We start from the raw sequence: 42,572 nt of genomic DNA, 5'->3' as shown, positions 1-42,572 counted from the left end.
AGGATTCGTCGGCCGCACATCCACGACCACATTCCGGTCCCGCGCCACATCACGGAACTTGTTGAAGTTCTTCTCCGGAATGCCGTACGTGTGCCGGGCCGTGTACGCGTTGACGACGAGGGAGTTCACCGGGGGCGGGACCGGAGGCGGCGTTCCCCCGGACACGGGCGCGTCCGGGTCGACGGCCGGGGTGGGCGGAGCCGCGGGCTCCGGGCGGTGCAGGCGGCGGGCCAGCTCGGCGGTGTCGTCGGGGCCGAGGCCCAGTTCGGAGAGCGGCAGCGGGGCGTCCGACAGCGACCAGGCGATCTGCGCGGACCGTGCGTAGGAGAGGCCCAGCACGTCGGCCCGTGAGACCAGGGTGTCCGGTGCCGGTGCGGGCGGCGGGGGCGGCAACAGCCGGTCGAGCGTCGTCGTGGGGGTCGCACCGGACCGCAGCCCGGCGGCCGCCTCCAGGAACGCGGTGTACTGCCGCTGGGTGGGACCGGTGGCCGGGTCGACGTTCCCGCCGTTGGTGGCGGTGTGCCAGTCGGTGACCATCCGGTCCAGCAGGTCCGGGGTCATCCGGCCGTCGCCGTACCGGGCCGCGGTGCCCGGATCGCGCCAGCGCAGCCCGTCCACGTAGGCGAGCGCAGCCAGCAACTCCCGGTTGCCCGGCTGCTGTTCGGCGTCCGGGCCGAGGACCGCGCGCAGGGTGCGGAGCTGCTGGAGGGTACGGGCACGGGCGAAGGCGTCGGCCGGGTCCGGGCCCGTGTGCAGTCCGGCGTCGCGGGCCAGGTCGTCCAGTTCGGTTCCGGCGGGCTCCGGGGTGAACAGCCGCCACCGGCCCGGCCCGTCCGGACCTTCGCCGAGAACCGCGGTGACGTTGCCGTCCCGGTCCTTGGCGGTGCCCGCCTCGGTGGTCGGCGCGTAGACCGGGCGTCCGGTCCGGTTCGCCACGTGCTGGGCGACCGGGAGTCCCGCGATCTTCGGCTGCTGCCCCGTCTCGCAGGAGAACAGCACCAGCGGCCGGTCCCGGTCCCCGTCCTGCACCCAGGACTTGAGGACCTCGCCGAGCTGGACACCGCTGACCTTGACCGTGGGGTACGCGGGGTTGTCCGTCCCGAGGGTGACGGTACGGGGCGTGCCGTGGCCCACGAAGTAGTCGGCGCCCCGCTCGCTGCCCGAGCCGGGCAGTGCGGTCGGCGGGCCGGTGAACACCGTGCGGGGAGCGGGCGGGGCCTCCTCGGAGGTTCCTGGAGGCGGAGGCTCGGCCGAGGTGGTGCGCACCCCGCGGAAGGTGTCCTGGCCGAGCAGCGCCTCACGGCCCGCGCTCTGCCCCGTACCGTCCTCGGCCGGGCCCTGCGAGATGGTCACCGTCTGCACGGCGACGCCGGGCTGCGGAGTGAACGCCGTCTGCGGCACGAGGCGCCGGAGCTCGCTGAAGGACACCTTCTTCCGGTCGAGCGTGGTGACGGACGGCCCGGCGGTGGGGGGCGGCGGCGTGCTGGTGTCGCCGTCGGAACTGCTGCTCGTGGCGATGGGAGCAACCGGGTTGTCGCCCGTGTCCATGGCGTTGTCCCGCCGTGACTCCAGGTTCACGTCGGTGGCGGTCTCCCCCTGCGGCGGGCGCGGCCTCCCGGTGTCCAGCGCGCCGTTGCGGATCAGGGAGTCGACCATCTGCGGTACGGAGTGGCCGCCCTGGAACAGGCTGTACATGTTGTCCGGCACGACCGGGCGCAGACCCTGCTCAAGGAGGAGTTTCGGGAGCAGGATCTGCACGTTGGACCGGAGGTTGCCGTCCTGGAACGGGTGGACGACGTGCAGCGCCCGGATGGTGCGGACGATGGAGGCGAGCTTGGCCGTGTCGTCGGCATCGGGGTCGGACACCCGGGCGTAGTGCTGCTGGAACAGCGTGTCGACGAGGCCGGGGGCCGCGTTCTTGCCGTAATTGGTCGCCAGGGAGGGGTTGCTGTGCAGGAACCGGGTCAGGATGGTGACCGGCCGGGGTTTGGGCAGGGGCGTGGACCAGTCGCGGCTGGTCGTGTCGTAAACCAGCAGGTGATCGCCGACGCGCTCGTCGAAGATGTCGTCGGCGAGCGTCTCACCGCGCAGCGGGAACTGCGTGGCACCGCCGCCGGACCAGCCGATCGTCCGGCCGAGGTGGCCGGTGGCCAGCCCGTGCATGGTCCGGTACGAGGTCGAGTCCATGGGCGTCCCGACGGTGCCGGGGTCGCCGAGGAACTGTGTGTACGCCGACACCATGCCCTGCTGGAACCCCGGTGAGCGATCGTGGTCGTAGTAGGAGCCGGGGTCGTCCGGGAAGGCTTCGAGCGCGGCCTGGTGGTTCTTGGGGTCGATGTAGAAGGTCCACCACTGGTCCTCCGGCAGGAAGTCCCGGAGCGACCGCGGGGGCTGGCCCTGTACGGGCTCCGCGGGCCGCACCGTGATCTGCCCGGGCGGGGGCGAGGCGGCCGAGGGTGCGGCGGCGGTGTTCCCGTCGCCTCGGCCCGACTCCAGGTGCAGGTCGGTGGCCGTCTCGGTCCAGGGCCGGGCGTCCGCGGCCAGCTTGGAGGCGGCGGACACGTCGGTGGGGGTGGCCGAGGATGTCGGGATGGCCGGCGGTTTGACGTCCGGGGCGGTCTCGGGGGCTGTGGAGGTGACCGGCGGTTTGACGTCCGGGGCGGTCTCGGAGTCGGTGGTGGTGAGCGGCGTCGGCTTGGACTCCGGGCCCGGCAGGTCGCCGGTGGCGGGGGCCGGTTCACCGGAGACCACCTTCACGGAGGACAGGTCGGTGTCGTACCGCTCGGACTCGGTGCGGCGGGCCGCGGACTCGAGGTCGGCCGGGCCGGACTCGGGGCCGGCGGACGCGGCCGGCGTCTCCTGCGCCTGCGGGACCTGCTCGCCCGGCGGAGGCTCGACCGCCCCCGCGTCGCCGGGCTGGCCGCCCTGCGCGACGGAACGCGGCGGCGAGGCCGCCGACGCGGGGACCGGGTTGGCCGACCCGGTGGTCGAGGCGGCGGGCGGTGGAGCGGCCGGCAGAACGGGCGGCACGCCCAGGGCGTCGGCGACCGGCAGCAGCACGTTCGCGCCCGGGAACGCCGTGTCCGCCCCACCGTCGGGCGTCGCGGCGGACCCGGGGCCGGTGAGCGGGCGGACCTCCACCGGCGCGCCGGGGCCTTCGCGGGTCAGCTCGACCGCCTCGCGCACCGGTTGCCCCGTCGCGTCGGAACCGGCCGGTGGACCGAGCACCACGGCCCGGTCGACCCCGGCCCCATCCAGCAGCTCCGCCGCCTCCGGTGATCCGGCGACCGGCGGCGGCCCTTCGGAGACGACGACGGTCAGCGGGGGCGCACCGGTGCCGGGACCTTCGGCGGTGGTCGAGGCGTCGCCCTCGCCGCCGCGCGTCTCGGGGCCGCCGCCGGACTCTCCGGGAGCGCGCTCATCGCCGTACGAACCGCTGGTGTCCACCTCGGGAGGGGCCGTGGTGCGGCCGTCCGGGCCGGACTGGTTCCGCTGGCCGGACTGGTCGGTGGGGCCGGAGGAGGTCTCCGTACCCGGTGATTTTCCGGTGTCCACGCCACCGGATATTCCGGTGCCGCCGCCGACCGATTCCCCTGCCCTCTCCCCCAGGATCGGCGCATCCACCGTCACCGGCGTGCCGAAGCCCTCCAGGGCCCGGCGCACCTCGTCGGTGTCCACCTGACCGGCCGGGCTGTTGCCGGAGGGCACCACCCGCACCTCGGGCAGCTGCGAGAGCCGGTCGTGCACCCCGTCGCGTACGCCGATCTCCACGCTGCCCGGCGGCTGGGAGCCCCGCAGAGCCGCCAGATCCCGCAGCGCCTGCTCCCGTACCTCGGCGGGGCCCTGGTGGACCTGCTGCCACAGCGCGTTCTCCGCCGCGGTGACGGGCAGCGGGCCCGGGGTGTACGGGGGCGGGTCGGCGGAGACGTAGGGGGGCGGGTCCTGCGACACATAGGGCGGCGGCGACTGGCTGCCGGTGAAGTCACCCTGGCTCGTGGTCTGTTGAACGACCGGCGGCGGCGAGGAGAGACCAGGGCCGGAGCCGGGGCCACCGGTGCTGTCCGTGCGCGAGGGGCCCTCGGTGCGGTCGGAACCGCCCGTCTCCGTGCCGTTGCCGTTTCCGTCGCCGTTTCCACCGGAAACGGTCGGCGGTGGCTGGTTGCGCAGCTTGTCGATCGCGTGGCGGAGTTCGGCGCCGCTGTTGAGTGCGGCACTCATGAGGGTGGATTCGACCCGGCTGCTGACACCCGCGCCGACGAACGTGGTCCAGCTGGAGGACCAGTCCCCCTCGAAAGCCCCCTTGATCAGGATCTCCGCGACCACCTCGCCGGCTCCGGCGGCGATGAAGTCCGCCGTGCCCTTGAGTGCGTAGTGCGCGGTGAGCGCGCCCGGCCGGTCGAGGTTGAGGCGCAGGATCTGGCTGTTGCGCCACAGTTCGGGGTTGTTGCGGAAGGAGAGCGGACCGTCCCGGAAGGTGACGGGCACCGGGCCGGGCGAGGGGGTGGGGCCGGGGGTGTTGCCGTACGGGTTCGGGTCGGGGCGGTCCTTCGGGGGGCCGGGCAGGTCGGGGTCCGGCTTGGGGTTGGGGGTGGGCCCGTTGGTCTTGATGTCGACGTTCGGCGTGTCCCGCAGGTTGGGAGGGTTCTTGAAGTTGAGATCCGGGCCCCCCTTGAGGAAGTTGCCGTCGAAGCTCCTGACGATGTCCTTGGCGAACTTCTCGAAGACGCTGGTGAAGAACCCCGCCGCCGCGCCGAACGCGGCGGCCTTGCCGATGTCACCCCAGTCGATGCCGTCGGGGCGCCGGCCGTCCGGGGCGAAGTTCATCATCGCGAGCCGCACGGCGAAGGTGGTGAACGCCTCGGCGAACGCCTCGGTCAGCGAGGGCGCCAGGTGCAGTCGCTGGAGCAGATGGCTCAGCGTGGTGAGGATGAAGAAGCGGCTGCGCAGCTTGGCCATCATGATCTGGCTGGCCGAGGCGCCCCCGGTGAAGAAGGACATCGCCAGGTAGATGGCGATCTCGATGAGCAGCCGGATGATCTCGGCGATGACCTGCCACTTGGACTCCATGATGTCCATGGAGGTCTTGCGGCGGCCCTCGGCGATCTTGTCGAGCTGGTCGGAGAAGTCGCGCAGGTAGTTCTTGCCGCCGTCGTCGATGAGCATGCCCATCGCCTTGGCGTACGACGAGGCGAGGTCGTCCGGCATGGACTCGCCGATGTCGTGGATCGACTTGTCGATCAGCGAGGAGAGCCGGTCCAGTTTGCGCCCGAGGCCGGAGTAGGGCCGGCGGCTCTCGAAGGCGAGGTCCTCGTCGGCGTCCATGAGCTTCTCCCCGGTGAGGATGAAGATCATGGCGTTGACCTCGGGCGATACCTGGATGCTCACCGACGGCCGTCCCGGGGGCCGTGCGGGCAGGACGGAGCGGCCGCTCCCGGTCGCGTGCGGGAGCGGCCTGCGGTGCGGAGGTCAGCGCCGGCCATGCCCGCCCGGGCCGTCGAATCCGTCGGCTTCGAGGCGGCTGTTGCCGTGCTCGATCTCGTCCAGGTTGCGGTCGCGGGTGTCCTTCATCATCCGGACGTTGCCGATCGTGGCGTCGGTGATGCCCACCAGCGCGTCCCGGATGGAGAGCATCGTGTCCTTGGTGGTCTGCCGCTCCTTCTGCTCCTGCGGCTTGGCCTTCTCGGAGAACTCGCTGTTGGTGCCGGGCCAGCTGACCGTGGGCGCCAGCTCGTCGAGGAACTCCTCGGTCATGGACCGGGTGAGCGTCCCGATCTCCTCCAACTGCCGTGCCAGGGCCTCGATGCGCTCCGGGTCGACGTAGTACCGCTGTCCCATCGCTCAGTCCTCTCCCTCGTCGCCGAGCGCGTCCCGCCAGGCGGGGGTGGCCGGGCCGCGCTCGGTGTCCTGGTCGTCCTCGCGCAGCACCTCGGGGCCGAAGATGCGCTCCCAGTCCAGCTCGAAGCCCTTCAGCTCGGGCACGTTGCTGCTGGGTTCGGCGAACGGGGCCATCGCCTTCATCACATGGCGGTTCATCTTCAGCCGGGCCGCGCTCGCCGCCTCCAGCACGCTGGCGGCCAGCTCCTGCGGGGACATGTCGCGGTACTTGTTCTCCAGGAACTCGATCCCGGTCAGCTCACCCTGCGGGCCCGCGGTGGCCCGGACCGCGCGGTCGGAGGAGAGCACGGCGAACGACGCCGACCGCAGCTCGCGCTCGGTACGCGCCACCGCCTCCTGGGCCGCCTGCAGTTCGGCCATGGCCCTCTCCAGGCGCTTCTCCAGCGGTTCGGTCACGCCCGCTCCCCTCCTTCTGCCTCGGTCTTCACGTACGTACGGATGTCGGTTCGGGCTCGGCGCCCGGCCCGCTCATCCTGCCTGGTGACAGGCGTCTGAGCGAACGTCACCTCCCGATGACGGCCGGGGTGCCGCCCTCCTCGGTGCCCCAGACGTCCGCGTCCTCCTCCAGGTAGTCGGCGGAGGTGACGGGCCTGCGCCCCTGCTCCTCCTCGTCCTCGGCCGGGGAGTTGCCGCCGGTGGTGGCCACCCGGGAGGCGGGGGCGAGGAAGGTGTCGCTGTCCTCCTGGCGGTTCCACGGGCTGCGCCGGCGGCGGTTGCGGCGCTCGCTCTCCTCCGCCGCGTCGACCAGGACGGAGCGCACGCGCTCGCCGTTGCCCTTCTCGCCGCCCCCACCCATGCCGCCCATGCCGCCGCCCATCGGCATACCGGGGGTGCCGGGTGTGCCCGGGGCGCCGGGGGCTCCCGGTCCGCCGCCGGAGCCGCCGCCGGGGACCGCCGCGTTGTTCGTGGCGCTGTCGGAGAGCGGAGAGACCTGGCCGAGGGTCTCCGAGGACGGGAGGTTCGCGCCGGGGAGACCGCCGCCGGAGCCGCCCGCGCCGACCTGGGCGCCCAGGCCCAGCTCCGAGAGGGAGACGTCCCGGTTGGTGGTCCCGTCGCCTCCCCCACCGCCGCCACCGCCGCCACCGCTGCCACTGCCGCTGCTGCCGTTGGCCAGATCCTTGAGTCCGTCGAGATCGAGGTCCCGGTTCCCGTTCGGGCCGTCCAGGTCCCGGTTCCCGTTGAGGTCACCGAGGTTGCCGAGGTCGCGGTTCCGGTCGAGGTCCCGCAGGTCGTCGAGGAAGTCCGGCCTGTCGTTGGCGCTCCCGCGCGAGTTGAGCTCGTCGAGGGTGACCGTCTCGGTCCTGCCCTGGGGGTCGGTGACGGTGGCGATGCCGGTGTCGGGGTCGATGGAGTGCTGGGAGCCGTCCGGGAAGGAGTTGAGGAACCTGCCGTTGTCCAGCGAGGAGACCGAGCCGTCCGGGTTGGTGACCTCGGCCCCGTGGGTGAGGTCGGTGGTGGTCCTGGAACCGTCCGGAGCGATGCTGGTGAGCTGCCCCGTGTCCGGGTCGAAGACGGTCTTGCCGCCGTCCGGGAACGTGGTGGCGAAGTCGCCGTTCTCCAGCCCGGTGAGACTGCCGGTCGAGGACTTCAGACCCGTGTCGCCGGTGTTGAGGTTCCCGAGGTCGCCCAGGTCGTTGATGGTCTGCCGGTCGCCGAGGTCGCCGAGGTCGCCCAGGTCTCCGCGTGATTCGGTCGGCAGGTCGGCGTTGATGTTGCCCAGGTCTCCGAGGTTCGCCAGGTCCCCGATGCTGTTCCGGCCGTTGAGGCCGCCGAGGTTGCCGAGGTTCTCCGTGGTGACGGTGCCGTCCGGGGCGGTGGAGGTTGCCTGGCCGGTCGCCGGGTCGATCTCCTGCTTCGTACCGTCGGGGAACGTCGTCGTCAGCTTGCCGTCGTCGCCGAGGGAGGTCACCGAACCGTCCGGGTTGGTCACTCGGGCGCCGTCGCCCAGATCCTGCGTGGTGACGCTGCCGTCCGGGTGGGTGGTGGTGAGGATCCCGGTGTCCTTGTCGAAGGAGGTGCTGCTGCCGTCCGGGAAGTCCGTGTTCAGGCCGGAGGCGTCGAGCTGGGTCTTGCCGCCGGTCGGGGTGTCGAGGGAGCCGCCCGCCCCGTTGTTGAGGTCGCCGAGGCTGCCCAGGTTCTCGGAGATCGCCTGGTTGGCCGCGTCGTTGGGGTTCCGCGTGGAGCCGGGGCCACCGTTGAGCCCGCCGAGGTTGCCGAGGTTCGAGGTCACCGGCACCGGGCCGCCGCCGGGGTTGGTCGCGTCGCCCGGGTTGTTCACGTCGCCGAGGTTGCCGAGCTTCTCGGTGACCGCGTTGTTCACATCGTCGAGGCTGGGCGTGTTGGAGTCGCCGGGGCCGGGGTTGTTGATACCGCCGAGGTCGCCGAGGCTCTCGGTCACCGGGATGTCCGACTTGAGGTTCAGCAGGTCGTCGAGGTTGCCGAGGTTCTCACCTCCGCCGCCCGGCCCGTTGATGTTGCCGAGGCTCTCCTCCATCTGCTTGGCCTGCTCCTCGGCCTCGCGCTTGGCCTCCTCCTGCTCCCGCCGCTGCTCCTCGCGCAGCTCGTCCTGGTACTTCTTGTCCTCCTCGCGCTGCTCCTCCTGCTCCTTACGGAGCTCCTCCTGGAGCTTCTTGTCCTCCTCACGCTGGAGGCGCTGCTCCTCGCGGAGCTCGTCCTGGTACTTCTTGTCCTCCTCGCGCTGCTCCTCCTGCTCCTTACGGAGCTCCTCCTGGAGCTTCTTGTCCTCTTCCCGCTGCTTGCGCTGCTCCTCGCGGAGCTCGTCCTGGTAGCGGCGGTTCTCCTCGTTCTCCTTCTTGATCTCCTCCTTCTCCTCCTCCAGCTTCTTCTTCTCGTACTCCTCGCTCGCCGTGCCGGTCGACTTGGGCTCGGGTACGTTCTCGGAGAAGTCCTTGGAGAGGTCCAGGAACTGGTTGTTGAGCCGCGACTGCACGATGCGGGCGTTCTTGACGAGCATGTCGTCCACGGCCCGGCTCCAGATGTCCACCGCCTTGTCGCCGACCTTGGCCCAGTTGGCGATGTCGGTGAGGTCTCCGTACTCGGGGTGGACCTGCTTGAATTCGGCCTCCGGCTTGTGGCTGACCGAGGTGGTGTAGCGGTACGTGGTGGACGTGATCTTCGTCCTGGCCACGTTCTCCGTGTCCACCCACTTGGCGAGGTCGTCGAGGACGTAGCGGAGCACCCGGTGCGGGTCGTAGTAGTCGGACTGGGCCCAGGCGAGCCAGTAGCCGAGCAGGTCCCGGGCGGCCTGCTCCAGGTGGGAGCGGCCCAGCGAGAGTGCGCGGGAGTAGACGGTGCTGCCGGTGCCGGTGGCGTCCCCGCTGCCCGCCGTCTCGTTGAAGGTCTCCACGTAGGCGTCGTAGTTCTCGCGGATCTTCTTGATGAGGCTGCGGAAGACCTCCGCGGCCTCGCCCTTCCAGCTCGCGTCGTCCCGCCCGAAGCGGTCCTCCCAGTCCTTCAGCACCGGGGCGTGGTACTTGAAGAACTGGGCGGCGTAGTCGAAGGAGTGGCCGGCCTTGGTGAAGGAAGTGAGGTCGACGGCATCGCCTTCCTTGGCGACCTCACCGCTGAAGCGGCCGTTGGCGCTGTTTCCGCCGTCCAGCAGGGACATGAGCGCCGCCCGGGGCCCGTTCATGTAGCGGGCCAGCGGGATGGTGCTGAACTTGTCCTTGTTGTAGTCGGTGAACTCGTTGCCCTCGCGGACGTCCACGTTGTTGACGTCGGTGGAGTCGGTGCCGGCGAAGATGATCTCGTCGCCGGACTTCACCCGCCCCTCGAAGACGATGCGGGCCTGCATGATGGAGCGCTTCTTCCCGCTGTCGAAGAACCAGATGTCGTAGTCCTGGCCCTTGTTCTGCAGGAAGCCGGAGTCCTTGACGAGGAGGCTGAGGCTGCGCTCCTTGATGTCCATGCGGAAGAGCTTGCCGCCGTGGTCGGAGCGGAGGGTGTCGAAGATCTCGCTGCGCTTGGGCACGGGGTAGCCGGTGATGTGATGGACGAGGTCGGCCCAGTTGTCGGACGATGCCGCGTCCGTGTTCTCGTACTTGTCGACGTTCCCCACGGATGATTCGTCGTACCGGTCGGCCACCGCGTGCCCTCTCTCGTCTCTCGCCGTCCACCCCGTGCTCGGGGTCGGCTAGTTCTCTTCTGTGCCCGAGGACCCGCTGGTGAGCGTGTCGACCTCTTCGAACGTCTGGAGCAGCGTCTGGGCGTCGATCGCGTCCAGGTTCTTGTTCTTGGTCTTGTTGGCCTCTTCGATGGTGTCGGTGAGAGCTTCCTTGAGCTCCTTGAAGAGTTCCATCTGGTCGCCGAGCAGCTTGTCCAAGGAGGTCGCGACCGACTTCACACTCTCGACCAGCGTCGGACCGGAGATCATCTTCTCCCTGCCGATCAGGCCGAGGCGCAGGATCTGCGATGTCTGGTCGAGGTTGTCGGGCGTGGTGTAGCCGCCGACCAGCTCGCTGAGGGGGCGGATGCGGTCCTCGCCCTCACCCTCGCCCTCCTCCTTGTGCTTCTTGGCCTTGGTGTAGACGGGGTGGACCTCGTTGTCGCGGAAGTTCTCCATCTGCTTGAGGTCGAAATGCTTGACGTCGGCGTGCTCACCGGCCATGGGACGTCCTCCTGCGATCGGGCCCGGTTGGGGTCACGGGAACGGAGCTACGGAAGCCGGGGGCCGCCTCCACCGCGTACGGCGGGAGGCGGCCCCCGGCGGGAAGGCTAGCGAGCCCGCACGCCACCCCAGTTGTCGGCGCTCCTGCGCTCGTCACGGGAGTGGTTGTCGTGGATGCTCTGGACCAGCTCACCGCTGTCGCCGAGGAGCAGGGCCATGTTCTTGGTCGCCTGGTCCCACTCGGCCTGGACACCGCGGTACATCGCCTGGTCGTCACCCTCCCAGGAGGTGATGAGCGGCTTGAGCTCGTCCTCCAGGTTGTTGAGGGTGGTGATGATCTGCTGGGTCTGCTGCTTCAGCTCCTCGATCGCGTTGCGGACCGTGGAGTACTGCACATCGATGATGCCGTCGGCCATGACATCTCCTCTCGGGTGGGGGGCGGATCAGCGCAGTGCTTCGAAGACGCCTTGGCTGGTCTTGCTGTTGAGCACCTCGGTGAGGTCCTGGTTCTCCTTCGCCAACCGGTCGGCCGACGTGACGTTCTCCTGGAGCGCGTCCACCATCTTGCTGATCTGGACGACGACCTTCTGGGCCTCGCCGTTCCAGCTGCGGAACAGCTTCAGCAGGGCCTGGCCCTCGTCACCGCCGACACCCGAACGAGCGGCGATCTCCGCGACGTTGTTCTGGATCTTCTCGACCGCGGCCCGGGCCGACTCCAGCGAGGAGACACCTCCCAAGCCCTTGGCATAGTCCGCCCGCCTCTGGCCACTGTCAGCCATGTCGCGCTCCCTTCGTTGAGTGACTCTCATGGCACCGTTGCCCGCTGAGGCTAAAGAGAACTCGCCGTGCGGCGCAACGCATGTCGGGAAGATTTGAGCATAGATCTGTCCGTCAGAATCCTTACATGCCGCTGGAGTTGTCCGAAGGTTTCGGCGAAATGAACGCGTGCCGAGCAGGGTTGGCGTGTTGCGGTCCATACGGACGGGAAACGGGCAACGGGAGAATCCGAACGGTCATCACCGCGGCCCATTCTCTGAGCTTTATCTGAGGTTCCTCTGCGCCGAGTCATGTTCGAAGCTTTACTTTTCCGCGCCCTTTCCCCTTTCTTCGGCACCGTATGGGAGGTATGCCTGAATCATGGCCGGGAGTCGACTGTGTCGCCCTTGCCGGAAGCGCACCGGGGCGCCGTGACCCGGGGCTCCGCGGCGCCGGAGGCCGCGGCGGGGTCCAGGTCCGCGCCGGTCGGCAGCGCCGCGAGGAGCGGTGCGGGCACCGAGCCGATGTCCCCCTCCCCGTACCCGAGCGCGCTCAGGGAGTCCTTGGCCGGGACGCGGTACTTCACGCCGTTCTCCGCCACCAGGTAGGTCGTCCCCGCGTGCGCCGCGCCGCTGGCGTGCAGCGCCCGGACCAGGGCGCCGCGTCCGGGGCGTACGACGGTGGCGTCCGTCCGGGCGCAGGCGTCGGCCACCGGCTGGGCGGCGCCCTGCGAGACCGCCACGGGGGCGAGCCCGGTGAGCGGCACCAGCACCGACCGGATCCGGGCGCCGCCGTTTCCGCCGTCCACCTGGGCGCAGAGCGCGGTGCCCCGGGGCGCGGACTGCGGGACCGGCGGCGTACGGGGCAGCTCGGCGGCGGCTCCGGCGGCGGCCGTCTCCTTGGCCCGGTGCGTACGGAGCGCGTCGGCGCCGACCGCGCGGGCCTCGGGCGACCGGCCCTCGTAGGCGTCCTTCTGGGTGGCCGGGTCGCCCAGCACGAGGGCGGCCTCCAGCCGGGACAGCGGCACCAGGCCGTCCTTGCGCAGCAGGTGGTACGTGGAGCCGCCACCGGGCACGCTGACCTCGAAGAGCTGGCCGATCCTGCTCGGTTCACCGCCCAGCACCGGGCCCTTCTGCCCGCGCCCCGGGACCGCCGGCGGCTTCAGCGTGGGGCCCGGGGCCAGGGCGTCGAGGAAGGCGGCGGAGACGGGCATGGCCTTCTCGGAGCCGTAACCGAGGGCATTGCGGGCGTCGGAGGGGCGGTCCAGGGGCAGTCGGCTGCCCCGCCACACCAAGTACTCGGTGCGGTCCGGGCCGCTCACCAGCACCCCGCGGCCGGCGCCGACGTCCTGGGTCTCCAGCGGCGCCCCGGCGACCAGGGTGGTGGCCCCCGCCCGGTCGACACCCATGCCCGTGACGCCGCCTGCGGTGCTGGGCAGCGCCCCGTCCGGGCCGGTCACGCACATGTGCCAGGCCCCGGTGTCCAGCTGGGCGGGGCCGGGGAGGGTGTCGGGGGCGCCGGGGATGCCGGCCGGGGAGCCGACGGGCACGTCCCGCAGCGAGGCGGTGGAGACGTCCACGGCCTTGAGCTGAGCGCCTCCGATCAGCCGGGCCGAGGCGTAGTTGCGCACCGGGTGGAGCACGCCGTCGGTGCCGGTCCACAGATAGCGGGCCCCGGTCTCCCGGTTGACCACCAGGTTCTCGCCCTTGCGCCAGGTCTCGTTGCCGCCGGGGCGCAGCAGCCCGTAGACGGTGGCGCCCGCGCCGATCAGGACGGTCACCAGCAGGCCGAAGACCACACCCCGGGTGGTCCGGCCCAGCGGGCTCTCGGGGGCGTCCGGGTCGGCCGTCAGCAGACCCGAGCTGAGCCTGGCCATCATGAAACCGTGGGCCTGCACCTGGTCGCGCTTGGACTGCACAGCCTCTCCTCAACTCTTCTTCGATGGAACGGCGATGGAACGGCGTGGACCGGCGTACGGGGGTGTTGCGGCCGGGTGGGTCGTACGGGGAGCCGCTCAGCCGAACAGGCCGCGCAGCCAGCCGAAGAGGCCCGCCACCCACAGGGTGAACGGCAGCAGCGCGACCGCGAGGCCGGTGTGGGCCAGCTCCGCCGCCCGGCCCCAGTACGGCAGCATCCGGCGGCCGGGCACGATCCAGGACGCGGTCACCAGGGCGGCCGCCACGGCGAGCAGCACCGCGAAGACGACCACGCGGCCGTCGGCGTCGCTGTCCACCGCCCAGGCGCGGGCGAGCAGCAGCAGCCCCCAGATCCCGGGCACCGCCAGGGTGAGCCGCTGGCCGATGTGGACCAGGCCCCGGGAGTGCAGGAGCAGCAGCAGGGCCAGCGCGAGCGCGGTGAGCGTCTCGGGCAGGTCCGGGGTGTGGGCCAGGACCGCGAGGGCGGCGGCGGCGATGGTGCCCGTGGCGGCGAAGAGGGCGGTGACCCAGCGTCCGGCGAGTTCGGTGCGCTCGGCGACCTCGTCGCCCGCGTACGGGTCGATGCCCTCCTGGAGCTGTCCGGCGGAGGACGGCAGGGAGGGCATCCGCATTCCGGCCAGTTTGAAGGCGAACGGTGCGACCGCCCCGGCGGCCAGCGCGACGATCGTGGCGACCAGCGCCACGGCGGCGGGCACGTCCAGGCCGGTGTAGCCCATCAGGGCCCCCGAGATCGCGGTGGCGACCGCGACCACGGCGGTGGCCAGCAGGGCGGGGGCGCCGACGGCGGTGGCGGCGAGCGCGAGGACCGCGCCGCCCGCCGCGGCGGCACCGGCGGCGAGCAGCCGGGCACCGACGACCTGGGCCGCGTCCGGCCCGGACACGTCGCCGCCGGGCAGCACCCAGCCGACCAGGGCGAAGCAGGGGGCCACCAGCAGCCCCAGCGCGGTCGCGGAGAGGCGGTCGCCGACCGCGCGGCTGGCGGAGCCGGCACCCGCGAGGAGCAGCACTCCGGCCACGGCCGCGCAGGCGGCCCGGATGGCGGTGGAATCGGCCACTCCGGGCCAGAACACCAGCACCAGCGCGGCCACGACGGTCGCTACGGCGGTGCCCACCAGCAGGCCCCGGGCGGCACCGGCGTGCCAGGTGTGCAGCCGGCGGCCCACCGTCTCGGCGATGCCGTCGACCAGGTCGTCGAGCCGTGCTTCGGGCAGCGCCTCGGTGTGCGGGCGCAGATGGAGCACGGCTCCGTCGGCGAGACCCGCCTGGGCCAGGGTGGTCTCCTCGTCGAGCGGGGCGTCGCCGAGCCGCTGGAGCACCCAGCCGGCGTGGTCGAGGCCGGACTCCTCCGCCTCCTCACCGACGTACCGCAGGAGGGTGGGGAGCAGGTCGGCGACCGGCACGTCGGCGGGCACGGCCAGATCGATGGTGACGCTCGGCGCACGTACGGTCAGGCGGCACGATTCGGCCACCGCACTGTCGGTCATCAGCAGAACTCTCGTCTTCCGTGCGGGCTTTGAGGAAGCTTCCCCGGGGAGAAGGAATGTGCGAACAGTACGGATAAGTCCGCGCGGCTGTGAACCGGGGCGCCGGGCAGGGGAATTGTCCCCGCACACCCGGCGCCCGCCACTCCCGCGTGGACAGGGCGCGTTCCGTGAATGCAGACTACTGCCTGCGGCCACCGGCCGTACTGCGGGCCGGGGTGAGCAATCCGGCAAACGGGCGGCCATCACGGAAGTTGACCGCTCCCGCTATCCGCCCGAAACATTCACCCGGCGTTCATCGGGGCACCCGCGCCCGAGGAATCCGACGGGTACGGTCTTTCCTCCTTCCGGACGGGCCGGTATTCGGAGCGGGCCGGAAAGTCAGTGAACCGGAGGTTCTCTTCCTTGAGTGTCGTGCTGTTTCGCCGCCCGGCCCGCAGGCGCGGTCCGGAGATGCCCGAGGGGCAGTTGACCCTCCAGGAGCCGCCGGTCCTCGCCGAGACGGTGCCCGACACCTCGGCGGTGTGGACCTATCTGCCGATGGCCCTGATGTCGGTGTCGATGATGCTGATGTTCCTGCGCCCCGGCGGTGGGAACGGCGTCTTCATGTATCTGGCGATGGGCGTCATGGCGCTCTCCGCCGGCGCCATGCTGCTGGGGCAGCTGATGCGCCGTTCCAGCGAGCGCAAGCAGCGGCTCAAGGGTGAACGCCGCGACTACCTGCGCTACCTGGCGCAGACCCGCAAGCGGGTGCGGACCACCATCGCGGAACAGCAGCGGGCGCTCGCCTGGCGTCACCCCGAGCCCGCCTCGCTCCGCTCGCTGGCCCGCACTTCCCGGCTGTGGGAGCGCCGCCCGGCCGACGAGGACTTCGGCGAGGTCCGGCTCGCGGTCGGCGAACAGCAGCTGGCCCTCACCCTGAACCCGGTCTCCACCCGCCCGGTCGAGGACCTCGAACCCCTCTGCGCGCACGCCCTGCGCCGCTTCATCCGCGCCTACTCCACCATTCCCGAGCAGCCCCTGGGCCTCTATCTGCGCTCCTCGGCCCGGATCCTGCTGCGCCCGGAGGAGACGCCCGACGGGGAGGCTCCCGGTGCGCAGGCCCCCGAGCACGACGACGTACGGGCGCTGGTGCGGGCCATGCTCGGACAGCTCGCGGTGTTCCACGCGCCGGAGGAGCTGTGGATCGCCCTCTGCGTCAGCGACGAGCGGCGGCCCGACTGGGAGTGGGCCAAGTGGCTGCCGCACGTGCTGGATCCGCACGAGGAGGACGGGGCGGGGCAGGCCCGCCGGATCACCGCCGACCTCACCGAGCTGGACGATCTGCTCGGCGCCGAGTTCGCCGAGCGCCCCGGCTTCGACCCGGACGCCCGCCCGGGCCGCGACGAGCCGTACACGGTGATCGTGCTGGACGGTGTGAGCGTCCCGGAGGGCCACCGCTGGGAGGGCCACGGCTACCGCAACGCCCTGATCCTCGACGTGTCGGGGGCGCTGCGCTGGCGCCCCGGCCGCAACACGCTGCGGCTGACCGTGGGGCCGGACCAGGTGAGCCTGGTGCGCACCGACCGCAGCCGCAAGGAGCGCTCGGTGCCGCTGGGCCGCCCGGACCGGCTCGGCCCGCTCGGCGCCGAGTCGCTGGCCCGGCTGCTCACCCCGCGCCGGATGAGCCTCGGCACGGACATCGCGCAACCGCTGGACAACGACGTCGAGCTGACCACCCTGCTCGGCATCCCCGATCTGCACCGGCACGACCCACAGACCCTCTTCGACCGGCACTCCGGCTCCGGCCGGCTGCGGGTGCCGATCGCGGTCGGCGTGGACGGCCGCCCGGTCGAGCTGGACATCAAGGAGTCCGCGCAGGGCGGCATGGGCCCGCACGGCATGCTCATCGGCGCCACCGGCTCCGGCAAGAGCGAGCTCCTGCGCACCCTGGTCCTGGGCCTCGCCCTCACCAACTCCTCCGAGACCCTCAACTTCGTCCTGGTCGACTTCAAGGGCGGCGCGACCTTCCTCGGCCTGGAGGAACTCCCCCACACCTCCGCCGTCATCACCAACCTGGCCGACGAAGTCGCCCTGGTGGAACGCATGCAGGACGCCCTGCACGGCGAACTCATCCGCCGCCAGGAGCTTCTCCGGTCGGCGGGCAACTACACCTCGGCGCTGGAGTACGAGCGGGCCCGCGCCGCCGGGGCGGACCTCGCGCCGCTGCCCAGCCTCTTCGTGGTGGTCGACGAGTTCAGCGAACTCCTCTCCACCCACCGGGAGTTCATGGAGCTGTTCGTGATGATCGGCCGCCTCGGCCGCTCGCTGGGCGTGCACCTGCTGCTCGCCTCGCAGCGCCTGGACGAGGGGCGCATGCACCAGCTGGAGAGCCACCTCTCGTACCGCATAGGGCTGCGCACCTTCTCCGCGATGGAGAGCCGCGGTGTGCTCGGTGTGCCGGACGCCTACGAGCTGCCCGCCGCGCCCGGCAGCGGCTATCTGAAGTCCGGGGTGGAGGCGCTGACCCGGTTCCGGGCCGCGTACTCCTCGGGGACGTACCGACGTCGCACGGGGGCCGTCGTGCAGGCCCGGGTGGCCAGCCAGGTGGTGCCGTGGACCAGCGGGTGGGTGGTGCCCCGCACCCTGGAGACCCCGCCCGAGCCGGAGCCGGAGACGGAGGAGGCCGAGGACGAGGAGGCGCTGCTGGACGTGGCGCTGGAGCGGCTCCAGGGCTCCGGGCCCGCCGCGCACCAGGTGTGGCTGCCGCCGCTGGACGAGCCCTCGCCGCTGGACGCCCTGCTGCCCGGCATCGAGCCGGACAAGGTACGCGGCCTGACGGCCGCGCGGTGGCCGGGCACCGGGAAGCTGCGGGTGCCGGTCGGCCTGGTGGACAAGCCGTTCGAGCAGCGCCGCGACCCGCTGATCGTGGACCTGTCCGGGGCGGGCGGCCATGTCGCCGTGGCGGGCGGTTCGCAGAGCGGCAAGTCGACGCTCGCCCGTACGCTCATCGCCGCGCTCGCCCTCACCCACACCCCGGCCGAGGTCCAGTTCTACTGCCTGGACTTCGGCGGCGGCGGCCTCTCCCAGCTCGCCGCGCTGCCGCACGTCGGCGGGGTCGCGGCGCGCCTCAACCCGGAGCGGGTGCACCGGGCGGTCGCCGAGGTCATGACGCTGCTCGCCCGCCGCGAGCAGTTCTTCGTGGACCACACGCTCGACTCCATGCAGTCCTACCGCCGCCGCCGGGCCGCCGGGGAGTTCCCCGACGAGCCGTTCGGCGATGTGTTCATGGTGGTGGACGGCTGGTCCACGGTCCGCCAGGACTACGACGACCTGATCCCCAAGTTCAACGAACTCGCCGCCCGGGGCCTCAACTACGGCATCCACCTGATCATCACCACCACCCGCTGGGTGGAGCTGTCCGCGCAGGTCCGCGACCAGGCCGCCACCCGGCTGGAGCTGCGGATGGGTGACCCGATGGACTCCGAGATCGACACCCGCAAGGCCCGTACGGTGCCGCGCACCGGCGGCCGGGGCATCACCTCCGACAGCAAGATGCACTTCCTCGCCGGTCTGCCCCGGCTGGACGGCAGCGGCTCCCTGGAGGACCTCGGTGAGGGCGTCGCCCATCTGGTCGCGGAGATCGGCCGGCACTGGTCCGGTCCGTCCGCCCCGCAGGTACGGATGCTCCCGCACCGCCTCCCGGTCTCCGAACTCCCGGCACCCGAGGCGACCGAGGGCGGCGGCATGCGCCTGGCGCTCGGCCTCGACCAGGACGCGCTGGAGCCGGTCTGGCACGACTTCAGCCGGACCCCGCACCTGATCGCGGTCGGCGACACCGAGAGCGGCAAGACCAACCTGCTGCGTCTGATCACCCAGGGCATCACCGCGCGGTACACCCCCGCGGAGGCGAAGATCATCGCGGTGGACTACCGCCGCACCCTGGTGGACGCCATCCCCGAGGAGTACCGCATCGGGCACGTCATCTCCCTGGACAACCTCAACGAGACCATCGAGGGGGCGGCCCGAGCGATGAAGACCCGGGTGCCGGGGGCCGACATCTCGCCCAGCCGGATGCGCAGGTGCGACTGGTGGACCGGTCCGCGCCTGTTCGTCCTGGTGGACGACTACGACATGGTCTCCGGCAACTCCTTCCAGAGCCCGTTCGAGCCGGTCTTCGAGCACCTGACCCTCGGCTTCGAGATGGGCCTGCACCTGGTCGTCGCCCGCAGCGCGATGGGCGCGGGACGCGGGCTGAGCGACGGTCTGATCCGCCGCCTGGACGAGGCCAACAACCCGGCCGTCCTGCTCTCCTGCCCGCCCACGGAGGGCCGCCTCTTCGGCAACGCGAAGCCGCTCAACCTGCCGCCGGGCCGGGCCCTGCACATCCAGCGGCGCAAGCCGCGGCTGGTGCAGACGGCGCTGGTGGAGTAGCGCGCCAAGAGGTACGCCGGTGAGTCACGCCGGTTGAGTCACGCCGGTGAGGCGCCCTCCCCCGACGGGAGGGCGCCTCACGCGTTCAGCTCTCGGTCGCGCCTGCTCCGGCCGGGCGCCAGCCCCGGGCGCGGGCCCGGGTGAGGGCGAAACCGGCCCAGAGGAGGGAGAGGACGCCGGCCGACCCGAGGAGCACGAAGAGGGTGGCCCGGCCGGTGGCGCGGTCGGTGTCGGAGGTGTCGCGTACGGCCACGGGCTCGGCGGCCCGCTCCGGACCGGCGGCGGGCGCTCCGGCGGCGCCGAGGACCGTGGTGACGGCGGCGTAGGCGTCCAGCTGGGGGATGTCCGCCGGGTACGCGGTGGCCGTCAGCCGACGGGTGAGCGCGTCGGCCGGGTCGTCGGGGTGGGTGGCCCGGACGGCGGCGGCGGCCCCGGCCGCGTACGCGGTGGCCACGGCGGTGCCGCCCCCGAGGTAGTGGCCCTTGCCGCGCGGTCCGCCGGAGACCACCCCGGCGCCGGGCGCGGCCAGGTCGACGGTGTCGGTGGACAGCGCGCCGTCCGGGCGGGTGCCGCCGGGCAGCATGTCGGCGACGGCGAGGACACCGGGTTCGCCGGCGGGCCAGTAGGTACGGGAGGGGATCTCGTCGCCCGAGCCCCGGGACGGCGGGTCCGGGGTGGCGGCGGCGACCACCACCGCCCCGGCCTTCCGGGCCTCGGCGACGGCCCGGGTGAGCGCGGCCTCCTTGCGCGGGAGGGCCACCGCGACCGCGATGACGTCGGCCTTCGCGGCGGTCGCGGCCCGTACCGCCGCCGTGACGAGCGTGGAGTCCGGTTCCCCACGCCGGTCGGTGCCGCGCAGAGCGAGGATCCTCGCACTCGGGGCGACCCCGGCGAGGCGCGCGGTCGAGCCCCCGGTCCCGGCGATCAGCCCGGCCAGGAACGTCCCCTGTCCCACGCAGTCGTCGGCGGCCTGGCCCTGGACGGTGACGCGGCCGTCGAGTCCTTCGGCCCCGGGGTCGACACCGGTCGAGATCAGCGCGACGGTCACGCCCGCCCCGGTGGTGTGCCGGTGCAGCCGGTCCAGATCGAGGCGCTGGCGGGACCAGTCCTGCTTCTTCGCCTCCTCCTTGGAGGCGGGCGTGCAGGCGACGGTCTCGGCCCGGGGGTCGAGTGCGGTGGGCATGCCGGGCAGCTCCTGGCCCTTCGGCCCGTCGGCGGCGGGAAGGGCCGCCGGGCTACGGGAGGGGGGCGCGGCCTGGGCGGGTGCGGCCGCGGGCAGCAGCAGGGCGGCGGCGAGCCCGGCACCGTACAGCAGGCGGGTCGTCCCACCGGCGGGCGGCCTCACTGGCGCACCGCCTTCGGCGCCACGGCTGTGACGTCCGCCGGGAGCAGGATGCGCAGGTCGTCCAGGGTGGGCGCGGCCAGTGAACTGAGCCTGCCCGCCTGGCGGGTGACCATCGACTCGACCACCTGGCGGGCCAGGCGGGCGTTGCCGAAGGAGCGGTCCCGGGGCAGCGCGTCGAAGTACTCCTTGAGCAGCGGGCCGGTGCCGGGCCCGCATTCGTACCCCATGTTCGCGGCCTGGGTGCGGACGATGGTGACCAGCTCCTCGGAGGAGTAGTCGGCGAAGGCGATCCGGCGCGGGAAGCGGGAGGAGAGGCCGGGGTTGGAGGCGAGGAAGCGTTCCATCTCGTCGGTGTAGCCGGCGACGATGACGACGACCTCGTCGCGGTGGTCCTCCATCAGCTTCAGCAGGGTGTCCACCGCCTCCTGCCCGAAGTCGGCGCCGCCGCCGCGCGGGGTGAGGGTGTAGGCCTCGTCGATGAACAGCACGCCGCCCCGGGCCTTTTCGAAGACCTCGCGCGTCAACTGGGCGGTGTGGCCGATGTAGCGGCCGACGAGGTCGGCGCGGGCCGCCTCGATCAGCTGGCCGCGTGCCAGGACGCCGAGCTGGGTGAGCACCTCACCGTAGAGGCGGGCGACGGTGGTCTTGCCGGTGCCGGGCGGGCCGGTGAAGACCAGGTGGTTGCTGAGGGTGGGGACGGGGAGCCCGGCGGCGGCCCGGTGGCGGGCGGTGGTGATGAGGTTGACCAGGTCGGCGACCTCGCGCTTCACCTCGGCCAGGCCGATCATGTCGCCGAGGCGGGTGAGCGGGTCGTCGACCGGTGCGGCGGTCTCGGAGGCGGTCGCGGCGGCGGTGGCGGAGACGTCGTCGGGGAGCAGCAGCCGCAGATCGCGCTCGCTGACCTGTGCCTGGGCGGAGAGCCGGACCGCCTGCCGGTCCACCATCTCCTCGAACACCCCGCGTGCGGCACGGCCGTTGCCGAATCCGGCGTCCCGGTCCATCGCCCCGAAGTGGGCGGCCAGCGCCTCGGCGGTGCCCTCACCCAGCTCGTACTGGTGCTGGGCGCACATGCTCTCCATGATCGCGACCAGGTCGTCCACGGAGTAGTTCTCGAACTCGACGGTCCGCGAGAAGCGGGACGCCAGGCCCGGGTTGGAGGAGAGGAAGGAGTCCATCTCGCGGGAGTAGCCGGCCGCGACCACCACCACGTCGTCGCGGTGGTCCTCCATGAGCTTCAGCAGGGTGTCCACGGCCTCCCGGCCGAAGTCGGCGCCGCCGTTGCCGCTGTCGGCGGTGAGGGTGTAGGCCTCGTCGATGAACAGCACGCCGCCGAGGGCCCGTTGGAAGGTCTCGGAGGTCTTGATGGCGGTGCCGCCGACGACCTGGGCGACGAGGTCGGCGCGGGAGACCTCCACCAGGTGGCCGCTGCGCAGCGAGCCCAGCTCGGCGAGGATCGCCCCGAAGAGGCGGGCGACGGTCGTCTTGCCGGTGCCGGGCGGGCCTGCGAAGACCAGGTGTCTGCTCATCGGCGGTGCGGGCATGCCGAGCTGCTCGCGGCGCTGGGCGAGCTGGGTGAGGTTGACCAGGGTGCGGACCTGCTGCTTGACGTTCTCCAGGCCGATGAGCGCGTTGAGGGCGCCGAGGGGTCCGTCCGCCCGGTCGGGGGCGGGTCCGTCGGCGGCGCCGGAGCCGGCCGGGTCGGTGTTCTCGGCGCTGCCGCTGCCCCAGGCGTCCCGCTTGCCGTTGGAGACGCTGTTGAGGCCTTCCACGGCGAGCCGGTCGCCGGGGGCGGTCTGCACCAGGCCGCCGCCCTCGTTCTCCCGGGCGGTGCAGTTGACGAGCGAGACGGGCGCGGTGGACTCCACGCGGAAGCCGTCCTGGGCGCCGCCGCCCACCTCGCAGCCGCTGAGCGAGGCGAGCGCGCCCTCGCGGAGCAGGAAGCCGTGGCCCTTGGGGGCGTGCACGGAGGTGCGGTTGGCGGTCAGTTCGCCGCCCGCGGCGACGACCACGCCCTCCTCACCGGAGATCTCGACGCGGAAGTCGCGGACGGTGACGTTGCCGCCGTCCTCCACGATCAGGCCGCTGGTCGCGGTGTCGGAGACCCCGCCGCCGGCCAGGTAGAGGGTGGAGCCGGAGGCCACTCGTACACCGGCGCCCTTGGGCCGGACGATCTCGCAGTCCTCGACGCGGCCCCGGGCGTCCCGGGAGGCCGCGATGCCGTCGCCGGCGGGCTCGACCAGGCGGGCCCGGCGCAGCAGCGGGTTGGCGCCGCCGAGCAGTGCGACGGCGGGCGAGGAGCCGATCACCTCCAGGCGGTCCAGCTCGGGCGCCGCGTCCTCCTCCAGGAGCAGTCCGGCCCCTTCGCAGTCGCGGACGGTGAGCCCGGTCAGCGCCGGGGAGGAGGCCCCGGCGACCCGGAGCGCGGCGCCCTGCGCGCCGTCCACCCAGCAGTCCTCGAAGGTGCCGCGCGCCCGGTCGGTGACGACCACGCCGTGCCCGCGTACGCGCGAGACGCGGCAGCGGCGCAGGACGGGGTCGGTGCCCTTGGCCAGGGCGATCCCGTTGCCGGAGGCGCCGGTGACGCGGACGTCCTCCAGGGTGGTGCGGCCCGAACTGCTCAGGTGGACGCCGGTGCTGGTGTCGTGGACGACGGTCCGGACGACGGAGACGGCGGAGTTCTCCTCCAGGGCGATGGAGGGCTTGTCGGTGGAGGAGATGTCGCAGTCCTCGACGGTGCCGCGGGTCTCGCCGTTGGCGAGGAGCCCGTTGCCCCGGGCGCCGCGTACGGTGCAGTCGCGGATGCGTGCCTCGCCCTGCTCGGCGAGGACGATGCCGCTGGTGCCCAGGTGTTCGAGCGTGCAGGACTCCACGGTGGTGGGCGTGGTGGAGGTCACCACGATGCCCGCGCCCTGCGGGTTGCTCACCCGGCAGTCCCGCAGCGCGAGGGAGCCGGTCCCGCCGGCCAGCATCGCGGTCCAGGCGGCGCCGACGATCTCGCAGCCGTCGAACGCGGCCTGCCCGCGCCGCACATCCACGGCGGGCAGCTCGGCGTCGCCGCCGCGCAGGGTGAGTTCGGAGACCATGACGGCGTCGGCGCGCAGCGCGATGACGCTGCCCGTACGCGGCCGGATCTCCACCGTGCCCCGCCCCTCGGCGGCGGTGAGGGTGACCCGGGTGTGGATCACCAGGTTCTCCGCGTACGTTCCGGGCCGGACGCTGATGAGCGCCCCGGTGCGGGCGACGGCGAGCGCCTCACCGATCGTCGAGAAGCGGTCCCCGGGGCCGACCGACAGTACCTGGCGCGACACGCACCAACCTCCTTGCTACGGCGGCGCCCTGTCCGGACGCCCCTCTTCGCCGGGGCGCGGTGCGGCGCTCCGGCGATGCCATCATGCCTGGCCCGGGGCGGCACGCGGAGGCCGGGAGCGGAACCCCGGGTCCACGGACCTTCCGGTCAGGTGCTCCACTTCTGGTTGTCGTTGCCCGTGCACTCCCACAGGATCAGGTAGGTGGACGGGCCCCGGCTCTTGCTGTGGTTCGGGATGTCGACGCACTTGCCGACGACGGTGTTGACCAGGTCGTGGGCGCCGTTGAGGGTGAACTTCTGGGCGGCGGAGCCGTTGCACCAGGCGAGCTGGATGGGGGTGCCGTTGTTGAAGTTCGCGTTGGCCACGTCCAGGCACTTGTCCTTGGCCCGGATGGTGCCGTCGGAGCCGAAGCGCCACTGCTGGGCCTCGGCGCCGTTGCAGTCCCACATGAACAGCGGCTGGCCGTCGTTGAAGTTGTGGCCGGGTACGTCGAGGCAGCGGCCGGAGAGATGGCTGCGGAAGGAGACGGGCCCGCTGAACGTGACGGCGGGCTGGGCCTTGGCGGGCTGGTTCTTGGCCCCGCCGCTCTCCTTCTTGGGCTGGGCCTTCGGGCTGTCGGCCTTCTTCGGCGCATCCTTGGCGGCCGTTTCCTTCTTCGGCGGTGCCTCCGGGCCGGCTCCCTCCTTCGGCGCGTCCTTGCCGCCCCCCGACGGAGCGGCGGGCGGGGGAATGGCCGGAACGGCGTTGCCGGCCTTCTCGGCCGCCCCCGCGTCCTCCTTCTTCCCCTTGTCGTCGTCGGCGGCCGCGCTGGTCTCGGGCGCGGTGACGGCGAACTCGCCCGGCGCCTCCGGCCCGCTCCCGTCGAGCACGGTCCCGGCCGCCGCCGCGTTCGTCTGCCGGGGCCCGTCGTCGTTGTTCCCGGCGAGCACGAGGAAGGGCACCGACACGAGCAGCGCTCCCACGACCGCCGCGCCCGCGAGTGCGGCCTTGCCCGGCCGCCCCACGGGGCCGGCCTGCTGCTGCGGCTGACCGATGGCGGTGGCGCTCATGGTCCGTACGAGGGCGGGGAGCCGGCTCTGGGCGGCGGCGGAGGCACTGGGGTCGGGGTCGGAGTCGGCCCCGGGGGTTGCGGGCTGGGCCTCGGCGGTTCCGGCCGGGGACTGGGAGGTCGCGGACCCGGGCCCGGCGGCTGCAGTGGCGGCAGGGACAGCGGCCTCAGAGGACTTGGGCGCGCCGGACTTCTCCCCCTCGGGGGCCTGAGGCTCGCCGGACGCCTCCCCCTTCGGGGACTCCGGGGCGGCTGCTGCTTCGCTCTTCGCCTGTGCGGGCGCGGAATCGGGCGCGGCTGCCGTATCAGGCGCGCCGGAAGCGCCGGAGGCGAGGGGAGCGGCGCCGGCGGCGGAGTTCACGGCGGTGCCCTCGCCCTCGGCACCGGACTCCGTACGAGCCTCAGGAGAAGCGTGGGTCTGCTGGGACGACGAACGCGTCACTGGGTCCTCCCTGTGGTGTGGGGCCAGGGTTCGGTTGGATGGGGGTCGCCCGCCCCGGCCACGGGGGCGGGGTCCAGGGGCCCGAGAAGGCTGTCGGCCGGGACGAGCAAGGGCGCCGCGGCACCGGGGTTGACCGACAGCACGGCTCCGGCGGCCGTCACCGACCTGGCCAGCTCCCGGGCGGACAGCGTGTCATGGTGAAGTGCCGCTGACATGAATTCATGTGTGGGTGAGGTGAACAGGAGCACTACCGGCGCCCCGTCCCGCCCGGCGGCCAGGAGCGGCCCGCCGTCCGGTCCGCGTACGACGGAGACATCCGCCTCGGCGAGAGCGGCCAGCGCCGCCTCGACCGTGCCGTATCCGGTCGCGGCCCGCTGAGCGGCCGCGTCGACCGGATCGGTGGGCTCCGGCCACCCGAGGACGCGGGCCGAGGGCCGGTACGCGGGGTTGGCACGGTACTCGGCCACTTCCCCGCTCGCGTCCGACTGCCACTCCCCCAGCACGGCCCACCCCGGCGGCGTCCGCTCCTCGGTCCACTCCGGATCGACAATCCCGATCCAGTGCCCCGGCGCCCGACGGGCCGCGTCCTTCACGGCATCCGGCACCAGGGAGGCATCGGGCACCGGAGGGGCATCGGGCAAGGCCGACGGAGCGCCCTGCGGGCCCTCTTGCGGCTCTCCGGTCGGATTCTCCACCTGAACTCTTGGCTCCGTACGACTTCTTGAGCGCCGAGCGGTCTGAGCGCACGGCCGACAGTGATCAGATCGGGAAGCCAACAGGATGTCATACGAGCTTCGTTCACGGCGCGCGGCAGGAGATCCGAATGGCCTGGTCACGTGCCCGTTTACTGCCCGAACGGAGAACTTACCGGGACCAGTGAGGCGCAGGCGGACAAAGCGCCGGGAGCGTAAAGGGCGAGACACCGCCCACACTCCCCAGGACGGGCTACGTTGGGCGCGCCACCGAGGAGGAGTCACCGCATGCCCCCCGAGCCCCCCACCCCTGGCGCCACGGCAGCCACCGCCCGCGCGGAGGAGCCCACCCCCGCGCCCCCATCTCCCACCGCACCGGCGGAGGAGACGCAGACCTCTCCCCCGAAGGCCGAGCCGGAGCCCACCGCCTCTGCCTCTGCCACGGAGGAGCCGCAGGCGAAGGCGCCCGCCACACCGGGAGCCACTGCCGCACCGGAAGCCGCTGCCGCACCCGAGCCCACCGTCACACCCGAGCCCGACGCGCCGGCCGAACCCTCGCCCCCGGCCGCACCGGCCGAGACGGCCGAGGAACCCAAGGAACCCGGGGAGGCCCGCGCGGAGGGCGCCGCCCTCGCAGCGGCCGTCGCAACCGCACCGGAGACCAGGACACTGACGGCCGTCGACAGGGGCCGCCCCCGCACCCCGGTCCTGGCGGGGGCCGTGTTCATCGGCGCGGCCCTCGTCGCGATCCCCGTGCTCCTGATGGGCAGCGCGAACGACGAGGAGCCCCGTAACACCGGGACGGCACCGGTCGCGGGGAGCGCCGACACGGTCCTCAACCCCGAGACGGCTCCGGCGGCCCTGGAGGACTACGTGGCGGTGAAACCCACACCGTCCGCGACCGAACAGAAGAAGATCACTCCACCGAAGGCCGCCCCCGCCCCGGCCGCCCCCGCCCCGCAGCCCGGCACGAGTGCCCCCACCGAGAAGCCGAAGCCCAAGACCTCCCCGGAACCGAAGCCGAAGCCGAAGCCCAAGACCTCCCCGGAACCGAAGCCGAAGCCCAAGGCGGCCCCGAAGCCGAACTGGGGCACCCAGACGGTCTCCGCGACCAGCTCCATCGGCGTCGGCCAGTCCTGGGCCACCAACCGCATCCGGATGACGATGCAGCAGGACGGCAACCTCGTCGTCTACAACGAGCAGAACAAGCCCGTCTGGGCGGCGATGACCTTCGGTGAGAACCACCGGGCGATCTTCCAGCCCGACGGCAACCTGGTCATCCACAACGGCGACGACCGCGCGATCTGGGCGTCCAAGACCCACGATTTCGGTGGCGCGCAACTGGTCCTCCGCCCGGACGCCAAGGTGGTGATCGTCCACAACGGCAGGGTGGTCTGGTCGACCTGACCGCCCGGCGGGCAGGACGGCCTCCGGGGTCACGTTGTCCTGCCACATGGCAGATCTGACTCGACGCGTCGCTGGTCGTCCCCAAGGACGCGTCCGAGCCGTTCGGTCTGCCCAACTCGGATCCCTGGAACTGGCTGGCCCACTGGGACTCCGGAGGGACTCCCGGCACCGGGAGCTTCCCCTCACCGCCCCCGCCCGGCCGTGCCCTCTGGTTCGAGCCGACCCTCGCCGAGCTCGGGCCCGTACTGTCCACGTCGGACCATCAGATCTGGTCGTCGGCGGTCGACGAACTGACCTCGTTCCCGCCCGGATCACGCGCACTGATCTGGATCCGCCGAACGGACGGCCGAGGCCGCGAGGCCGTGGGGTGGCTGGTCAACGGACTCACCACGGCGACAGGAGTGCTGTTCGACGGCGCGTCCGGTGAACCCGTGTCCTTCGACCCGACCGGAGTCCACGCCCTGCACGTGATCCGCTACCGCTGACGCCACGGCCGTACGCCGCCCCACTCCTGCCCCGGGCCCCGCCAGCCCTGACACCCCGTCAACCACCGCGTGTACCGCGACGGCCGCCTCCACCCCACATCGTCGTCGACCAGGGTGGGGCTCCACAGTCCCGGTCCGCCGTGGACGAGGCGGGTGGCCGACCTTCACGGGTGGCCGTCCCACCCGTAAAGGTCCTTCCGGCCGGTATGCGCCGGGCTACGGCGCGTCCGTGAGGATCTCCGTCGCGACGCCCATGTGCAGCCGACGGGTGTGGTCGACCGTCCGTACCGGTCCCGTCAGCGTGACCCGGGCCGTGAGGCGCGGGTCGGTGCTCGACGCGCTCAGCCGCAGTTCGAGATCGCCCGGCTCGACGATCCGGTGGCCCTCGCGGCCCGTGAAGGACGTGAGGTCCGCCGGGACCGTCAGCCGTACCCTGGCCATCCGACCGGGATCCAGGTCGAGGCGTACGTACCCGATGAGGCGCTGCACCGGCTGGACCACGGAGGCGACGGGGTCGTGCAGATACACCTGGACCACTTCGGTCCCCGGCCGCGCACCGGTGTTGCGGACGGTGCAGGAGAGCGTGAACTCCCCTTCCGTAGAAGCTCGTCCGCACTCCACGATGAGGCCGCTCCACACGAAGGCGGTGTACGTCAGGCCGTGGCCGAACCCGAACGCCGGGGTCGGATCGACACTGGACACCTCGCTGGAGTGGCCCAGCCGCGCCGCCAGGTAGGTGGAGGGCTGGGAGCCCGGGTGGCGCGGCACGCTGACGGGCAGCCGGCCGGAGGGTGCCGTACGGCCGCTGAGCACCGAGGCGATGGCCCTCGTTCCTTCTTCGCCGGGGAAGAACGACTGCACCACCGCGGCCGCCTCGTCCACCGCACGGCCGAGGGCGTAGGGGCGTCCGGCGAGCAGGACGACGACGACGGGGGTGCCCGCGTCGAGGAGGGCGTCGAGCAGCTGCTGCTGGACCCCGGGGAGCGCCAGGTCCTCCGCGTCGCAGCCCTCCCCGCTCGTACCGCGCCCGAAGAGACCGGCCCGGTCGCCGAGTGCGACGATCACGAGGTCGGCGCCCCTGGCCAGTTCGACGGCCCCGGCGAAGCCGCCGCTGTCCGGGCCGTCGATGTCCGCACCCCGCGCGGTGACGATCTCGCTGTGGGGGAACTCGGCCGCGCATGCCTCGTACAGGGTGGGCAGTTCGATGCCGAGCGGGGCCTCGGGGTGCTGACCGCCGACGTGGACGGGAAAGGCGTAGCAGCCGAGCACGGCCGTCGGGGTGTCGGCGTTGGGCCCGATGAGGGCGATACGGGCCGGGGCTCCGGCGGGCGCGTCCGCCGGCAGGGGCAGGGTGCCGTCGTTGCGCAGGAGGACGACGGCCTGTTCGGCGACGCGGCGGGCGAGTGCGCGGTTCTCGTCGGTGTCGAAACGGACGGTCCCGCGCAGCCCCTCCGGGTTCCCGCCGGAGGAGCCGCCCCCTCCCACAGGGCCGTCCACGCCTGTGGCTCCGGCGAGCGCCGGCGGCACCGGCCCCCAGTCCTCGTCCAGCAGCCCCAACTGGGCTTTCTGGACCAGCACTCGGCGTACCGCACGGTCCACCAGCGCCTCGGGGACGAGGCCCTCGGCGATCGCGTCGGTGAGCGGGCCGCCGAAGGTCTTGACGGTCGGCAGTTCCACGTCCACTCCCGCGCCCAGTGCGGCGCCGGCCGCTTCCCCGAAGGTCCCCGCCACGCCGTGCAGCGTCTTCAGGAACGCGATGCCGAAGTAGTCCGCGACGACGGTCCCCTCGAAGCCCCAGGTGTCGCGGAGCAGGCCGGTCAGCAGCGACCCGTCGGCCGCGGAGGGGATTCCGTCGGTGTCGGTGTAGGCGTGCATGACCGACCGTACGCCGCTCTCGCGTACGGCCATCTCGAACGGGGTCAGGATGACATCGGCCCGCTCCCGCGCGCCCATGCCGACGGGTGCGAGGTTGCGGCCGGCCCGTGAGGCGGAGTAGCCGGCGAAGTGCTTGAGCGTGGCGACGATCCCGGCCGACTCCAGGCCCCGCACATAGGCGGTGGCAACCGTCCCTACCAGGTACGGGTCCTCGCCGATGGTCTCCTCGACGCGGCCCCAGCGTGCGTCGCGTACGACGTCGAGTACGGGGGCGAGCCCCTGGTGCACGCCGACGGACCGCATGTCGCGGCCGATCGCTGCGGCCATCTCCCGGACCAGCTCCGGGTGGAAGGTGGCGCCCCAGGACAGCGGCACCGGGTAGGCGGTCGCGCCCCAGGCGGCGAAGCCCGCAAGGCATTCCTCATGGGCGAGCGCCGGTATGCCGAAGCGGTTCGCCCCGGCGATGCGCTCCTGGGTGCGCGCCAGCGAGAGGGCCCCCACGGCCGGGTCGACCGGGGCCGTTCCGAACGGGCGGGTCAGCTGGCCGAGGCCGTACGGAAGAAGGTCGTCGAGGGCGACGGCCTCCTCCATGTCGTGCTGGAACGGGGCGACTTCGGCGCCGTCGTCGGAGGCGCCCACCCAGACGCCGAAGAGCTGGGAGACCTTCTCCTGGAGGGTCATGGCGGCGATCAGGGCGTCGGCCCTGGCCTCGGGAGCGAGGGTGGGATCGCGCCAGGGCCCGGTGCGTAGGTCGGTGGCCACGGCGGATGTCCGCACGCCGGCGGTCACCTTCTCGATGCCCGTGGTCACCTTCTCGATGCCGGTGGTCACTCGGTCGGTGTTGGCGGTCATTTTCCTCCCACCCCCATGAGCCCCTGGACCAGGGCCCGGCGTGCGAACAGGTAGACGATCAGGATGGGGAGCATGGACAGGACGACCGCGGCGAGCAGGCCGGGAGTGTCGACTCCGCGTTCCGTCTGGAAGTCGTAGAGCCCCAGGGTGATCACCTTGGTCTCCACCGACTGCGTCAGGACGAGGGGGAAGAGGAAGCCGTTCCACGCCTGGAGCGCGGAGAAGACGACGATCGTCGAGACCCCGCTCCTGGAGAGCGGCAGCACCAGCTGGAAGAAGACCCTCCGGGGCGATGCACCGTCCACCGTCATCGCCTCGTACAGATCGGGGGTGATGTCACGCATCACGCCCGTCAGGATCAGGGCGCACACCGGCATGGCGAAGGCCGCCGTCGGCAGGATGACGCCGATGAGGTTGTCGTAGAGACCGGCCTCGCTGATGACGAAGAACATCGGCACGATGACCGCCTGCGAGGGGATCGCCAGTCCCAGGAGGAACAGCCGGAAGACCGTGGTGGTGGCGCGGCCCCGGCTCCTGACGATGGTGTACGCCAGCGGCGGGACGAGCAGCACGACGATGCCGACCACGCACACGGTGACGATGACCGTGTTGAGGAAGTACTGCGCGAAGCCGCTGTTGAGGTCGTTGACGTAGTTGTCGAGCGTGAAGTGTTCGGGGAAGGCCAGCGGGCCGTTCGCCGCGTAGTCGGGGCGCGACTGGAACGTGGCGACGAGCATCACGTACAGCGGCAGCCCCACCACGAGGAGCCAGACCAGCGAGCCGAAACCGGCGAGGTGGTTGGGACGGCTCTTCCTCACAGTCCCTCCATGGTGCTGCGCATCTTGTCGTAGCCCGAGAGCCGCACCACGATCAGCGAGATGACCGTGGAGACGAGGACCAGGAGGAGGGCGATGGCGGAGGCCGCTCCGTAGTCGAAGCTCTTGAACGCCTTCTGGTACATGTAGTACGCGCTGATGGTGGTGTCGCTTCCCGGTCCGCCCTGGGTCAGGATGAGCACGGTGTCGAAGGTCGTGAGGCCGCCGACCACCATGAGGATCACCGAGGTGATGATCGAGTTACGGAGCTGCGGCAGCGTGATGTGGAAGAACTGCCGCACCCTGCCCGCGCCGTCGATCTGCGCCGCCTGGTAGAGGACCGGTGGCACCGCGCGCGCCGCGCCCTGGTAGATCAGCGTGTGCAGGGGGGTGAACTGCCAGGTGCTGACGAAGACCAGGACGCCGATCGCCGTGGCCTGCGTCCCGAACAGGTTGCCGTCGCCGAACAGCCAGGTGGCGTGCGCGGGGACACCGAGGTTGGGGTCGAGGACGGCGCGCCACAGCACGGACACGGCCGCGATGGACAGCAGCAGCGGGACGAAGTAGATGGCGGACAGGACGGCCCGGTTGCGCTGGTGCCCCGCCGCCCAGACCCCGAGCAGGATGCTCAGCGGGGTCTGGACGGCGACCCCGAGCACGGTGAGCAGGACGCTCAGCCAGAGGCTCTTGATCATGACGGGGTCGTCGAGGAGTGTCCTCCAGTTGTCGAGCCCGGTGAATTCCGGGTCGCTCAGACCGTCCCAGCTGGCGAAGGAGAGGACGGCGACCATGATGAGCGGGACGATGGCGAAGAGGCCGAAGAAGACGGCGGCGGGGACCGCCCAGAGGAATCCCGGGCGGCCCGCTCCGCTGGATCCGCTGCCGGACGAGCCGGCGCTCCTGACCGCCCCGCTGTCCGCCGGGGGTGGTGCGTTCCGGGTCATGTCAGGTGTTCCGAGTCCGGATTTCCCTTTCAGTGCGTTCACGAGGTCGGCAGCGCCTGCATGGCCTTGATGAAGGCGTCCTCGTCCATCGAGCCGTTGAAGAACTGCTGGAGGGACTGGTACATCGCGGTGGCCGCCGCCTGCGGATACGCCTGGTCCCAGGAGAGCTGGAAGGCCGGGGCCGCCTTGACCATGTCGTACTGGAACTTCGCGAACTCGGGGCTGGCGGCGGTGTCCAGGAGGCCTTCGGTGTTCGTCGTGGTCGGCAGGTTGCCGATGGAGAGCTGCGCCTTGACGAACTGGTCCGAGTACATGAGCTTCAGGAACGCGGCGACGGCCTGCGGGTGCTTCGTCTTCTTCAGCACGGAGTAGAAGTTGTTGGTGTTGCCGACGACGTTCGCCTGGTCGCCCCTGCCGCCTTCGACGGAGGGGAACGCGCTGTACCCGAGGTCGCTCTTCGCGAACTCGGGGTGCGCGTCCTGCTGCGTCGAGTACGCCCACGAACCCATCAGCTCGAAGCCGGCCCTGCCGGTGGCCAGGAGCGTGGGGGAACCCTGGTCGGTGAACTTCACCGAGTCGTAGTTGGTGCCGAAGGCCCCGGCGTCCACCAGTTCCCTGATCTTGCCCAGTGCCTTGCGGCTGTCCTGGCTCGCCCAGGCGTCCTTGTCGCCGTCCAGGGCCTTCTGGAACAGCTCGGGCCCGGCGATGCGGTCGTACAGGTACTCGAACCACATCAGCGTCGGCCACCGGTCGCCGCCGCCCAGCGCGATCGGGGTGACGCCGTCGACCTTCAGCGCCTTGACCGCCGCCAGCAGGTCGTCCCAGGTCTTCGGGGGTTCGACGCCCGCCTTCTTGAGGACCTTGCCGTTGTTGAACAGCAGTACGGGCTGTGTGCCGCGCATGGGTACCCCGTAGGACGTGCCGTCGACCACCGCACTGTTGAACACGGACGGCAGGAACTTCGCCTTGAGGTCCGGGTCCTTGTCGATGAAGGGGTCCAGCGGGAGCAGCAGGCCGGCGTCGACGAACGGCTTGATGCTGCCGCCGCCCCAGTTGAAGAAGACGTCCGGCGCCTGCTTGCTGTTGATGATCGTCTGCAGCTTGGCCTGGTAGTCGGCGCCCGGGATCGTGTCCAGGACGGCCTTCACCTTCGACGTCTTGTTGAAGGTGGCGACGAGCTCCTTCTCCACCTTGTTCGCCGCGTCCCCGTAGACCAGGACGTGGATGGTGTCGCCGTCGGCCGCATCGGAGCCTCCCCCGCATCCGGACAGGGACAGCACCAGGGCCAGCGCGGCACCACCGACGACAGCGGTTCGCGAGAACCGTGCGCGTTGCTTCATCGACTCACCCTTCGAAACTTTTTCGGCGCGACTACCGAAACTTGTTGAGTCGGGACGCTAGAACTCCCCCTCCAGAGGGTCAACCCTCGGTCACCGCGTTACCAAAGCGTTACGCCTAGGCGCCGGCTGCCTCGTGCTTTATGCTCCTCGCCATGCGCGATGACGAGAAGATGGGCCGTATCACCCTGGCTCAGGTGGCCGAGCGGGCCGGCGTCTCCATTTCGACAGTTTCGAAGGTCCTCAACGGACGACAGGACGTGGCGACCCCCACGCGCCTCAAGGTGGAGCGCCTGCTGGAGGCCCACGCCTACCGGCGCACCACACGGTCGGCCGGCGAGGCGCCGCTCATCGAGATCGTGTTCCACGAGCTGGAGAGCATCTGGGCGATGGAGCTGATCCGGGGGGTGGAGAACGTCGCCAAGGCCCACGGCGCCGGGGTCGTCCTCACCGAAAGCGGAACCCGCCACGCGCCCGGCCCCGACTGGATGGAGGCGATGCTCCAGCGACGGCCGCTCGGTGTCGTCCTAGTCTTCTCCACCCTGCCCGGCGAGGTGAAGCAGCAGCTCAGGGCGCGCTCTATCCCCTTCGTCATCATCGACCCGGCGGGCGACCCCGACCCCGACGTACCCTCGGTCGGCTCGGCCAACTGGAACGGCGGACTGGCCGCCACCCGCCATCTCATCGAGTGCGGCCACCGGCGCATCGGGGTCATCACCGGCCCCGAGGACATGCTCTGCTCCCGCGCCCGGCTCGACGGCTACCGGTCCGCGATGACCATGGCGGGGCTGGAGGTGGACCCCGGCCTCATCCTGTTCGGCGACTTCCACGTGGAGGGCGGATACGACCGCGCCACCGAGATGCTCTCCCGCCCCAACCGGCCCACCGCGATCTTCGCGGGCAGCGACCTCCAGGCACTGGGCGTCCTGGAAGCCGCCCGTGTGCAGGGCCTGCGCGTCCCCCACGACCTCTCGGTGGTCGGCTACGACGACGTCTCCATCGCCCGCTGGGCCAGCCCGGCCCTGACCACGGTCCACCAGCCACTGCGCCAGATGGCGGAGGAGGCCGCACAGATGCTGATGCGGCTACGGGCCCAGGAACCGGTGTCCACGCGGCTGGAACTCGCCACGACCCTGGTCGTACGCAAGAGCACGGCACCACCACCGCCGGAGAGCTGAGCACCGAGTTCGAGCCACGCCACGCCGCGCCGCCGCAGGATCTCCGCCGACTGATGAAGGAAGAAGACCGGAAACAAGGTCCACGAACGCAGCCGCGCCTCACCACAAGCACATCAGCCGGCTGCAACTCGCACCTACAACGGCCAGGCCTGCCGGGTGGCTACGCGGCCTTCGACCCATGCCGCCAAACGGCATGCTCCAGTCCGCCCTTGTCGTGTCCGAGGAGCGCGGCGGCTTCCTCGTACGCTGCGCGCAACTTGTCATAGGGGAGGTCCGGAACACCGGCATCCACGGCGAAGGCACGGAGATGTACGTCAACGGCGACATGTGAACGGCCGACGAGATTGCCGATGTAGTCGATGCTCTTCGGCCCCACTCCCTTCACCGTGAGCAGAGCCGCGCGATTGACCTGATGACCGAGCCACGTGTGGAGGTCCTCGCGGGTGTCGACCCCGTGGGCAGCGAGGAGGCCGGTGATGGCGTGGGCCGTCGCGACCTTCTGCGCGTGCTTGAACTTCATGGCCACGGCGAGGTCTTCCGTGGCGAGCCGGCGCTGGAAGCCACTCACCGTTCTCGCATCAGGCCAGCTCGATTGCAGATGGCGGAGCCGCGGTCGAAGAGTCGCCTCGTAGTTGCACCGGGGCTGGAAGCTGACGTCACAGATGACAGCGCCCATGTGAGTCCATCCGCCGGGCTGAGGAAACGGACCGCTGCCAAGCAGGTGCTGAACGTGGTCGGCGAGCCGCTGGGCAGAACTGGATGCGGGCATGGGTCAATGATGGCGTTGCGGTCCGACTGTCTGGCAGGAAAGTTCAGGACTTCTTCATGGGTGGGGCGTGGGGGTGCCGTTCCGTCGGACAGCCCCTCCACAGTGGGAAGGCCGCCCATTCGCAGCCGCCACGCAGGGCAGACACCTCGGGACGAGGGCTCATACGTCGGTCCACCCGGCCCTGTTGGACAGTCCGTGCTGCTGACGCCACCCCACCGATGGCACCCCCGAACGGACGAGGCATAGGCGTCAACACGCCATTCTCAGAGACGAGTTGTGACCGGAAGGGATCAACACCTCAACAAATGAGACTGGTTGACCTACGCTTTACACGCTCCCCAACCCCGAACGCGGGTTCGACGTGTCGTGAAAGGTTTCGCTTCTCGTGGCTGGTACTGGTATCCGCAGGGTCGTCCGGTCGGGGCCGCCGCGGTGAGCCGACCGTCGAGGTCGAGGGAGCCACGACGCGACCACGGTGCGAGCGCCGCCGTCGCCGGATGGGCCGTCTCCCTGCCGGCCGCCGCCGGTGCCGGGTGGGCCGCCGTCACCGTGGACGCCGAGTGGCACCAGGCCCTCGCGGCAGCCTGTGCCGCGGCCGTCGCCCTGCTGATCGCCCTCGTACTGCTCCTCACGCGGCGGCTTTCCACCGAACGCGCCCACCGTGTCCGGGAGGCCGAAGTGGCCGCCGCCCGGGGCGCCGAAGTGGCGCATCTGGCCGCCGTACGCGTACCGGCCATCGCCCACCGACTGCACACCGGACAGCAACTGGACGGCGTGCCGGGGCCGATGGCGCCGCCGGAGGAGACCGGTGAGGAGTTCGCCCGGGCACTGGACTCGGTCGTCGTGGCGCTCGGCTCGGACACGGCCGTACACCGCGAGCGCGCCCTGCGCGACTCGGTGCAGGCCGCCTTCGAATCCGTGGCGCGCACCATGCACGTGATGGCGACCGTGCAGCAGCAGGTCCTGGACGAGGTCGAGCGCTCCATCGAGGACCCTCTCCTGATGGCGAACGTGATGAAGGCCGACCACGCGGCCTCCCAGATGACCCGCAAGGCGCAGACGCTTCTGGTGATGTGCGGAATCTGGCCCGCCCGTCGGGAGACCCGGCCGGTCTCGCTCTACGACTGCGTACGGGGCGCCCAGTCCCGGATCGTGGAGTTCGGGCGGATCGAGGTGCACGGCGGTCAGACCCTGTACGCGGTGCCCCCGGCCGCGGAGGGGCTGATGCACTCCATCGCCGAGCTGCTGGAGAACGCCACGGTGTTCTCACCGTCCAGTTCCCCCGTGGTCGTCAGTGTGCGGGAGGTGGGCTCCGGTGCGGTCATCGAGATCGACGACGCCGGGCTCGGGATGCCGCCGGACGTCCTGCACCAGGCCCTCGGCCATCTCCGCGACGACCTGGACCTGACCCGCCTGGGTGCGGTGCCCCGGCTCGGCCTGGCGTCCGTCGGGCGCTGGAGCCGGGAGCTGGGCTTCAACGTCGAGCTGAGCGGGTCCTCGGCGTACGGCGGCACGCGGGCGGTGATGTTCGTACCGTTCCGGCTGCTGACCGACCCGCTGCCGAGGCCCGCCGCACACCGCCGCCCGGCGATCGAACCGGCCGAGCACGCCGGACCTGCCGTCCCCCCGGCAGGCGTGCCCGACGACGCCCCCGAGCCGGCCGGCGTACCCGCCCCGACGACGGCAGGCCTGCCCCGGCGGCGCAGCCGGCGCGGCGCCACCCAGGCCACGACCGTCGCGCGGCACTCGGCGCCCGACCCGCAGCCCGGTGCCGCGCCCGCCGAACCCTGGACGCCGGAGGCGGCGCGCGCCTCGATCGCCAGTGTGGTGTCCGGGACGCTGCGTGGCCGGGCGGCCGTCGACGCGGACGGCGAGACCGGACCGGCATCGCCCCCGCACGGCGGACAGTCCCTGCCCAGTACCCCGAACGAGCACGCCGGAGGCCGACCGTGACCGGAACCATCACTCGACTCCCCGACCTGGGATGGATGCTCCGCCCCCTCACCGAGATTCCCGGCGTCCGGCACGCCGTGGTGGTGTCCGAGGACGGGTTGCGTCTCGGCCACGCCTCCGCCGAGAACCTCTCGGGTCCGGTGGCCAGCCTGAGCGTCGCCGACGCGGAGTCGCTCTCGGCGGCCAGTGCGGCGATGACCATGACGGGCCGGTCCACCAGCGCGCTGCTGTTCGGACGGGGTGCCGGGACACGCCAGTTGATGCTGGAGACCGACCAGGGGTTCGTGCTGTTCACCCATGCCGGGGTGGGCGCGCACCTGGGGGTCGCCACCGATCTGGACGCCGACGTGGGCCTGGTGGCCCAGCAGATGCAGTTGCTGGTCGCGAAGATCGGCGCACACCTGAGCAGCCTGCCCCGGGACGAGGCCGCCGCGACGTGATGGCAGAGCGGCCTGAGGTGCCGAGGGCCTCGGCGATCCGCCCCTATGTCATCACCCGCGGCCGCACGGAGTCCGAGGGCGAGCCGCTGTCCTGGGAATCCCTGGTGATGACGGCGGAGGCGGCGTTCCCCGCCTCCCTCCAGCCGGAGCACCTCGCCATCCTGAAGCACTGCGAGGGGCTCATCTCGGTCGCGGAGGTGGCCGCTCACCTCGGCCAGCCGCCGTCGGTCGCGCAGGTGCTGCTCTCCGATCTCCTCCGATGGGGGCTGATCGTGACCCGGCCGCCCATCCCGCCGGCCGAACGCGCCGATGTGACCATGCTCAGAAAGGTCCTCCATGGTCTCGAAAGCTGCCTCTGAAACCCTGGCCGAGGCCGGCCCGCCGCCCGCCGCGGCCGACGGGAAGTACCTCGACTCGAACGTGTCGGGCGCGGCGAAGATCCTGGTCGTCGGCCCGCTGGGGGTGGGCAAGACGACGCTGATCGGTACGGTGTCGGAGATCGAACCGCTCTCCACCGAGGCGTCGATGACCCGGGCGGGCGCCCGGGTGGACCCGTACGCCGGGGACAGCGGCAAGAAGACCACCACCGTCGCTCTCGACTTCGGCCGGCTGACCATCGACGGCGACCTGGTCCTGTATCTGTTCGGCACGCCGGGCCAGCAGCGGTTCCTGCCGGCCTGGCGGGACCTGGCCAAGGGGGCGCTCGGCGCGCTCGCCCTGGTGGACAGCCGGGATCTGGCGGCTTCTTTCGACGCGCTGGACAACCTGGAGGATCTGGACCTGCCCTTCGCGGTCGCCGTCAACGTCTTCCCGTCCGGCCCCCGGTACGACGCCGACGACATCCGTACGGCCCTCGACCTGCTGCCCGGCACCCCGCTGGTGACCTGTGACGCCCGGGACCGGGCCTCATCGATCCGGGCGCTGATCGCCCTGGTCCGCCACCTCATCCACGTCGCCACGGAGCCCTCATGAGCACGCCCCACCCCACGGCCGGGCCGGCCGCCGGCTGCCCCGTCACCGGCGCCCCCGTCACGGCGGCCGCGCTGTACGGGCCCGACCTCGACGGCAACACGATGCCCGCGCTGTACGAGGAACTGCGCGGCACACACGGCCCGGTGGCGCCGGTGTCCGTAGCCCCCGGCATCGGCGCCTGGCTGGTCCTGGGCCACCGCGAACTGCTCCGGCTCACCCGCGAGGAACAGGATTTCTCGCACGACCCTCGCCGGTGGAGCCTGCTGCGCGAAGGGCGGGTGCCGGCCGACTCGCCGATCCTGCCGATGGTCGGCTGGCGCCCCGCGCTGCTCTTCGCGGACGGACAGCAGCACCGCAGGATGCGCGTCGCCGTCTCCGACGCGCTGGCCGGGATCAACGGGCACGAGCTGCGCCGCAGCGTACGGACCACCGCTGAGGCCCTGATCACCGGATTCGCGGCGCACGGCGAGGCCGATCTCGTCGCCACCTACGCGCGCATGCTGCCGATGCGGGTGATCGCCGGGCTGCTCGGGGTGGACGACCGGACCGGCCGGGAGCTGGTGGAGGCGGTGGGAGGCCTGGTGTCCGCCACCAGCGGGGCGGCGGACGCCAGTCGCAGGATGGGCGCCATCCTGCTGTCACTGATCGAGGAGAAGCGGCGGGTGAGGGGCGACGACATCGTCTCGGCGCTGCTGCACCACCCGGCGCGGCTCACCGACGAGGAGGTGCTGCACAACCTGGTGGTCATGTTCGTGGCGGGCAACCAGACCACGGTGAACTGGATCGCCACCGCGCTGCGCATCCTGCTCTGCGACCCCGCGCTGCGCTCCTCGCTGAGCGGCGGCCACCTCAGCGTGGACGACGCACTCGACCTGGTCCTGTGGCGCTTCCCGCCCACCCAGAACTTCCCGGCCCGCTACGCCACCCGCGACATGAGTTTCGGCGGCCAGGACATCCGGGCGGGCGACATGCTGATCCTGGGCCTGGCGGCGGCCAACGCGGATCCGGAGGTCCTGCCGGCCGACGGCGCCCCCGTGGTCGGCAACCGCTCCCATCTGGCATTCGGCGCGGGCCCGCACACCTGCCCCGCCCAGGACCCGGCCCGGCTGATCACCCGGACCGCGGTCGACACGATCCGGCACCGGCTGCCCGACCTGGAACTGGCAGTTCCGGAAGCCGAGTTGACGTGGGTCAACTCGCCTTGGAGCAAGGGCCTGGGCACGCTGCCCGTGCGCTTCACCTCGCCGCAGTTGCCGCAGGGGCCGGTACCCTCCCAGGCGACCGCGACCGCGGCCCCGGGCCCGGGCCCGGCGTGGCCGCGCCGGAACGCGGTGCGGCCACCGGCCCGTCCGCACTGACCCGTTCCAAGCCCGTCCGCACTCACCCGTTCGGAGCACGTCCTCCCCCGGCTTGTCCCCATCTCTCCCTCCGAAGACCTGGAGCCCTGTTGAACACGTCACCGCAGAACCCCACGGCCGACCGCCCGCACCGCCTGGACCCGGCGGGCGGCTGCCCGCACGCGGCCAACGCCCGGCTGCTGGCCCAGGGGTCGGTCACCCCGGTGGTCCTCCCCGGCGAGGTGCGGGGGATGGCCGTGCTGGGCCACGACGCGCTCAAGGAGTTCCTCGCGCACCCCGACGTCGCCAAGAACGCGCAGCACTTCACGGCGCTGCAGGCCGGGGAGATCGCCGACGGCTGGCCGCTGAAGACCTTCGCCACGGTGCAGGGGATGACGACCGCGGACGGCGACGACCACCGGCGGCTGCGGTCGCTGATGAGCAAGGCGTTCACGGCCCGCCGGGTCGAGGAACTACGCCCATACGTAGCGGAACTGACATCCCGCCTGCTGAGCGGCCTGGAGACGGCCGCAACGGAGGACGGCGTCGTCGACCTGCGCACCCACTTCGCGCTGCCGCTGCCGATGGGCGTCATCTGCGAACTGCTGGGCGTGGACGAGGGCCACCACGACCGGCTGCACCACCTCTCCAACCAGATCGTGGCCACGGACATCGGGCCGGCCGAGGCGATGGCGGCCAACCGGGAGATGGTGGAGGTCCTGAGCGCGGTCGCGGCCGCCCGGACGGCCGACCCGGGGGACGACCTCACCAGCGCGATGATCGCGGCCCGTGAGGAGGACGGCGACCGGTTCAGCCCGCACGAGCTGATCGGCACGCTGATGCTGACCATCATCGCGGGGCACGAGACGACGCTGAACCTGATCACGAACGCCGTACGCGCCCTGTGCACCCACCGGGACCAGCTCGACCTGGTCCTGACCGGCGGGGCGAGCTGGGCGGACGTGGTGGAGGAGACCCTGCGCTGGGACAGCCCGGTCAGCTACTTCCCCTTCCGCTACCCGACCCGCGACCTGACCCTGGACGGCACCGTGATCCCCCAGGGCACCCCGGTCCTCGCGGGCTACTCGGCGGCCGGCCGCGACACGCAGGCCCACGGCCCGGACGCGGCCCGCTTCGACATCACCCGCCCCGGCAAGTCCCGCCACCTCTCGCTGGGACACGGCGCGCACTACTGCATGGGCGCGCCCCTGGCCCGTCTGGAGAGCACCACGGCCCTGGAACAGCTTTTCACCCGCTTCCCGGCCCTGGACCTCGCGGTCCCGGAGCCGGAACTGCCCCGCCACGCCTCGTTCGTGGGGAACAGTGTGCAGAAGTTGCCGGTGCGGCTGAAGGGGTGAAAGAGCACCGCTTCCTGCACGTCCACAGCCACCACACTGAACATCGACGCGAGCAAGCCGAACGGGATTGTCGACAAGTACACCGGCATGGCGAACGGCCATACTTTGGACAAGCACGTCGGTAAGACGGACGAGCGGTTGGCGCAGCGTGAGCAAGCAGCCGGTGGACCCCAACGACCCGCTGTCCGGGTACAAGCAGGGCGGTCTGAATGCCCAGGCCCACGACGTGAGTGGCGCCGACACGCGTATCCGCTACGCCGGCAGCCGCAACCCCCCATTCACTGTCATGACGTCGATGCCCTTCAAATCCTGGCGAAAACCGAGAAAGGCCAGCACCACGTGTCCGTCGACCAGACGTCCTGGGAAGCCGCGGTACGCCACTTGTACGAGGACGCGTACCCGTACGACGCCACGGGCCCGCGTCGCCACGAGAACTGGGTCCTCGACGTCCTTGCTCTGATGGCACGGGCCCCGGACCCTCGCGGCTGGACAGGTCTCGATGACGCGGCTCGGAACCCGGAGCGCGAGGCGTCCCCCGCCTACCCCTTCGTCGCCCACCCGCCGGCGCACATCGCGAGGCGTCTCCAGGAGATCGATCGGGACAGTGCCGAGAACCTGCTCCTCGCCCTCACGGACGACCGCTGCACGCTGTCCAACCTGAGTCGCTTCACCGAAAGTGACGAGGAGCTGCGGGCGATGGCGCGCACGATCCTCGCGCGTTACGGGGACACCGCCAGCTTTCACACCAACGTCGACAAGCCCGGCCACGTGAGCGGTGCGCTCGACTTCACATCGTCGAGCTGGGCATACAGCCCGCTGAGCGTGTACTCGGAGGACTACGGCTTGGTCGTCGTCTCGGACACCGAGGTGGGCATGTTCTGGAACTTCGCCGACCACTGAACCGCC

General features: G+C 71.7%; 28 protein-coding genes and 1 pseudogene. 11 read left to right on the top strand and 18 right to left on the bottom strand.

The annotated features are described in order from the left end of the window. The 9 genes and pseudogenes from IF17_RS1000000139955 to eccD form a co-directional block, all read right to left on the bottom strand. Positions 1–5,352 (bottom strand): annotated as a pseudogene (locus IF17_RS1000000139955) (hypothetical protein); the annotation flags it as partial. A 114-nt stretch (positions 5,353–5,466) separates the two neighbouring features. Continuing rightward, a complete protein-coding gene (locus tag IF17_RS0128095) occupies positions 5,467–5,835 on the bottom strand; it encodes a hypothetical protein (RefSeq protein WP_030571561.1) in 369 nt (122 codons plus the stop codon). Positions 5,836–5,838: 3 nt separating this feature from the next. Further along, positions 5,839–6,291 (bottom strand): YbaB/EbfC family nucleoid-associated protein, encoded by a 453-nt coding sequence (locus IF17_RS0128090; RefSeq protein WP_030571558.1) that lies wholly within the window; start codon positions 6,289–6,291, stop codon positions 5,839–5,841. 106 nt (positions 6,292–6,397) lie between these two features. Then, on the bottom strand, positions 6,398–10,000 hold the full coding sequence (locus tag IF17_RS0128085; protein WP_030571555.1) for an AAWKG family protein: 3,603 nt from the start codon (positions 9,998–10,000) through the stop codon (positions 6,398–6,400). Between the two features lie 48 nt (positions 10,001–10,048). After that, positions 10,049–10,522 carry a type VII secretion system-associated protein gene (locus IF17_RS0128080; RefSeq protein WP_018516199.1) on the bottom strand — a complete coding sequence of 158 codons (474 nt, stop codon included), beginning with the start codon at positions 10,520–10,522 and terminating at the stop codon, positions 10,049–10,051. Positions 10,523–10,629: 107 nt separating this feature from the next. Next, positions 10,630–10,938, bottom strand: a complete 309-nt coding sequence (locus IF17_RS0128075; protein WP_018516200.1) for a WXG100 family type VII secretion target — start codon at positions 10,936–10,938, stop codon at positions 10,630–10,632. Positions 10,939–10,965: 27 nt separating this feature from the next. Continuing rightward, positions 10,966–11,301: a hypothetical protein gene (locus IF17_RS0128070; RefSeq protein ID WP_003970669.1), complete on the bottom strand. Its 336-nt coding sequence runs from the start codon at positions 11,299–11,301 to the stop codon at positions 10,966–10,968. 356 nt (positions 11,302–11,657) lie between these two features. Continuing rightward, positions 11,658–13,196, bottom strand: coding sequence for a type VII secretion protein EccB (gene eccB, locus IF17_RS0128065; protein WP_030571551.1), 1,539 nt, complete (start codon positions 13,194–13,196; stop codon positions 11,658–11,660). A gap of 96 nt (positions 13,197–13,292) precedes the next feature. Further along, on the bottom strand, positions 13,293–14,699 hold the full coding sequence (gene eccD / locus IF17_RS0128060) for a type VII secretion integral membrane protein EccD (RefSeq protein ID WP_030571548.1): 1,407 nt from the start codon (positions 14,697–14,699) through the stop codon (positions 13,293–13,295). Positions 14,700–15,101: 402 nt separating this feature from the next. Here eccD and eccCa point away from each other — a divergent pair, with 402 nt between their 5' ends. After that, complete coding sequence (eccCa, locus tag IF17_RS0128055) at positions 15,102–19,109, top strand: type VII secretion protein EccCa (RefSeq protein WP_237667204.1); 4,008 nt, start codon at positions 15,102–15,104, stop codon at positions 19,107–19,109. A gap of 85 nt (positions 19,110–19,194) precedes the next feature. On the opposite strand, the gene IF17_RS0128050 is transcribed toward eccCa, so the two are convergent. The 4 genes from IF17_RS0128050 to IF17_RS0128035 form a co-directional block, all read right to left on the bottom strand. Next, positions 19,195–20,454, bottom strand: a complete 1,260-nt coding sequence (locus IF17_RS0128050; protein WP_030571542.1) for a S8 family serine peptidase — start codon at positions 20,452–20,454, stop codon at positions 19,195–19,197. Next, positions 20,451–23,762 carry a right-handed parallel beta-helix repeat-containing protein gene (locus tag IF17_RS0128045; RefSeq protein ID WP_030571539.1) on the bottom strand — a complete coding sequence of 1,104 codons (3,312 nt, stop codon included), beginning with the start codon at positions 23,760–23,762 and terminating at the stop codon, positions 20,451–20,453. The genes IF17_RS0128050 and IF17_RS0128045 overlap by 4 nt, the downstream gene beginning before the upstream one ends. Before the next feature lie 146 nt (positions 23,763–23,908). Continuing rightward, entirely contained in the window at positions 23,909–25,252 is a 1,344-nt protein-coding gene (locus IF17_RS0128040; protein WP_030571536.1) for an RICIN domain-containing protein, read from the bottom strand. After that, on the bottom strand, positions 25,249–25,893 hold the full coding sequence (locus IF17_RS0128035; RefSeq protein WP_078616066.1) for a type VII secretion system-associated protein: 645 nt from the start codon (positions 25,891–25,893) through the stop codon (positions 25,249–25,251). Before IF17_RS0128035 ends, IF17_RS0128040 begins: the two co-directional genes overlap by 4 nt. 339 nt (positions 25,894–26,232) lie before the next feature. Between IF17_RS0128035 and IF17_RS0128030 the strand changes: the two genes are divergently transcribed. After that, the gene (locus IF17_RS0128030) at positions 26,233–27,351 is read left to right on the top strand and encodes a mannose-binding protein (RefSeq protein WP_030571530.1); all 1,119 of its coding nucleotides are present in this window, start codon (positions 26,233–26,235) and stop codon (positions 27,349–27,351) included. A gap of 362 nt (positions 27,352–27,713) precedes the next feature. Next, a complete protein-coding gene (locus IF17_RS1000000140155; protein ID WP_256859253.1) occupies positions 27,714–27,836 on the top strand; it encodes a hypothetical protein in 123 nt (40 codons plus the stop codon). A 216-nt stretch (positions 27,837–28,052) separates the two neighbouring features. Here IF17_RS1000000140155 and IF17_RS0128020 read toward each other — a convergent pair whose 3' ends face one another. The 4 genes from IF17_RS0128020 to IF17_RS0128005 are packed head-to-tail and all read right to left on the bottom strand — an operon-like array spanning position 28,053 to position 33,662. Next, positions 28,053–30,500, bottom strand: a complete 2,448-nt coding sequence (locus IF17_RS0128020) for a beta-xylosidase/alpha-l-arabinosidase (protein WP_030571526.1) — start codon at positions 30,498–30,500, stop codon at positions 28,053–28,055. 59 nt (positions 30,501–30,559) lie between these two features. Continuing rightward, a complete protein-coding gene (locus tag IF17_RS0128015) occupies positions 30,560–31,381 on the bottom strand; it encodes a carbohydrate ABC transporter permease (RefSeq protein ID WP_030571524.1) in 822 nt (273 codons plus the stop codon). Then, complete coding sequence (locus tag IF17_RS0128010) at positions 31,378–32,322, bottom strand: carbohydrate ABC transporter permease (protein ID WP_030571522.1); 945 nt, start codon at positions 32,320–32,322, stop codon at positions 31,378–31,380. The genes IF17_RS0128015 and IF17_RS0128010 overlap by 4 nt, the downstream gene beginning before the upstream one ends. Positions 32,323–32,360: 38 nt before the next feature. Further along, complete coding sequence (locus IF17_RS0128005) at positions 32,361–33,662, bottom strand: ABC transporter substrate-binding protein (RefSeq protein ID WP_030571520.1); 1,302 nt, start codon at positions 33,660–33,662, stop codon at positions 32,361–32,363. A gap of 140 nt (positions 33,663–33,802) precedes the next feature. On the opposite strand from IF17_RS0128005, the gene IF17_RS0128000 reads away from it, so the two are divergent. Beyond that, positions 33,803–34,837 (top strand): LacI family DNA-binding transcriptional regulator, encoded by a 1,035-nt coding sequence (locus tag IF17_RS0128000; protein ID WP_030571518.1) that lies wholly within the window; start codon positions 33,803–33,805, stop codon positions 34,835–34,837. A 160-nt stretch (positions 34,838–34,997) separates the two neighbouring features. Here the strand turns inward: IF17_RS0128000 and IF17_RS0127995 are convergent, their stop codons facing one another. Continuing rightward, entirely contained in the window at positions 34,998–35,606 is a 609-nt protein-coding gene (locus IF17_RS0127995; protein ID WP_209437784.1) for an HhH-GDP family DNA glycosylase, read from the bottom strand. Between the two features lie 432 nt (positions 35,607–36,038). Between IF17_RS0127995 and IF17_RS0127990 the strand changes: the two genes are divergently transcribed. The 7 genes from IF17_RS0127990 to IF17_RS0127955 all read left to right on the top strand — a co-directional run bounded on the left by IF17_RS0127990 (position 36,039) and on the right by IF17_RS0127955 (position 42,566). Next, complete coding sequence (locus IF17_RS0127990) at positions 36,039–37,559, top strand: ATP-binding protein (protein WP_030571512.1); 1,521 nt, start codon at positions 36,039–36,041, stop codon at positions 37,557–37,559. Further along, entirely contained in the window at positions 37,556–37,999 is a 444-nt protein-coding gene (locus tag IF17_RS0127985; protein WP_030571509.1) for a roadblock/LC7 domain-containing protein, read from the top strand. The genes IF17_RS0127990 and IF17_RS0127985 overlap by 4 nt, the downstream gene beginning before the upstream one ends. Continuing rightward, a complete protein-coding gene (locus IF17_RS0127980; RefSeq protein WP_030571506.1) occupies positions 37,999–38,358 on the top strand; it encodes a DUF742 domain-containing protein in 360 nt (119 codons plus the stop codon). The genes IF17_RS0127985 and IF17_RS0127980 overlap by 1 nt, the downstream gene beginning before the upstream one ends. A 61-nt stretch (positions 38,359–38,419) precedes the next feature. Then, positions 38,420–38,971, top strand: a complete 552-nt coding sequence (locus tag IF17_RS0127975; RefSeq protein WP_030571504.1) for a GTP-binding protein — start codon at positions 38,420–38,422, stop codon at positions 38,969–38,971. Continuing rightward, positions 38,968–40,329, top strand: a complete 1,362-nt coding sequence (locus tag IF17_RS0127970; RefSeq protein WP_030571501.1) for a cytochrome P450 — start codon at positions 38,968–38,970, stop codon at positions 40,327–40,329. Before IF17_RS0127975 ends, IF17_RS0127970 begins: the two co-directional genes overlap by 4 nt. An 89-nt stretch (positions 40,330–40,418) precedes the next feature. Further along, on the top strand, positions 40,419–41,666 hold the full coding sequence (locus IF17_RS0127965; protein WP_209437783.1) for a cytochrome P450 family protein: 1,248 nt from the start codon (positions 40,419–40,421) through the stop codon (positions 41,664–41,666). A gap of 339 nt (positions 41,667–42,005) precedes the next feature. Continuing rightward, positions 42,006–42,566, top strand: coding sequence for a hypothetical protein (locus tag IF17_RS0127955; protein WP_030571496.1), 561 nt, complete (start codon positions 42,006–42,008; stop codon positions 42,564–42,566). Positions 42,567–42,572 lie beyond the last annotated feature (6 nt).

The sequence above is a fragment of the Streptomyces cyaneofuscatus genome (assembly GCF_000718135.1).
Lineage (GTDB): Bacteria > Actinomycetota > Actinomycetes > Streptomycetales > Streptomycetaceae > Streptomyces > Streptomyces cyaneofuscatus.
This window is presented reverse-complemented; position numbering and strand designations above follow the sequence as displayed.

Excerpts from the sequence above, each read along its gene's own strand:
- IF17_RS0128095 (WP_030571561.1), bottom strand. The coding sequence starts at position 5,835 with ATGGGACAGCGGTACTACGTCGACCCGGAGCGCATCGAGGCCCTGGCA.
- IF17_RS0128080 (WP_018516199.1), bottom strand. The coding sequence starts at position 10,522 with ATGGCCGGTGAGCACGCCGACGTCAAGCATTTCGACCTCAAGCAGATG.
- IF17_RS0128075 (WP_018516200.1), bottom strand. The coding sequence starts at position 10,938 with ATGGCCGACGGCATCATCGATGTGCAGTACTCCACGGTCCGCAACGCG.
- IF17_RS0128070 (WP_003970669.1), bottom strand. The coding sequence starts at position 11,301 with ATGGCTGACAGTGGCCAGAGGCGGGCGGACTATGCCAAGGGCTTGGGA.
- eccD (WP_030571548.1), bottom strand. The coding sequence starts at position 14,699 with ATGACCGACAGTGCGGTGGCCGAATCGTGCCGCCTGACCGTACGTGCG.
- IF17_RS0128030 (WP_030571530.1), top strand. The coding sequence starts at position 26,233 with ATGCCCCCCGAGCCCCCCACCCCTGGCGCCACGGCAGCCACCGCCCGC.
- IF17_RS0128010 (WP_030571522.1), bottom strand. The coding sequence starts at position 32,322 with ATGACCCGGAACGCACCACCCCCGGCGGACAGCGGGGCGGTCAGGAGC.
- IF17_RS0128005 (WP_030571520.1), bottom strand. The coding sequence starts at position 33,662 with ATGAAGCAACGCGCACGGTTCTCGCGAACCGCTGTCGTCGGTGGTGCC.
- IF17_RS0128000 (WP_030571518.1), top strand. The coding sequence starts at position 33,803 with ATGCTCCTCGCCATGCGCGATGACGAGAAGATGGGCCGTATCACCCTG.
- IF17_RS0127995 (WP_209437784.1), bottom strand. The coding sequence starts at position 35,606 with ATGCCCGCATCCAGTTCTGCCCAGCGGCTCGCCGACCACGTTCAGCAC.
- IF17_RS0127980 (WP_030571506.1), top strand. The coding sequence starts at position 37,999 with ATGGCAGAGCGGCCTGAGGTGCCGAGGGCCTCGGCGATCCGCCCCTAT.
- IF17_RS0127970 (WP_030571501.1), top strand. The coding sequence starts at position 38,968 with ATGAGCACGCCCCACCCCACGGCCGGGCCGGCCGCCGGCTGCCCCGTC.